At 62.3% G+C, this 57,671-nt stretch carries 45 protein-coding genes, 1 other RNA gene and 1 pseudogene; 24 read left to right on the top strand and 23 right to left on the bottom strand.

What is annotated here, in order from left to right; all coding sequences use genetic code 11:
- Positions 1–42 precede the first annotated feature (42 nt).
- The gene (locus ACOVRJ_RS02025) at positions 43–648 is read right to left on the bottom strand and encodes a DUF2059 domain-containing protein (protein ID WP_422042241.1); all 606 of its coding nucleotides are present in this window, start codon (positions 646–648) and stop codon (positions 43–45) included.
- A gap of 2 nt (positions 649–650) precedes the next feature.
- Positions 651–3,311 (bottom strand): DNA gyrase subunit A, encoded by a 2,661-nt coding sequence (gene gyrA / locus ACOVRJ_RS02020; RefSeq protein ID WP_422042240.1) that lies wholly within the window; start codon positions 3,309–3,311, stop codon positions 651–653.
- Positions 3,312–3,575: 264 nt separating this feature from the next.
- Here gyrA and ompA point away from each other — a divergent pair, with 264 nt between their 5' ends.
- From ompA to ACOVRJ_RS01995, 5 genes are all read left to right on the top strand, one after another.
- A complete protein-coding gene (gene ompA / locus ACOVRJ_RS02015; RefSeq protein WP_422042239.1) occupies positions 3,576–4,238 on the top strand; it encodes an outer membrane protein OmpA in 663 nt (220 codons plus the stop codon).
- A gap of 126 nt (positions 4,239–4,364) precedes the next feature.
- Positions 4,365–5,066, top strand: coding sequence for a bifunctional 2-polyprenyl-6-hydroxyphenol methylase/3-demethylubiquinol 3-O-methyltransferase UbiG (gene ubiG / locus ACOVRJ_RS02010; RefSeq protein WP_422042238.1), 702 nt, complete (start codon positions 4,365–4,367; stop codon positions 5,064–5,066).
- Positions 5,063–5,761 carry a phosphoglycolate phosphatase gene (gph, locus tag ACOVRJ_RS02005; protein WP_422042237.1) on the top strand — a complete coding sequence of 233 codons (699 nt, stop codon included), beginning with the start codon at positions 5,063–5,065 and terminating at the stop codon, positions 5,759–5,761. Before ubiG ends, gph begins: the two co-directional genes overlap by 4 nt.
- Before the next feature lie 13 nt (positions 5,762–5,774).
- Positions 5,775–6,146, top strand: a transfer-messenger RNA (tmRNA) gene (gene ssrA, locus ACOVRJ_RS02000).
- Between the two features lie 129 nt (positions 6,147–6,275).
- Entirely contained in the window at positions 6,276–7,220 is a 945-nt protein-coding gene (locus ACOVRJ_RS01995; protein ID WP_422042236.1) for a DHH family phosphoesterase, read from the top strand.
- Between the two features lie 2 nt (positions 7,221–7,222).
- Here ACOVRJ_RS01995 and ACOVRJ_RS01990 read toward each other — a convergent pair whose 3' ends face one another.
- From ACOVRJ_RS01990 to ACOVRJ_RS01980, 3 genes are all read right to left on the bottom strand, one after another.
- On the bottom strand, positions 7,223–7,786 hold the full coding sequence (locus tag ACOVRJ_RS01990) for a hypothetical protein (protein ID WP_422042235.1): 564 nt from the start codon (positions 7,784–7,786) through the stop codon (positions 7,223–7,225).
- Positions 7,787–7,894: 108 nt separating this feature from the next.
- Complete coding sequence (locus tag ACOVRJ_RS01985; protein ID WP_422042234.1) at positions 7,895–8,668, bottom strand: hypothetical protein; 774 nt, start codon at positions 8,666–8,668, stop codon at positions 7,895–7,897.
- A 2-nt stretch (positions 8,669–8,670) separates the two neighbouring features.
- On the bottom strand, positions 8,671–9,651 hold the full coding sequence (locus tag ACOVRJ_RS01980; protein ID WP_422042233.1) for a response regulator: 981 nt from the start codon (positions 9,649–9,651) through the stop codon (positions 8,671–8,673).
- 319 nt (positions 9,652–9,970) lie between these two features.
- On the opposite strand from ACOVRJ_RS01980, the gene ACOVRJ_RS01975 reads away from it, so the two are divergent.
- Positions 9,971–11,101, top strand: a complete 1,131-nt coding sequence (locus ACOVRJ_RS01975; protein WP_422042232.1) for an NAD(P)/FAD-dependent oxidoreductase — start codon at positions 9,971–9,973, stop codon at positions 11,099–11,101.
- A 128-nt stretch (positions 11,102–11,229) separates the two neighbouring features.
- The gene (locus ACOVRJ_RS01970) at positions 11,230–15,651 is read left to right on the top strand and encodes a bifunctional diguanylate cyclase/phosphodiesterase (protein ID WP_422042231.1); all 4,422 of its coding nucleotides are present in this window, start codon (positions 11,230–11,232) and stop codon (positions 15,649–15,651) included.
- Here the strand turns inward: ACOVRJ_RS01970 and ACOVRJ_RS01965 are convergent.
- Positions 15,623–16,408 carry an arginyltransferase gene (locus tag ACOVRJ_RS01965; RefSeq protein ID WP_422042230.1) on the bottom strand — a complete coding sequence of 262 codons (786 nt, stop codon included), beginning with the start codon at positions 16,406–16,408 and terminating at the stop codon, positions 15,623–15,625. The two genes, ACOVRJ_RS01970 and ACOVRJ_RS01965, sit on opposite strands and share 29 nt — an antisense overlap.
- Positions 16,409–16,410: 2 nt before the next feature.
- Positions 16,411–17,208, bottom strand: a complete 798-nt coding sequence (gene aat, locus ACOVRJ_RS01960; RefSeq protein WP_422042229.1) for a leucyl/phenylalanyl-tRNA--protein transferase — start codon at positions 17,206–17,208, stop codon at positions 16,411–16,413.
- A gap of 24 nt (positions 17,209–17,232) precedes the next feature.
- On the opposite strand from aat, the gene ACOVRJ_RS01955 reads away from it, so the two are divergent.
- Together ACOVRJ_RS01955 and ACOVRJ_RS01950 are read left to right on the top strand one after the other, a co-directional pair.
- The gene (locus ACOVRJ_RS01955; RefSeq protein ID WP_422042228.1) at positions 17,233–17,586 is read left to right on the top strand and encodes an ArsC family reductase; all 354 of its coding nucleotides are present in this window, start codon (positions 17,233–17,235) and stop codon (positions 17,584–17,586) included.
- Positions 17,587–17,702: 116 nt separating this feature from the next.
- Complete coding sequence (locus tag ACOVRJ_RS01950) at positions 17,703–18,422, top strand: riboflavin synthase subunit alpha (protein WP_422042227.1); 720 nt, start codon at positions 17,703–17,705, stop codon at positions 18,420–18,422.
- Between the two features lie 39 nt (positions 18,423–18,461).
- Here the strand turns inward: ACOVRJ_RS01950 and ACOVRJ_RS01945 are convergent, their stop codons facing one another.
- Entirely contained in the window at positions 18,462–19,160 is a 699-nt protein-coding gene (locus tag ACOVRJ_RS01945) for a hypothetical protein (RefSeq protein ID WP_422042226.1), read from the bottom strand.
- Positions 19,161–19,522: 362 nt separating this feature from the next.
- Between ACOVRJ_RS01945 and ACOVRJ_RS01940 the strand changes: the two genes are divergently transcribed.
- On the top strand, positions 19,523–20,002 hold the full coding sequence (locus ACOVRJ_RS01940) for a hypothetical protein (protein WP_422042225.1): 480 nt from the start codon (positions 19,523–19,525) through the stop codon (positions 20,000–20,002).
- A gap of 32 nt (positions 20,003–20,034) precedes the next feature.
- Here ACOVRJ_RS01940 and ACOVRJ_RS01935 read toward each other — a convergent pair whose 3' ends face one another.
- The 3 genes from ACOVRJ_RS01935 to ACOVRJ_RS01925 form a co-directional block, all read right to left on the bottom strand.
- A complete protein-coding gene (locus tag ACOVRJ_RS01935) occupies positions 20,035–21,414 on the bottom strand; it encodes a DUF3422 family protein (RefSeq protein WP_422042224.1) in 1,380 nt (459 codons plus the stop codon).
- Between the two features lie 172 nt (positions 21,415–21,586).
- Positions 21,587–26,431 (bottom strand): NAD-glutamate dehydrogenase, encoded by a 4,845-nt coding sequence (locus ACOVRJ_RS01930; protein ID WP_422042223.1) that lies wholly within the window; start codon positions 26,429–26,431, stop codon positions 21,587–21,589.
- Positions 26,432–26,517: 86 nt separating this feature from the next.
- Complete coding sequence (locus ACOVRJ_RS01925) at positions 26,518–28,248, bottom strand: DUF885 domain-containing protein (protein ID WP_422042222.1); 1,731 nt, start codon at positions 28,246–28,248, stop codon at positions 26,518–26,520.
- A gap of 97 nt (positions 28,249–28,345) precedes the next feature.
- On the opposite strand from ACOVRJ_RS01925, the gene ACOVRJ_RS01920 reads away from it, so the two are divergent.
- The 3 genes from ACOVRJ_RS01920 (at position 28,346) to ACOVRJ_RS01910 (ending at position 32,437) form a co-directional block, all read left to right on the top strand.
- Positions 28,346–29,983 carry a DUF1800 domain-containing protein gene (locus ACOVRJ_RS01920; RefSeq protein ID WP_422042221.1) on the top strand — a complete coding sequence of 546 codons (1,638 nt, stop codon included), beginning with the start codon at positions 28,346–28,348 and terminating at the stop codon, positions 29,981–29,983.
- Positions 29,984–29,999: 16 nt separating this feature from the next.
- Positions 30,000–31,340, top strand: coding sequence for a DUF1501 domain-containing protein (locus tag ACOVRJ_RS01915; RefSeq protein ID WP_422042220.1), 1,341 nt, complete (start codon positions 30,000–30,002; stop codon positions 31,338–31,340).
- 119 nt (positions 31,341–31,459) lie between these two features.
- Positions 31,460–32,437, top strand: coding sequence for a hypothetical protein (locus tag ACOVRJ_RS01910; RefSeq protein WP_422042219.1), 978 nt, complete (start codon positions 31,460–31,462; stop codon positions 32,435–32,437).
- Positions 32,438–32,459: 22 nt separating this feature from the next.
- On the opposite strand, the gene ACOVRJ_RS01905 is transcribed toward ACOVRJ_RS01910, so the two are convergent.
- The 6 genes from ACOVRJ_RS01905 to ACOVRJ_RS01880 are packed head-to-tail and all read right to left on the bottom strand — an operon-like array spanning position 32,460 to position 38,845.
- Positions 32,460–33,500, bottom strand: a complete 1,041-nt coding sequence (locus ACOVRJ_RS01905) for an ABC transporter ATP-binding protein (RefSeq protein WP_422042218.1) — start codon at positions 33,498–33,500, stop codon at positions 32,460–32,462.
- A gap of 60 nt (positions 33,501–33,560) precedes the next feature.
- Positions 33,561–34,460, bottom strand: a complete 900-nt coding sequence (locus ACOVRJ_RS01900; RefSeq protein ID WP_422042217.1) for a glycoside hydrolase family 16 protein — start codon at positions 34,458–34,460, stop codon at positions 33,561–33,563.
- On the bottom strand, positions 34,457–35,794 hold the full coding sequence (locus ACOVRJ_RS01895) for a GH1 family beta-glucosidase (RefSeq protein WP_422042216.1): 1,338 nt from the start codon (positions 35,792–35,794) through the stop codon (positions 34,457–34,459). Before ACOVRJ_RS01895 ends, ACOVRJ_RS01900 begins: the two co-directional genes overlap by 4 nt.
- Before the next feature lie 14 nt (positions 35,795–35,808).
- Positions 35,809–36,630, bottom strand: a complete 822-nt coding sequence (locus ACOVRJ_RS01890) for a carbohydrate ABC transporter permease (protein WP_263536703.1) — start codon at positions 36,628–36,630, stop codon at positions 35,809–35,811.
- Positions 36,627–37,535, bottom strand: a complete 909-nt coding sequence (locus ACOVRJ_RS01885; protein WP_422042215.1) for a carbohydrate ABC transporter permease — start codon at positions 37,533–37,535, stop codon at positions 36,627–36,629. The genes ACOVRJ_RS01890 and ACOVRJ_RS01885 overlap by 4 nt, the downstream gene beginning before the upstream one ends.
- 11 nt (positions 37,536–37,546) lie before the next feature.
- A complete protein-coding gene (locus tag ACOVRJ_RS01880) occupies positions 37,547–38,845 on the bottom strand; it encodes an ABC transporter substrate-binding protein (RefSeq protein WP_422042214.1) in 1,299 nt (432 codons plus the stop codon).
- A 237-nt stretch (positions 38,846–39,082) separates the two neighbouring features.
- On the opposite strand from ACOVRJ_RS01880, the gene ACOVRJ_RS01875 reads away from it, so the two are divergent.
- The 6 genes from ACOVRJ_RS01875 to glk all read left to right on the top strand — a co-directional run bounded on the left by ACOVRJ_RS01875 (position 39,083) and on the right by glk (position 47,681).
- A complete protein-coding gene (locus tag ACOVRJ_RS01875; RefSeq protein WP_422042213.1) occupies positions 39,083–40,075 on the top strand; it encodes a LacI family DNA-binding transcriptional regulator in 993 nt (330 codons plus the stop codon).
- Positions 40,076–40,297: 222 nt separating this feature from the next.
- Entirely contained in the window at positions 40,298–43,315 is a 3,018-nt protein-coding gene (locus tag ACOVRJ_RS01870; RefSeq protein ID WP_422042212.1) for a TonB-dependent receptor, read from the top strand.
- A 36-nt stretch (positions 43,316–43,351) separates the two neighbouring features.
- Positions 43,352–44,062, top strand: a complete 711-nt coding sequence (locus ACOVRJ_RS01865; protein ID WP_422042211.1) for a SapC family protein — start codon at positions 43,352–43,354, stop codon at positions 44,060–44,062.
- A 21-nt stretch (positions 44,063–44,083) separates the two neighbouring features.
- Positions 44,084–45,106 carry a cupin-like domain-containing protein gene (locus tag ACOVRJ_RS01860; protein ID WP_422042210.1) on the top strand — a complete coding sequence of 341 codons (1,023 nt, stop codon included), beginning with the start codon at positions 44,084–44,086 and terminating at the stop codon, positions 45,104–45,106.
- Positions 45,107–45,113: 7 nt separating this feature from the next.
- Positions 45,114–46,646: a tryptophan halogenase family protein gene (locus ACOVRJ_RS01855; protein WP_422042209.1), complete on the top strand. Its 1,533-nt coding sequence runs from the start codon at positions 45,114–45,116 to the stop codon at positions 46,644–46,646.
- A 69-nt stretch (positions 46,647–46,715) separates the two neighbouring features.
- The gene (glk, locus tag ACOVRJ_RS01850) at positions 46,716–47,681 is read left to right on the top strand and encodes a glucokinase (protein WP_263536695.1); all 966 of its coding nucleotides are present in this window, start codon (positions 46,716–46,718) and stop codon (positions 47,679–47,681) included.
- Between the two features lie 32 nt (positions 47,682–47,713).
- Here the strand turns inward: glk and ACOVRJ_RS01845 are convergent, their stop codons facing one another.
- From ACOVRJ_RS01845 to ilvD, 6 genes and pseudogenes are all read right to left on the bottom strand, one after another.
- Positions 47,714–47,890 (bottom strand): TOBE domain-containing protein, encoded by a 177-nt coding sequence (locus tag ACOVRJ_RS01845; RefSeq protein ID WP_422042208.1) that lies wholly within the window; start codon positions 47,888–47,890, stop codon positions 47,714–47,716.
- Positions 47,887–48,528, bottom strand: a complete 642-nt coding sequence (locus ACOVRJ_RS01840; protein ID WP_422042207.1) for a TOBE domain-containing protein — start codon at positions 48,526–48,528, stop codon at positions 47,887–47,889. Before ACOVRJ_RS01840 ends, ACOVRJ_RS01845 begins: the two co-directional genes overlap by 4 nt.
- Positions 48,518–49,223 (bottom strand): annotated as a pseudogene (locus ACOVRJ_RS01835) (ATP-binding cassette domain-containing protein). The gene ACOVRJ_RS01840 and the pseudogene ACOVRJ_RS01835 overlap by 11 nt, the downstream one beginning before the upstream one ends.
- Before the next feature lie 10 nt (positions 49,224–49,233).
- Complete coding sequence (modB, locus tag ACOVRJ_RS01830; RefSeq protein WP_422042206.1) at positions 49,234–49,881, bottom strand: molybdate ABC transporter permease subunit; 648 nt, start codon at positions 49,879–49,881, stop codon at positions 49,234–49,236.
- 60 nt (positions 49,882–49,941) lie between these two features.
- Positions 49,942–50,679 carry a molybdate ABC transporter substrate-binding protein gene (gene modA, locus ACOVRJ_RS01825; protein WP_422042246.1) on the bottom strand — a complete coding sequence of 246 codons (738 nt, stop codon included), beginning with the start codon at positions 50,677–50,679 and terminating at the stop codon, positions 49,942–49,944.
- 241 nt (positions 50,680–50,920) lie between these two features.
- A complete protein-coding gene (ilvD, locus tag ACOVRJ_RS01820) occupies positions 50,921–52,612 on the bottom strand; it encodes a dihydroxy-acid dehydratase (protein ID WP_422042205.1) in 1,692 nt (563 codons plus the stop codon).
- Between the two features lie 90 nt (positions 52,613–52,702).
- Here ilvD and ACOVRJ_RS01815 point away from each other — a divergent pair, with 90 nt between their 5' ends.
- The 5 genes from ACOVRJ_RS01815 to dnaQ all read left to right on the top strand — a co-directional run bounded on the left by ACOVRJ_RS01815 (position 52,703) and on the right by dnaQ (position 57,502).
- The gene (locus ACOVRJ_RS01815; protein WP_422042204.1) at positions 52,703–53,590 is read left to right on the top strand and encodes a LysR family transcriptional regulator; all 888 of its coding nucleotides are present in this window, start codon (positions 52,703–52,705) and stop codon (positions 53,588–53,590) included.
- 131 nt (positions 53,591–53,721) lie between these two features.
- Positions 53,722–54,738 (top strand): tetratricopeptide repeat protein, encoded by a 1,017-nt coding sequence (locus ACOVRJ_RS01810; RefSeq protein ID WP_422042203.1) that lies wholly within the window; start codon positions 53,722–53,724, stop codon positions 54,736–54,738.
- Positions 54,739–54,804: 66 nt separating this feature from the next.
- Positions 54,805–55,881 (top strand): tetratricopeptide repeat protein, encoded by a 1,077-nt coding sequence (locus ACOVRJ_RS01805; protein ID WP_422042202.1) that lies wholly within the window; start codon positions 54,805–54,807, stop codon positions 55,879–55,881.
- Between the two features lie 92 nt (positions 55,882–55,973).
- On the top strand, positions 55,974–56,771 hold the full coding sequence (gene lgt / locus ACOVRJ_RS01800) for a prolipoprotein diacylglyceryl transferase (protein ID WP_422042201.1): 798 nt from the start codon (positions 55,974–55,976) through the stop codon (positions 56,769–56,771).
- Between the two features lie 32 nt (positions 56,772–56,803).
- Positions 56,804–57,502, top strand: coding sequence for a DNA polymerase III subunit epsilon (gene dnaQ, locus ACOVRJ_RS01795; RefSeq protein WP_422042200.1), 699 nt, complete (start codon positions 56,804–56,806; stop codon positions 57,500–57,502).
- Positions 57,503–57,671: the final 169 nt, after the last annotated feature.

Below are 57,671 nucleotides of genomic sequence, written 5' to 3'. Positions count from 1 at the left end.
AAGCTGAGTGGGCGGGAGGAGTTTGGCGTCGATCGCGCTGACTTACTTCTTCGGTGCTGGCGCGGGGGCTGCTGGGGTCGCGGCTGCAGGCTTGGGCGTGATGCCCAAGTTCTTGGCCGTGGCTTGCTGCAGGGTCTTGAATTTCGCGTCCAAACCTGGGCCGGCCTCAGCCATCATTTTCTGGGCCAAGGCGTTTTGCATCTCGGGGCTGATTTGCTGGTACTTCTTGCTGACCGGGCTGTCCAACCAAGCGACGATTTGCTTGAGCTCTTCTTCGCTGAACTTCTCGTCCAAGATCGGACCCCAGGTGGCTGCGGACAGTTTGGAACCCTTGTCCTTCATCACCGGCAAGGCTTCGTCAACGAACTTGCGCACATCGGCCTCGATGGCCTTGGCCACAGCCTCCCGCTTGTCAGCCGGAACCTGGCTTTGCAGGGCCTGACCCGCACCTTGCATCATCTGGCCCACCGGCTGCTGAATCAGCATGCGGGCGATGTTCTCAACGCCCGGCTGTTGCAGCTGGATCATCTTGGCGATCAGCTCCTTCTTGGCGGCGCTGGGAGCGGGCGTCGAAGCGCCTTGCGCGAAGGACGTGCCGGCACACGCAATCAGAGTTGCGGCGGCCAAAATCTTCAGGGACTTGTTCAAGCTCATTCCTTGTTAGCGTCATCGGCAGCACCGGGATCAGTGCCTTCTTCGTTCGGGGTTTCGGCGTCGGCCGAGCCTTCGTTGGCATCGTTTTCGACGATGCGTTGCAGGCCGGACAGTTTAGAGCCGTCGTCCAGTGCGATCAGGGTCACGCCTTGGGTGGCACGGCCCAGTTCACGGATCTCGGAGACGCGGGTGCGAACCAGCACGCCGCGATCGGTGATCAGCATGATTTCGTCGTCCGGGCGCACCAGCGTTGCGGCCACCACGCGACCATTGCGCTCGCTTTGTTGGATGGCGATCATGCCCTTGGTGCCGCGGCCGTGGCGGGTGTACTCAAGGATGTTGGTGCGCTTGCCAAAGCCGTTCTCGGTGGCGGTCAGCACGCTTTGCGATTCATCTTCGGCCACCAGCATGGCGATCAGGCGCTGCTCGGGCTCGAGCATCATGCCGCGCACGCCACGGGCCTGACGGCCCATCGGACGCACATCGTCTTCGTCGAAACGAACCGCCTTGCCGCCGTCGCTGAACAGCATCACATCGTGTTTGCCGTCGGTCAGCGCCGCGCCGATCAGGAAGTCGCCTTCGTCCAAGTCCACGGCGATGATGCCGGCCTTGCGTGGGTTGCTGAAGTCCTTCAACGAGGTCTTCTTGACGGTACCCAGGGCTGTAGCCATGAAGATGAAATGATCTTCCGGGAAGACGCGGAACTCGCCGGTCAGCGGCAGCACCACGGTGATCTTCTCGTCCTGCTGCAGCGGGAACATGTTCACGATGGGCTTGCCGCGCGAGGCGCGCGAGCCCTGCGGCACTTCCCAAACCTTCAGCCAGTAGACGCGACCGCGATTCGAGAAGCACAGAATCCAGTCGTGCGTGTTGGCGATGAAGAGCTGGTCGATCCAGTCGTCATCCTTGGTCTGCGTGGCTTGCTTGCCGCGACCGCCGCGTTTTTGTGCGCGGTATTCGCTCAGCGCCTGGCTCTTGATGTAGCCGGTGTGGGAGAGCGTCACCACCATATCGGTCGGGGTGATCAGGTCTTCGGTGCCGAGTTCTTGCGCGTTCGGCTCGATGGTGCTGCGGCGCGCGCCAATCTTGGTCTGTCCGAATTCTTGGCGAATGTGGGTCAGCTCTTCGCCAATGATGGCAGTGACGCGCTCCGGGCGGGCCAGGATGTCCAGCAGATCGGCGATCTGCGCCATGACTTCCTTGTACTCGCTGACGATCTTGTCTTGCTCTAGACCGGTCAGGCGCTGCAGACGCATCTGCAGGATTTCGCTGGCTTGGTCGTCCGACAGGCGATAGAGACCATCGGTCTGCATACCAAACGCAGCGGGCAAGCCTTCGGGGCGGAAGGCGTTGCGGCCACCAGGCGTGTCGCCCTCGGCGCGCACCAACATTTCGCGCACGAGCGAAGAGTCCCAGCTCTTGCTCATCAGGGCGAGCTTGGCGACCGGTGGGGTTGGCGAGTTCTTGATGGTGGCAATGAACTCGTCGATATTGGCCATGGCCACGGCCAGGCCTTCCAGCACATGGCCGCGCTCGCGGGCCTTGCGCAGATTGAAGACCGTGCGGCGGGTCACGACCTCGCGGCGGTGCTCCAAGAAGACCGTGATCAGGTCCTTCAGATTGCACAGCTTCGGTTGCCCGTCCACCAGGGCCACCATATTCATACCGAAGGTGTCTTGCAGCTGCGTCTGCTTGTACAGATTGTTCAGCACCACCTCGGGCACTTCACCGCGCTTGAGCTCGATCACCACCCGCATGCCGGACTTGTCCGACTCGTCCTGGATGTGGCTGATGCCTTCGATCTTCTTCTCATGCACCAACTCGGCAATGCGCTCGAGCAGGGTCTTTTTGTTGACCTGATAAGGAATCTCGTCAACGATGATGGCCTGGCGTTGGCCACGGTCGATGTCCTCGAAATGCACCTTGGCGCGCATCACCACCTTGCCGCGACCGGTGCGGTAGCCGTCGCGCGCGCCGGTCAGGCCGTAGATGATGCCGGCGGTCGGGAAGTCAGGCGCGGGGATGATTTCCATCAACTCATCGACGCTGGCTTCGGGGTTCTTCAATGCATGCAAGCAAGCATCGACGACCTCATTGAGGTTGTGCGGCGGGATGTTGGTGGCCATGCCCACCGCAATACCGGTCGATCCATTCACCAGCAAGTTGGGAATACGCGCCGGTAGCACCAAGGGCTCTTTTTCGGAGCCGTCGTAGTTCGGTCCGAAATTGACGGTTTCCTTGTCAATATCGGCCAGCATTTCGTGGGCGATTTTGTCCAGGCGGATTTCGGTGTATCGCATGGCCGCGGCGTTATCGCCGTCGACCGAACCGAAGTTACCCTGGCCGTCAACCAACATATGGCGCAGCGAAAAGTCTTGCGCCATACGCACGATGGTGTCGTACACCGCGCTATCACCGTGTGGGTGATATTTACCAATCACATCGCCAACGATACGGGCCGACTTTTTATAGGGCCGGTTCCAATCGTTATTGAGTTCGTGCATCGAAAAGAGCACGCGGCGGTGTACGGGCTTGAGGCCGTCGCGGGCGTCAGGCAGTGCACGGCCAACAATCACGCTCATGGCGTAATCGAGATATGAACGCCGCATTTCCTCTTCGAGGCTGATGGGCAAAGTTTCCTTGGCGAACTGGGTCATGCGCTTGTGCTCGGCTCTCACCCATCAGGTGGGCCTGCATCGTTGAGGACTGGAAATAGGATTCTAAGCGGCGCTGGCTGTAGCAGCCGCGCAACAAAGCTGAGATCAGAGTCGCGAAGCCCCGCCACAATACGAAGTTATCGGTGCCCTATGGCACAATCGATGAGTCCCTAGGAGAAACCCGCATGCAGGGTTTTTCTAAGGTTTTTTGTTCAAGTACTGGGCAATCGCAGGGCAACTGCGGCATTCCTTGAGAGGAGAATCATGAAGAAATTGAACCAAGTGGCGTCGCTTATCTCCGTCGCCGCAGTCGCTGCCTTCGCTTCGTCTGGCGCGTTCGCACAGACCGTTGACAACTGGCGCGCGACCGACGGTACCGTTTGGAAGAACGGCACGAACGAACTGTGCTGGCGCGATGCCAACTGGACCCCGGCAACTGCAGCTGCAGAATGCGATGGCGCGCTGAAGCCAGCTCCTAAGGCTGCTCCTGCTCCCGCCCCGGCTCCTGCTCCTGCTGTGGCCCCTCCTGCAGCGCCTAAGCCGATCGTTGTGCCTCCGAAGCCTGTGAGCGAGAAGGTGACCTTCGCCGCTGACGCATTCTTTGACTTCGACAAGGCAGTCCTGAAGAAGGAAGCCAAGGCCAAGTTGGACGACCTGTACAGCAAGACCAGCGGTCTGAATCTGGAAGTCATCATCGCTGTTGGCCACACCGACTCGGTGGGTAGCGATGATTACAACCAGAAGCTGTCGGTCCGCCGCGCTGAAGCCGTCAAGGCCTATCTGGTGAGCAAGGGTGCTGAGAAGAACCGTGTTTACACCGAAGGCAAGGGCGAGAAGGCTCCTGTTGCTGACAACAAGACTTCTGAAGGCCGCGCCAAGAACCGCCGCGTGGAAATCGAAGTGGTCGGCACACGCGCCAGCAAGTAATCAGGGGTCAAGCGCTTCGGCGCTTGCCGTACTGGCTACCGAAATTGCCAAAAAGCCCCGCCCGTGCGGGGCTTTTTTTGTTTTTGCAAGCCTTCTTGCGACTCCAACTTTTCATTGCCTTCCGCCATGACCAACGCTGACCCTCAAGAACTCGCCAAATTTGGTGATTTGGCCCACCGCTGGTGGGATACCGAGAGCGAATTCAAGCCGCTGCATCAGATCAATCCGCTGCGTTTGGATTGGCTGTCCAGCCTGTGCCCGCTGGTGGGCAAGCAGGTGCTTGACGTGGGCTGCGGCGGCGGCATTTTGTCGGACTCGATGGCGCGCCGCGGCGCCCAGGTCCTGGGCATTGATTTGGCGACCAAGGCGCTGCGCGTGGCCCAGTTGCATGCCATGGAAGCGGGCACCGAGGGCGTGGAATACCGAGAAATCGCCGTCGAGGCTTTGGCCTTGGAGCGACCCGCTTCCTTCGATGTCGTGACCTGCATGGAAATGCTGGAGCATGTGCCTGACCCAGCCTCGGTGGTGCGGGCTCTTGGTGAACTCGTCAAGCCGGGCGGCTGGGTGTTCTTGTCCACTTTGAATCGCAATCTCAAGTCCTTCCTGTTCGCCATCGTCGGTGCGGAGTACTTGTTGAAGATGATTCCGGCCGGCACCCATGAGTACGCGCGTTTCCTGCGCCCCTCGGAGTTGGCGCAGTTCAGCCGCGACGCCGGCCTGGAACTGCACTCCAGCCGCGGTTTGAGCTACAACCCGCTGACCCAGCGCTATTCGATGGGTGCCGACACCGACGTCAACTATCTGCTGGCCTGCCGTAAACCGCTATGAACTTGACGGCATCGGAGTCTGTGCTCGAACTGCGTTCCGGCGTTCGTGCGGTCTTGTTCGACCTGGACGGGACCTTGGTCGATAGCGCTCCCGATTTGGCGGGTGCCGCCAATGAAATGCGCCTGATGCGCGGCCTGCCGGCGCTGGACTTGGCGCAGTTGCGGCCCATGGTCGGCGCTGGTGCTCGGGGCATGCTGGGGGTGGCTTTGCAAATTCGCCCGGAGGATGCGCAGTACGAAGCCTTGAAAGACGAGTTTCTGAGTCGCTACGAGGCCCGTCTGTCCCTGGAAACTCGCCTGTTTCAAGATGTGCAGACCCTGCTCGATGCCTTGGTCGCAGCCGATATGGCCTGGGGCATTGTGACCAACAAGGCCGAGCGCTTTGCACTGCCACTGACGCGGGCTTTGGGTTTGCACGACTCGGCTCGAGCTGTGGTCGGCGGAGACACGACGCCACATGCCAAGCCGCATCCAGCGCCATTGCTAGAGGCCGCCAAGCGCGCTGGCGTCGCTCCCGAGCAATGTGTCTACGTCGGTGACGACGAGCGCGACATCGTGGCTGGCCGCGCGGCGGGTATGCGCACCGTGGCTGCAGCCTGGGGATACCTGGGAAATGGCAAGCCGATCGAAGAATGGCGAGCAGATATTGTTCTTTCTTCGCCTGCGCAGCTCTTGCAAGTGCTCGGACTGCCCTAAAATATCCAGTTCTGGGACCGACCAGGTTTCGACGTGGGTGCGGATCCGGAGTAGGGCATGTCGAGCACCAGTTCGCTCGTAAAACCACTGGAAACAAAGTAACTGCAAACGACTCTACGTTCGCACTCGCCGCTTAATTGCGCGTGAGCTTCTCAACGGTTGGCCAATGGGCCGGGCTTAAGTCGCAAGACGGACAGCTGAGAAGTCATTCACATTGGCTGGTTTCTTGCCGGGTCACTCGGTAGGGAACAAGATTTAGTGACTGGCGGGAAGGATAGCGTGCCACTGCGCGATTCAACCGTGAGATTCAAATCAGCCGGCTAAACATGTAGATCTGCCCGGTGATGGCTTGCGGACGGGGGTTCAATTCCCCCCGGTTCCACCACCATTGCAAACTCTGCCCAGCGGCAGAGGCCTCCATCAAAAAGCCCTAAGTTTTCAAACACTTAGGGCTTTTTTCTTGTTCAATACGACAGCTGGCGTTTGTGTCCAGTTCTCAATATTCCGGTGCGATATGAAAACCATTCTTCCATTGCAATTGCTGGTAGCACCGTCCAAGACAGATCCGCAACCTTTGATTCTGTACCACGGCAAGGGTTGCTCGGATGGTTTTGCTGCGGCCTTGGCGGCGTGGCTTTACTACCAGGGGCAAGCCGAATTTGTCGGTTTGGATCACGGGCAGGTCCAAGGTTTGGCCGATCTACCTCCAGTTGCTGGACGGGCGGTGTACATCCTTGATTTCTCATTCCCGCAAGAGATTTTGAGCGCCATGGAAGAGGCGGGTGCGGCCAAACTGGTGCTGCTGGACCATCACAAAAGCGCGGCCGAAAAGCTCACCGGCTTTGCCTGCCGTTGTGGCGTTTTGCATTTCGACATGAGCAAGTCCGGGGCTCGATTGGCCTGGGAGTTTTTCCATCCGGAGACTGAGGTGCCCGCTTTGGTGCGCTACATCGAAGACCGTGACATCTGGGCGTGGCAGTATCCCGAGAGTGGCGCCTTCTTGTCGGCTTTGGATATGGAAGACAAAGACTTTGTTCGCTGGCAAGCCTTGGCGGAATTCAGTCCTGAGCAGCTCACGGCCTTCATGGCGCGCGGCGCGGCCATGGATGAAAAGTACCGCAAGCTTTGCGCCGATCTGGCCGAGGGCGCGCAAGCGCTCAGCTTCAATGGCGTTGAGGGCTTGATGGTCAATGCCCCAGGTATGTTCCACAGCCTGGTGGGCGACATCTTGTCCGCCAAGTCGGGCACCTTTGCTTTGATGTGGAGTGCAGGGCAGGGCGGGGCGGTGAAGTGCGGGCTGCGCTCACAGAGCAGTTTTGATTGCATCGCGCTGGCGGAGAGCATGGGCGGCGGCGGTCATGCGCAGGCCTGCGGATTCAGGATGGGTGTTGAGCGCCTGCCCGAGCTTTTGAGTGGGCGTTTTGAGGCGCTAAGCGCGGCGCCAAAGACCAGCGTCTGACTTTATTTGTCGAAGGTCAGCCATTCACTTGGAATGACCTTGATGGCCGCCAGGCACTTGCCCTTGGCGTCGGTGAACTTGTTCAACTCGCCCACTTCGCAGCGATCCGCGCCGTGCACTTGCAAGCGAGCAATATCCCAGCAAGCAATGCCATTGAACTGCACTGACCTGCTGCGCACCTCGCTGGGCTTGACCCAGGCGAAGCTGGTCAGCTGGGTTGAGTGAATCAGGCCGTTGGCGCGGTAGGCGGAAAAGTCGGGCACCAAATTGCGCAGCTCAAAGGGCAGCTTGTTGGCGAGTTTCAGCTCGAAGGTGCAGCCGCCCGGGCTTTCCGTGCGTCGGGTCAACTCCAACTCCAGCATATCGTCGAGTTTGACCTCGGCTTTTTTGTCCTCGGCTTCTTCATCGGCCTTGTTTGCCGCACCGACAAAGCGCCAAGTCCCGTTGTCCTTCAACAGGATGCGGCGGCCCTTTTTGTCGACCAGTTCGAAATCAGCACGCGCGGGCGCGGAGACTGCGCAGGCCAAGGCCAGCAGCCCAAGGCTGAGAAGAACGTTGCGACGCATGCTTGGATTCCTTAGCAGATGAGTGAGGTCTGATGATGTGGCCTTGTGTGCTGGCCCGGGCAAGGTATGAGCAGATGCCGCGCATACCGGAGCGCATTGTGCCGCCAATCACTTGGCGCTCGCCAATGCTTCCTGGTGTTGTGTGCGCTCTTGACGATCCAGCCGCAGTAAATGCTCTTCAATGAAGTCTTTTTCGATCAGGCTGCGTTCCAGGCGGCCTTCCAAGGTTTGCAATTGTTTGCGTAGCTTTTGGAGTTGGCTTTCGCCGTCCTCGCTGCGCTGCAAAGCTTCTTGCAACTGAGCTTGCGCATGCTGCAGCAGTTGGCGTTCGTGGCGGCTGGGCTCTGCGCGAGTCTCGGCGCTGTGGCTGGATCGGGCGCGTGCGTGATGCAGTTGGCGTTCGGCTTCTTGTTGGCGCTGTAGCGCTGTTGCCAACTGATCTTGCAGGCGACGGCGTTGCTGCAAGACCCTGTCCAATTCCACTTGGTGCAGTCGTCGCCATTCGGCATAAGCCTCGGGCTGAAGGCTGGCCGGCGATTCGAGCGGACGCAGCATTTGCAGGTCCGGTTCGGGGCCAAGTTCGCTCGGTGATGCGGTGTCCCAGTCGCTTCTGGAGGCTTCAAATGATTCGCTTTGCCCGTTGCGTTGCCACAGGCGCATGCGCTCGGCGCGCTCCATCAAGCGCGCCAGATCCCGGGCCACGCTTTTCAGTTCTCGGCCGCTGTCTCGGGTGTCATTCAAGGCTCTGACGATGAACTGCTGGCGGCGTTGCTCATGTGCGTTCATGCGCAGATAGCTGGCCACCGACACCACGATGAAGATCGCATTGGCGCACAGCACGGCAATGCTGGCGAAGTCCTCCAGAGTCATCGACAGATTCATGCTCAGACCGCTAACATAAAGCTCAGACGGGCTTCACCGTGCACACCGAGGGCATGAATACGCAGATGCAGATCGGTGCGCCCGGCGTTGTTCTCGGTCAGGCTGGCAAGTCGGTCCAGTGGCTGACTGGACAAGCGCGCGGTGTTCAGTGATGGCTCATCGCTCGGGCTGCGCTTCTTGAGAAAAGGGCCCATGGCGCGCATGAAACGGGTCGCTTGCTCGATCTGTCGGGCACTGGGCTTACCCGCCTCGCGGGTGGATTGCATCTCTTGCTGACTGCATCCGGCGGCCAAGCCGCCCAGCATCCAGCACGCGGGAAAGTCGAGCAGGCCGACGGCATACACCCCTTTGCGCCCCGCGCTGCCGTACAGCGCAATCAGCTGCGGACTCTTCTGCACAAAGGACTCTCGGCTGTCAGCGCGAATCAGGTCGAAGCCTCGCATGCCCAGGTGGGCAAACAAGGCCTGCTGAGCCTGCGCCAGGGATTCGATGGCGGGATGATCGGGTGCCTGTGTTTGCGATCGCGTTGATGCAGGCATCGGCTTGGGCTTGCTGGAACCCAGGCCGAGAGATGCGTTGTTCAAAGTGCTGCGCCCTAAGCCCAGCGCGACCGCATCACGCAAGGCTTGGTTGTCGAAAGGTTTGTTCAGCACGAACAAGGCGCCATTGCTGCGCGCTTGCGCCTGGCATTCGGTGGCGCGGTCGGTGGTCACGAAACCCACGGCCACATCGTTGTGTCCGGTTTGGCGCAGCGCTTGCAGCAATTCGATGCCTGAAACCCCGGGCATATGCCAATCGGACAAGACCAGATCAGGCTTGAAAGCCTGTACCTTGTCCAAAGCCTCGGCCCCATCATTGGCGGTTTGGAAATCCAGTTGGCCGAGCTCCTCGCATTCCAACACCCTGCGGATGATGGCCTGGATAGCTCGACTGTCGTCGACGATCAGGATGCGTTTGCCGACCTCATTGGTACTAGCAGACATGATTCAGCCCCCGGCAGCCATGGTGACACCATGACGCTTTGTTCTTTTTTCAATTGGCTCCCTGTCCACCGCATCGCTTTTGGCGATGGGCTTGGATGGCCCATGACTGCTGGGCTCGATGGCTGCGGAGTTTCAGGGCTGGTTCTGGTCTTGATGCGTGGAAAAGAGTGGGCTTCACCGCCCATTTCGGTGGCAAGCCGGGGTGATGTGCGCTGTTCGCGCACAAGTTGGCAAAAAGCTGCGGCTTGGGCCGCACCACACGAGCGGCCGAACCAGCACTTCTGACGGGGCTTTGTTGTTTGCCTCGCACAATAGGGGCATGGAAACTGTGGATGCTGTTGTGATCGGCGCAGGGGTGGTGGGCCTTGCGGTGGGGCGCGCTTTGGCGCGGCTTGGCTTGGAGACTGTGGTGCTGGAGAAGGAGTCGGGCATTGGCCGCGGCGTCAGTTCGCGCAGCAGTGAAGTGATTCATGCGGGGCTCTACTACCCCGCCGGCTCCCTGAAGGCGAGGCTGTGCGTCGAAGGTCGTGCCCGGCTGTATGACTACTGCGAAGCCCACCAAGTCCCTTATCGGCGCTGCGGCAAGCTGGTGGTGGCCACCGAAACCTCTCAATTGCCGGGCTTGCAAGCCTTGGCCGCTAGGTCCTTGGTCAATGGCGTGGACGATCTGCGCTGGCTGAGTGCCGACGAGGCGCAGGCGCTGGAGCCGGCCTTGCGGTGTCAGGCCGCCTTGCTGTCCCCGTCCACCGGCATCGTGGACAGCCATGCCTTGATGCTCTCATTGCAAGGAGGGTTGGAAGCGGCAGGTGGGAGCTTGGCCCTGTGCTCCAGCGTACAAAGCCTGCGGCAGGAGCAGGGGGCTTGGGTCGTGACGGTGTATTCGGACGGTGTCGAGATGACCTTGCGGGCGCGGCGGGTCATCAATGCGGCGGGGCTCAGCGCCGCGCAACTGACCCGGCAGATCGAGGGCCTTGGCCCGGCCCACCGACCCGAGGCCTTCTTCAGCAAGGGTTGCTACTTTGCGTTGGCCGGTCGCTCACCCTTTGATCGGCTGATTTATCCCTTGCCCCAAGATGCTTGGTTGGGTGTTCATTTGACGCTGGACTTGGCCGGTCAGGCTCGTTTTGGGCCAGACGCGCGTTGGATTGAATCCGCCCATGCGCAGGCTGAGGCCTTCGACTATCAGGTCGAGCCCGAGCGCGCAGAGGCTTTTTATTCCGATGTGCGGCGCTATTGGCCCGGGCTGCCCGACGGGGCTTTGCAGCCGGCCTACAGCGGTATACGGCCGAAGATTCACGGGCCGAACCAGCCCGCGCCAGACTTTCGTATCGATGGGCCGGCCCAACATGGTCTTGCGGGCTTGGTGAATCTTTTGGGTATCGAGTCACCCGGCCTGACCAGTTGCCTGGCATTGGCCGAGGAGGTCGCGGCCCGGCTTGACTTGCACTGAGGCGAGTCAGCCCGGGCAAGCTCAGCAGGCAAGACCTGACTCCGCGGACCACGCGGGTTCGCCGCGTTCTTTGCTGAAACTTGCTTCCCAAGTTAGAGTCAAGACCATTGGTCTGGCTTGGGCTCGTGATGCAAGAGCTTACGTTTCATCGCCGTTCTGTTCGGCAGCGGATTGTGCTGCTGGCCGTGCTCGCCTTCGTGCCGATGGCTTTGTTGCTGACGGCGAGCCTGTATGCGGACTGGCGGCGCACTGAGACGGAGGCCCACGGACGCCTGCAACTGTTGGCCGAGCCCCTCGCAAGAGCCGTGGAGGGCCAACTGCAGCGGGCACAGACGCAGTTGAGCCATATCGCCTCGCGGCCGCAGGTGCGGGCCCTGAACTCGACAGGCTGCGCCGCCTTGATGACGAACCCTGCGGGCTTCAGTGGTGACTTCAGTGGTGAACTCATCGGCCTGGCTTTGTTCGACAGAGAGTCGCGCCTTGTCTGCTCTTTCTTGTCGCGCGAATCAGAACTCCTGTCTGCGGCTTGGGCGAGCGGCTTTAAGGAAGCCCTTGCCCAAGAGGCCTTCATCGCAAGCCCGGCGCTGCAGGCTCCGCAGGACGGCCGCTGGATGACGGTGTGGTCCGTACCCGTGGTGAATGAAGCCGGCCACAGGGTCGGACTTTTGCGTGCAGCGCTTGACTTGATGCGCTGGAATCAAGAAGTGATGACAGGGCTGGCGCCGCAGGTATCTGTCAAGGTGATCGACCAAAAGGGTCAGGTCTTGTTGAGTTCTGAGAATCTGGCGCGGCAGGTCGGCACGCGTGTTGAGCCTTCGGATTTCGCCGCCCCTCAGAGCCCAGGGCAACAGGGGCCCTCATCAGCTACCGCTCCCGCGGGGCAGGCTGGGCCAGGTAAGGTTCGGACCTTTGGCCCGTCAGCAGCTGGATTCTTTCTCGCACCGGGTTCGGACGGAGAGGCTTGGTTGAACTACAGCCGTCCGGTGGCCGGAACCGAGTGGCGCGTCTGGGTGAGCATGTCCGAGGCGGAACTGTTCGCCGAGCATCGCCAACGGCGGCTTCGACTCGGGTTGCTGGCCTTGGCTGCTGCGGGCTTGACGTTCGCACTTGCCGTCTACCTGGGGCGCCGCCTCAGCACACCGCTGCGGGTCATGCGGGAGCAACTGACGGCAGCGGTGGGGGATGCAGCGGCCGCGCCGATGGCTGGCACTCTGCCCGATGAAATGGACGCTGTGGCCCAGCAGTTGCAAGCTCTTCTGGATGCCCATGCGCAGGCGACATCAGCCCTGCGTGAGAGTCAGGCAAGTTACCAGAACTTGCTTTTGAATACGCCGGACTTGATCGTTAGCATCGATGAGCGCGGCCATTTCACCTTTGTCAACAGCGCAGCCGAAGCTTTGTTGGGTCTGAACGCTGAAGACTGCGTTGGCCAGTCGGCACTGAGCTTCATTCATGAGGATGACCGAGAGGCAACCCTGCACACCCTGCGGGTTTGGTTGGAGTCCGGCGCGAACTCGGTGCAGACCTTGGAGAACAGGCAAAGAGGTCGCCTGGGTCATTTTTTTTGGGTGCAGTGGCATGTCTGTGCTGTGCGCGGGGCGCTCGGTGAGGTGCAGCGCCTGACTTGCATCGGCCGCGATATCAGCCCCATGCGTGAGCAACAGCGCTTGTTCAACGACACCCAGGCGGTCGCGCATATCGGCAGTTGGCGGATCGATATCAAGACAGGTGACCGTATCTGGAGCCAGGAGACCTATCAGCTTTACGGGCTTGCGCAGGGTGCACCCTTGCCGCCGGCATTTGGGCCGGAGTTCCAGCAGTTGTTTGATGTGGAGGACCGTGAGGCCGTGTTGGCGTGGTTTGGTGCCTGCATAGCGGGTCGTTCACCCGGCGGCATCGAGTTTCGAGTTCACCCTTCGCCCGGCGTCTGCCGCTGGTTGCAGGCCTTTGGCGCGCTGGAGCGAGATGCCGATGGCGAACCGCTGAGTCTGCTGGGCACGGTGCAGGACATCACAGAACGCAAGGCGGCCGAAGAGCGCCTGCGTCAGGCCCAGTTGCTCAACGGCGCAGTGATGGATGCTTTGACCGAGCAGATCGCGGTCTTGGATGCTCAAGGTGTGATCGTGGCGGTGAACCGTGCCTGGCGGGAGTTTGCGCGCAGCAACGGTGCAGGCGAACTTGCGATCAACTCGATGGGTCTGAATTACCTGGATGTCTGCCATGGCGCCCAAGGTCTGTCGGGCGGCGACGAAGCCTTGCGGGCCTTGTGCGGCATTGATGAAGTCTTGAAGGGGCAGCGTTCCGAGTTCGCACTGGAGTACCCCTGCCATTCGCCGACGCAGCGCCGCTGGTTCCGCATGCGGGCCTTTCCTATCCAGGCGCAGGAGGGGGGGGCGGTCGTCAGTCACGAGGAGATCAGTGAGCGCTGGCTGGCCGAGGAGGCATTGGCGCAAAGCGAGGCTCGCTTCAAGGGGGCGTTTGACTGCGCGGCTGTGGGCATGGCCCTGGTGACGCCGCAAGGTGCATGGTTGCGGGTGAATGCCAAGCTATGCCAGATGTTTGGCTATTCCGAGGCGGAGATGATGCAGACGGACTTCAAGCAGCTCAGCCTGCCTGAGGATCTGGATCTTGATTTGCTTGAGATGCGTCGGGTGCTGCGCGGCGAGATCGACTCCTATGTGATCACCAAACGTTATCACCACCGAAAAGGCCATCTGCTGTGGGGCTTGTTGTCTGTCGCCGTGGTCAAGGATGAGACCGGCCGGGTCTTGCATCTGGTGACGCAGGTCAATGACATCAGCGAGCAAAAAAGAGCCGAGCAAGCGCTCATGACCAGCCAGGGCTTGTTGAAGGAGTCGGCCCAGCACACCCAGGCCATCTTGGATCATATGGAAGACGGGGTGATCGGCATCGATACGCAGGGACTGATCATTTCCTTTAACCAGGCGGCGAGCGATATCTTTGGCTATGCACCCGAAGAGGTGCTGGGTCGCAACGTCTCCCTCTTGATGCCCGAGCCGCATCGCAGTCATCCCGACCAGTATCTGAGCCAGTATGCGCAAAGCGGCGAGGTTCGCATGGTCGGTCGGCAGCGGGAGTTGGAGGGGCTTCGCAAGGACGGGCGTCTTTTTCCGATGTTGCTTTCGGTTTCTGAGTTGCTCAATGAGGGGGCCAGCACCTATGTGGGCTTGGTGCGTGATGTTTCCTTCCAACGCCAGCTGACGGAGGAAATGCACCGCTTGGCCTTCTTCGACGCCTTGACCGGACTGCCGAATCGGCGCTTGTTCTTGGACCGGCTCAACCAGTCGCTGCTGGCCTCGGAGCGCAGTGGCGAGCACGGCGCCTTGATGCTCTTGGATCTGGATCACTTCAAGCTGATCAACGACAGCGTCGGTCATGAGGCCGGTGATCAGTTGTTGCAACAGGTGGCCGAGCGACTGCGTACCCATGTGAGGGAAAGCGAAAGCATTGCGCGCTTAGGGGGAGATGAGTTCGTGGTTCTTTTGCAGGCGCTCAGCACTCATCATGTCGAGGCCGCCAAAGAGGTGGAACAGATCGCTGATCGTTTGCTGCAGGCCCTGGCGCAGCCCTATGAGATCGGCACTCAGCCCCATGACTGCACACCCAGCATTGGTATCGTTGTCTTCAAAGGCGATGCCGAAGGATGGCAGGAGCTTCTGAAGAAGGCCGATGTGGCGATGTACCAAGCCAAATCAGGGGGGCGCAACCGGGCCTGCTTCTATGACCCGGTCTTGCAGGCTGCCGCGGCCGAACGCCAGACCTTGGCGCGCGATATGCAGCGCGGCTTGGCGGAACAGGAATTTGTCCTGCACTACCAGATTCAGGTCAACGCCCATGGGGCCCCCGATGGCGCCGAGGCCCTGATTCGTTGGCGGCATCCTGTGCATGGCTTGATGTCGCCTTTGTTCTTCATACCCCTGGCTGAAGAAACGGGCTTGATTCTGCCGTTGGGGCAGTGGGTGCTTGAAGCTGCTTGTGATCAACTGCGCCGCTGGGCCGATGAGCCAAGCAGGCCCTCTTGGGCCTTGGCGGTCAACGTCAGTGCGATTCAATTGGCTCAGCCTGATTTCGTTGATACGGTGGCAGCGGCGCTTCGGCGTTCGGGCGCCAATCCGTTTCAGCTGAAGCTGGAATTGACCGAGAGCATGCTGGTGTCCGATGTGGAAGAAGTCATCAGCAAGATGCGCGCGATCAAGACCATGGGCGTTGGCTTTTCTTTGGATGATTTCGGCACCGGCTACTCGTCGCTGTCCATCCTGAAGCGTTTGCCACTGGATCAACTCAAGATCGATCAGTCCTTTGTGCGCGATCTGCTGACCGACCCCAACGATGTGGTGATTGCGCGCACCGTTCTGGCACTTGGCCAGAGTTTGGGGCTGAAAGTGATTGCCGAGGGGGTGGAAAACGTCGGTCAGTTGGAGGTCTTGGCGAAAATGGGGTGCCAAGCGTTTCAAGGCTATTACTTTGGCCGGCCACAGGCGATTCAGGACCTGTTGCCGCTCAAGTCTCTGCATCCGCTCCAGGCTTGAGCCTTGCGGTGCCCTGAGGGTCTTCTGTCGCCGCCCGCCACTCGCCTTCTCGGAGCAATTGATACGGGCGAAAGCCGGTCTTGTAGGCCATCTTCGGGCTTTGAGCGATCCAGTAGCCCAGGTAGAGATGCCTGAGCTGAAGGTCACGGGTTTGCTGGATCTGCCATAGCACGTTGTAGGTGCCATAACTCGCTGCTGCATCGGGCTCGTAAAAGGTGTAGACGGCGGAAAGCCCGTCACTGAGGATGTCCAAGATGGACACCATCTTCAAGACCAGTTGGCCATCGGCCTGCGGTTCTCTGAACTCCACCAAGCGCGTGTTGACCCGGCTTTGCAGCAGGAACTGGGTGTACTGATCCACGCTGTCGTGATCCATGCCGCCGCCGCTGTGGCGGCCAGTCTGGTAGCGCAAGTAAAGCTCGTAATGCTCCTGGCTGTAGCCCAGGCGCATGACCTTGGCTTGCAGGTTCTGGTGCTGGCGCCACGCGCGGCGTTGGCTGCGAGAGGCTTGAAACTCGCTGACCGGGATCCGCATCGGGACACAGGCTTTGCAGGCCTCACAAAAAGGTCGATAGGTGAACAGGCCGCTGCGCCGAAAGCCTGCCGCCACCAAACCCGAGTAGGCATCGGCATGGATCAGATGACTGGGCGTGGCCACTTGGGAGCGCGCCTGACGCTCGGGCAAGTAGCTGCAGGGGTAGGCCGCCGTTGCATAAAACTGCAACTGCGTCAGCGGGAGTTCCTTCGGGTAGGTCACGGTCAACTCAGCTCTTGCAAACCAGTGCTTGATGATGGGGGGCGGCCGCTCTTCAAAGTGTTCAAGTCAGGCAGAGTGGCCCAAAGGGCTGGAAAAAAGGCCCAATTGCTGGGCGCCGGCTGCCGCAGACGCTGTTGCAGAAGGGCTTCAAAGGCTTCTCTGGAGACTTCCGCCGCTCCCATCGACGCCAGGTGGCGGGTGTTCTGCTGGCAGTCGATCCAATCAATGCCGTGATGTCGGCACAGGCAGACCAGGGCGGTCAAGGCGATTTTGGAGGCATCGGTGCGCCGCATGAACATGGACTCGCCGAAGAACATGCGACCCAGATTGATGCCGTAAAGCCCGCCCGCCAATTCACCGTCCACCCAGGTTTCGATGCTGTGTACACAAGCCTGCTGCGCATTCCAGTGCAGATAGGCTGCCTGCATTTCGGGCAGGATCCAGGTGCCGGACTGACCTTCGCGCGGCGCCCCGGCGCAAGCGCTCAAGACTTCAGGCAAGGCACTGTCCACCCGGATCTCGCAGCCTGGGCTGCGAATGAACTGCTGGATGGTCTTTCGCAGGGAGCGCGACAGCTTGAAGTTGGCGGTCTGCAGCACCATGCGGGGGTCGGGCGACCACCACAGCGCAGGTTGTTGCGGCCCGTACCAAGGGAAGATGCCGCGGGAATAGGCGGCCAGCAGCCGCTCGGGCAGCAACTCACCGCCGGCGGCCAAAAGCCCCGGCGCATCGGAGTCTGGCCCCAAAGCCATGTGGCTGGGCGGAAAGTCTTGCCTGGGATCGTCTAGCCATTGAATCATCGCCGGTATGGTAGCGTGCTGCCCATGAAAATCACGGTCTACGGTATTCCCAATTGCGATACGGTCAAACGCGCCCGCAGCTGGCTCCAGGAGCAGGGCTTGGCGTTTGAGTTCCACGACTTCAAGAAGGCGGGTGTCCCGGCCGATCAATTGCCGCTGTGGATGGCGGCCTTGGGGTGGGACAAGGTCTTGAATCGTTCGGGCACCACCTGGCGCAAGCTGGACGAGGCGAGCAAGGCCGCCGTCGTTGATGCCGAGAGCGCTGCAGCCTTGGCTCAAGTCCAGCCCAGTGTGATCAAGCGTCCCTTGGTGCAATGGCCGGACGGCAGTTTCAGCGTCGGTTTTTCGGTCGAGGCGTTTGAGGCGAGGCGACCCTGACCCGGCCTGCTTGATTGCCCCTCGACATGCGGCTTTTTGCGCTGCTGCTAAGCTGACGGGTCGGGCCGCTGTCATGGCGTGCTGTCGTGCTTCCTGGGGCTTCGCTTTTCATCATCATGTTCACTGGCATTGTTCAAGCCGTGGCCCAAGTGGCCGCCATTCAAGAGCGCCCCGGTCTGCGCAGCTTTGTGCTGAGCTTTCCTGAGGGCTTTTGCGAGGGACTGGAGATCGGTGCCAGCGTTGCCAGCGACGGCGTGTGCCTGACCGTGACCCAGCTGCTCGGCACCTGCCAGGCCTCCTTTGATGTGATGCAGCAAAGTCTGAATCTGACCACGCTGTCCAACCTGCAGCAGGGGTCCCGCATCAATGTGGAGCGCGCGGCTCGAGACGGCGCCGAGATTGGCGGTCACCCGCTCTCGGGTCATGTGGATTTCAAGGCGCGGCTGCTGTCCATTCGTCGCCCGGAGAACAACCATGTGCTGCGCATCGGCGTGCCGGCACCTTGGATGCGCTACATCTTTGCCAAAGGCTATATCGCCATCAATGGTGCGAGCCTGACGGTGGCCGAGGCCGGGCGCGATCCCGATGGCGCGGGTTGGTTTGAGGTTTGGCTGATTCCCGAGACGCTGCGCATGACCACCTTTGGCGAGAAAGAGTCAGGCGCCGAATTGAATATCGAAATCGAGCGGCAGACGCAGGTGCTGGTGGATAGCGTCAGAGCCGCAGTCGACGAACGCTTGGGGCCGCTCTTGCCGGCGCTTGAAAAGCTGCTGCAGCAGCAAGGTGTTGATTCAGACGCGCTCGGCTTCATTCACGACCTGCGTACAAAAACCTAGTCGCAGCTCTCGAACTGGAATCCGAAGCCACACGAGGGCTTACTGGGAGTCGTCGCTCAGGGCCGGCCAGACAATGCTGATCAAGACCTCGGCAGCCGCGGATTCGCGATTGCCAATGCCCGCTCCCACCAGGGCCAGTCGGGTGGCAGCCCCACCTGCGAGGTCGGCTTCTAGGCGACGCCGAAGATCGGCCGTCAGCTGCGCTTCCATCGGCTGGCACAGCAGTTGCACACTCAGACCATGCGGCAAGGCCTGGATGCGCAGGCTGGACAGGGCATGCGCGCCGCTTCCCAACAGATGGAGCGTGACCTCGCTCAGTGTCCTTGCCACGATGCGCGGCAGTTCCGGCAACTGACCTTGGTAGACCAGCGGCAAGGCTTGGATCTTTGGATTGCTACTGGCTGTCAATTGCCGTTGAAGTGTCACCAGAAGCTCGTGACGCGGCTGCTCGCTTTTTTGTGGGAGTGACTCCTGAGCTGTCGGCGCGGCGGCTTGCTGCATATCGGCCAGCAGCATTTGTGAGGTTTCTAGGGCCGACTCGACGAATTCCTGTGCCCGGCGTTGCGCCAGCCGACCGCGCTTAGAGCCCGGGCGCCCCAGTTGTTCGAGCTGACGCAGAGCCAGGGACAAGGCCTTGGTCAGATCTTCCTGCAGGCCCTTGGCCAAGCTGGGGGCAACTCTTGGCGAGCCGGCAGCAGCGATCTTCGCTGGCCCGCGCTCTTGCTGCATCGAAGGCATATGGTTCTCCCCTGAGGTAAAGGAAACCGAGCATCTGAAACCACGCGCACCAAACGCGGGAGCCCTGAAAGCCCTGGGCCGATACTAGCGATCGGCTGGCTCCGCTGTCAATCAATAGCATGTGAACCCTCGGCTGGGGCGGTGCTTGCAAAGCCTGAATGGCGCCCCTGAGCATGCCTTGGGTCAAGCAGCGGCTTGGGGCCTGAAGCCGGTGTCATTGATCAAGTGTGTAGAGCCTTGGCCCTGGCTTTTCCACAAGAAGTTTGATGTGAATTGAACACAAAACGGGACCGGGCTTCTACACTTCAGCGCCCCGGGGCCAATCTGTCGCGGCAGGGGTTGCGACCATCAAGGAGAGTCCTATGGATACCACCTCGCAAGCGTGCCCCTCGGCATCCACGCCCTTGGCTCAGCCATTGGGGGCATGGTGGGCGGATGCTCGGGTGGAGCTGAGCGAGGCCTTGGATGGTGTGCCGGTCGTCGTCCTCATGGATCTCTGTCTGCTCGGTCAACAGCGAGGACAGCCCGCAGCGCAGCAAGAACTGCAGTTTTTGCTGGCGCTGGTGGAACGATGGCTGCGCCGCTTTGAGACCGATATTGCCGCTTTTCCCGATCAAGCCGTGCCGGTCTTGCAGCGTCAAAAAGCGCAGTTGCAGGCCACGCGCGCTGCCTTGAGTCAACTGCAACAGGCTTTGTTGTCCATCACGCAAACCGCAGCCCAGGGTACCCCGCCCGCATCCGTCGATGGCTACGCCCGAGCCGATGCTGGGCGACGCTATCGCGCAGCTTGGCCCACCTGGGTGCGGCGCCGCCGACCGACTTCACATCGGCAGGCCGTTTGATGGCTTGGCTTTGGCGGCGCCATTCAGCTGCTTCAGCTGCCTTGGTGTAGCTTGGCGTGTATGCGCCGGCTGGTGCGCCACACCATCCACAAGACGAGGGGCATCAAGAGGCCGGCGCTGATCTCGGGATTGATCGGCAGCCCTGCCGACTTCATCGCCTTGGCGACGTAAAGCAAGAGGCTGACCACATAGTAGGAAATCGCCGCGATCGACAGGCCCTCCACCGTGGTCTGCAAGCTCAGTTGCAGGTCCTGGCCGCGTGTCAGCTTGGCCAGCAATTGCTGGTTTTGATGTTCGGTCGCAATGTCCACCCGGGTGCGCAGCAGGGCGCTGACCCGCTCAATCCGCTGTGAGAGCGAAGCCAAGCGCTGGCTGGTGGCGGCCACGGTCGCGATGGCCGGTGACAGCCGCCGCTGCATGAACTCGCCCAAGGTCTGGGTGCCGGGAATCGGCTTCTCGCGCAGCTCCTTGATGCGCTGGCGCACCAGATTGGCATAGGCCTCGGTAGCCGCGAAACGATAGGCATGCTCGGCAGTCGCCCGTTCGACCCGTGCCGCCACATGGATGAGCTTGTCCAGCAAGTCGCTCTCAGAGGCAAGCCTGGCTTCCAACTTCAGCGTCACCTCGGCCAGCTTGGCCTCGGCCTGCGCCAGCACGGGCGCCAGATCCTTGGCCACCGGCAGGCCGCGCAAGGCCATCAGACGATAGATCTCCAACTCCAGCAGCCGCTGCGAAATCCGGCCGGCACGGGTCGGGCTGGTGCCCTTGGGGGCCATGACCAAGATGCGCTCGAAGCCGCTGGGCCGCAGGCGGAAGTTGCTCACCACCATGGAGTGACCCAGGCCCGGCGTTTCTTCCGAATTGCCCATCATCGAACCCAGCACCGTGCGGCCACCAAACCATTGCTGGGCCAGCGCGAGCGCGGCCTCGGGTGGTTTGATGTCGTGCTCCAACATGACCAGTTCGACGGCGGCCACGGTGCGGCCGGGTAGGCTGCGCAGCCAGTCTGGTGCCACGGCCATGCCGCTGAGCAGCTCGGGCTCGGTCGTGCTCAGCTCGGCGTGTTCGGGCAGCGCTTGGACGATGGCATAACGTGTGAATTCGCCGTGCCGCTCCCATTTGACGGTGTGGCCCTCGCCACGCAGGCGCAAGAAATTGCCTTGCATCTCGGCCAGCTGCAAACCTGCCTGGCCGGGCAGAAGGCGCAGGTGTTCGCATTCCTGCTCGCGGCTCACACCCTCATTGAGCAGGGCGACGGTGATCACCAAGGCCGGCAGGCGTATGCGCGCAGAGGGGCGGGCGTGAATTTCGTCGTGAAGGATCCGGCGCAGGGCGTCGTCGGGTGGCAAGACCCCGGGCTCCGCGTGAAGGGGGTGGTGCTGTGAATCAGGCGCAGGGGCAGGAGTGGACATGGCGAAGTGGCTTCATGGTCAGACTTGGGGAAAAACGACCGGCGGGCGGCGCGAGTTTTTTGATTCGCCTTGTCGCAAACATGGATGCGCCGGCAGGTGATGCCGGCGCATAAAGCCAATTCGCTGAGCTTGCTGCGTCTTGGGTGAACGCAGCAAACCCCTGGGGCCCAGTTTAGGCCAGGTTGCGCAGCTCGCGCAGCGCCACCGAGAGCATGGCCAGATCCACGCCTTGGGCCTCGCTCAGCTCGACCAGCAGCTTTTGTGCACGCTCCAGCGCATCGTGATTGCGTTGGTCCCAGTCGGCCAGCATGGCGCTGGCATCGGCCTGCGCCTCAGCGTTGGACCCGTTGCCCAGCACATCAAGCGCAATCGAGCGCTGCAAGCCCGAGAGATCGTCGCCCAGCGCCGCCTTGGCCTGAGTCTGCCAATAGCTGCCGGCCGGCAAGGCTTCGATCTGCTGACGCAGGCGTTCCAGGCCCAGGCGTTGGCCCAGGCTGGCATGCACTTCGCAGACCACCTCCAGTGATTGCTGGGTGGCATCGGCGATCTCGGCAATGTCCAGGGCCGCAAACAGCGAGTCGGCGCTGACCACTTCTTGCGCAATCTCGGCCGGTACGCCAGCAGCAATCCAAGCTTCGGCGCGCGCCGACATGGCTTGGTCGGCCACCAGGCGTCCGCGCAGGGTCGCCACTGCGGGCGCAAAGCGCTTGAACAGCGCCTCCATCGGTTCGTTCAAGCGCCGCGAGCGCAAAAACCAGATGGTGGCGTGGCTGCCCAGGCGGCCCAGATCATTGATCATCTCGGCCTGCACCGCGTCGGGCACCTTGTTGTCCAAGGCCTCGATCTTCAGCCACAGCGGCACGTAACCAAACACCTCACGGGTGGCTAAGTAAGCCCGCACGATCTGCGCTGGCTTGGCGCCGCAGGTCTCGCTGAGGCGGTGCACAAAGGTTGAGCCCACCCGGTTCAACATGCTGTTGAGCACATGAGTAACGATGATCTCGCGCTTCAGCGGGTGGCGTGGGATGTAGCCAGCGAACTTCTCGCGCAGCAGTCCGGGGAAGTAACGCTCCACGGCCGTGCCAATCCAGCTGTCTTCGGGCAGGTCAGAGGCCATCAACTCGTCCGACAGCCACATCTTGCTGTAGGCCAGCAGCACCGCCATTTCGGGGCTGCTCAAGCCCACGCCGCGTGCCTTGCGTTGCTGGATTTCTTCATCGCTGGGCAAGAACTCGATGGCCCGGTTCAAGAGGCCAAGTTTTTCCAGGAAGCGAATGAAGCGCGCCTGCTGGTCGATCAAGGCCACGCCTTGGCGGCCAGCGATCGACAGAGCCTGGGTCTGGAAGTAGTTGTCGCGCAGCACCAGCGCGGCGACTTCATCGGTCATTTGCGGCAGCAAGGTGTTGCGCTGTTTCAGCGTCATCTCGCCGTCGCCCATGGCCAAGCCCAAGAGGATCTTGATATTGACCTCATGGTCGGAGGTGTCCACGCCGGCGGAGTTGTCGATGGCATCGGTGTTGATGCGCACCCCGTGCAGCGCGGCTTCCACCCGGCCGCGTTGGGTGCAGCCCAGATTACCGCCTTCGGCGACCACCTTGCAGCGCAGCTCCGCACCATTGATCCGCAAGGCATCGTTGGCCCGGTCGCCCACATCGGCATGCACCTCGCCTCCAGACTTGATGTAGGTGCCGATGCCGCCGTTGTAGAGCAGGTCAACCGGCGCCTTCAGGATGGCGCTGAGCAGCTCATTTGGAGGCAGCCGGTCGGCGGTGATGCCGAGCGCAGCCTGGGCCTGCGGCGAGATCGGGATCGATTTTTCTGAGCGCGCCCAAACGCCGCCGCCGTCTGAGATCAGCGAGGCGTCGTAGTCGGTCCAGGCGGAGCGGGGCAGCTTGAACAGACGCTCGCGCTCGGCAAAGGAGGTGGATGCAACCGGGTTCGGGTCGATGAAGACATGGCGGTGGTCAAAAGCCGCTAGCAGACGGATATGGGGCGACAGCAGCATGCCGTTGCCGAACACATCGCCGCTCATATCGCCCACGCCGACGACGGTGAAGTCCTGGCTTTGGGTGTCAACGCCGAGCTCGCGGAAATGGCGCTTCACCGATTCCCAAGCGCCACGCGCGGTGATGCCCATGGCCTTGTGGTCATAGCCGACGCTGCCGCCAGAAGCAAAGGCATCGCCCAGCCAATGGCCGTACTCGGCGCTGACCGCATTGGCGTAGTCAGAGAAGGTGGCCGTGCCCTTGTCGGCCGCGACCACCAGATACGGGTCGTCTTCGTCTTTGCGGACCACCTGCGGCGGCGCCACCACTTGCGAGCCGGCGTAGTTGTCGGTCAGGTCGAGCAGGGCGCGCAGATAGTCCTGGTAGCAACTGATGCCTTCTTTCATGAAAGCGTCGCGGTCCGAAGCCGGCGGGGCCTTCTTCAGCACAAAGCCGCCCTTGCTGCCCACCGGCACGATGACGGTGTTCTTGACCATCTGCGCCTTCACCAGGCCCAGCACCTCGGTGCGGAAGTCTTCGGGCCGATCCGACCAACGCAAGCCACCACGAGCGACCTTGCCGCCGCGCAGGTGGATGCCTTCAAAGCGTGGCGAGTAGACAAAGATCTCATACAGCGGGCGCGGCTCGGGCAGGCCCGGCACTTTGCGCGAATCGAGCTTGAAGCTCAAGAACTGACGGCGCGGACCGGCCGCACCGCTGTGGCCGACGCCGGTGCGCCAGAAGTTGGTGCGCAGCGTGCATTGGATCAAGGCCAGCAACTGGCGCAAGACCCGGTCTTCCTGCAGATTGGAGACTTTCTCGAGTGCGCGCTCGATGCCATTGACTTGGGCGTTAGCGCCCAGCTCATCATGGGCTTGCGGATCAAAGCGCAGCTTGAACAGGGCCACCAACATGCGGGCGATGCGCGGGTGCGCGGCCAGCGTGGCCTCAATGGCCGATTGCGAGAGCGCAAAGCCGATCTGGCGCAGGTATTTGGCGTAGGCGCGCAGCACCACGATCTCGTCGTTAGACAAACCTGCGCGCAGCACCAAACGGTTGAAGTCGTCGTTCTCGACCTCGCCATTGAAGACCCGGGCGAAGGTGTCTTCAAACAGGCGTGCCAGGGCTTCGGGTTCGATTTCGTCCGAGACGCTGGCTTGCAGCTCGAAGTCATGCAAAGACACGGCCGCGCCGCCAGTGCTGGCATCGGCAATGCGGTGGTTGTGCTCGCCCAGCACTCGCACGCCCATATGCTCCAGCATCGGCAGGCTGTCGGACAAGACCACGGCGCCGCCCATGCGGTAGACCTTGAAACCCAAGGTGCCGGGTTCGGCACCCAACGGCCGGTACAGGGCCAGGGCCAGCGGTGACTCGGGGCTCAGGCTGGCGAGCTTGACCACATCGGGCACGGCGGCGCGGGCGCTGATGCGCTCGCGGTAGCCGGCCGGGAAGCCAGCGCTCCAGCGCTTGAACAATTCGAGACCGCGGGCCTCGCCCTCGGCGTCAATCAGCGCATCGCGCAAATCGTCGTCCCAGCGGCGGGCGGCAGCGGTCAGTTTGGCTTCCACATCCTTGCGGTCAAACACCGGGACCTGGCCCGGGGTGGTGCGCACGGTGAAGTGGATGCGGGCCAAAACGGCATCGCTCAACTGAACATCGAACTCGGCGCTGCTGCCGCTGAAGACCTGCATCAAGATCGCTTGGAACTTGATCCGCATATCGGTCGAGTAGGCCTCGCGCGGCACATAGACCAGGCAGCTGAAGAAGCGGTCAAAGGGGTCGCGGCAGACGAACAGGCGCAGGCGCTGGCGTTCGCCCAGGGCCAGGATGCCCAGCGCGGTTTCGAACAACTCATCGTTGGAGATCTGGTAGAGATCGTCGCGCGGATAAGTCTCCAGAATGTGTTGCAGGGCTTTGGCCAGGTGGCCGCCCGGCGGCAGGCCGGCGCGCTGGGTGATGGCATCCACGCGCTGGCGCAGCAGCGGCGTTTCGGAGACGCGGGCGCTGTAGGCGGTGGACGTGAAAAGGCCAATGAAACGGTGCTCACCAATCACTTCGCCGGCGGCGTTGTAACGCTTCACGCCCACGTAGTCGGTGTAGCCGGCGCGGTGCACGGTGGAGCGGGTGTTGGCTTTGGTGATGACCAGAATCGGCGAGGGCGCGCGGGCCAGGGCGCGGGCGTTCTCGGGCAAGGCCGAGAAGCTGGCGGAGAGCTTTTCTTGCTCGGTTTCGCGCAGCAGGCCGAGGCCGCTGCCGGGCAGCAGGCGCAGCGCATCGGCGCCCTTGTCCACAATCAGCTCATGGGCGCGGTAGCCCAGCAAGGTCATGTGGTCATCGGCCAGCCATTGCAAAAAGGCCAGGCTTTCTTGCACTTCGGCGGGGTTCAGCGATGCGGGCGCTTTCTCCATTTCGGCAATGGCGGCGCGCAGTTGGCCCACCATCGGTTGCCAGTCTTGCACCGCGGCGCGTACATCGCTCAGCACCCGTTCGATGCCGGCCAGCAATTCGGCGCGTTGCTGCGCGTCGATGATGCGGTCTACCTCGATGTGCATCCAGGATTCGCGCTTCACATGGGCGGCTTCGGCGCCTTCGCTGCGCGGGCCAATTGCCTTCAGCTGGCCGGCCTCGTCGCGCTCCACCGCAAAAATCGGGTGCACGATCAAATGCAGCGTTAAGCCCTGGCAGTTGATTTCGATGGTGGTGGTGTCCACCAAGAAGGGCATGTCGTCATTGACGATGTCGATGACCGAGTGGCGCGAGGCCCAACCGTTGTCGGCCACGCTGGGGCTCAACACCCGCACCAGGGTCTGGCCCGGCTGGCGCTTGGCGCCGAACTGCAGATGTGAGAGCAGGGCGCCCAGCAGGTCTTCCGGCGAGCGGGACAGCAAGTCCTCGGCATCGACACGGCGGAAGTACTCGCGCCCAAAGTTCTCGACCAGGGCCCGTTGTTCGGGCGCTTGTTGACGGGTGGCGGCCAGGGCCATTACCGCATCGATCCGTTCGCGCTGTAGCGCGTTGAGAGGGTCAGTCATTGCTTGTCTCCTTGGAACCATGAGTGTGCCTCAGCGTCACGACCTCAAAAACAACAGCTGGCCGAAAAGACCGGCCTTCTTAGATTTCATTGCCCTGGCTGTTGCGCCGTGATCCAGGCGTCAACCTTGTGATCCAGCAGGTCCAGCGGCAGCGCGCCGCCGTCCAACACCATATCGTGATAAGCCCGGATATCAAAACCCGCGCCCAGTGAGGCCTCCGCCCGGCGGCGCATGGCCAGCACCCGCAGCTGGCCGATTTTGTAGGACAGGGCTTGGCCCGGCCAGCCGATGTAGCGGTCAACCTCGTTGACGATATCGACCTCGGTCTTGGCCGCGTTGGCGCGGAAACAGTCAATCGCTTGCTGGCGCGTCCAGCCCAGCGCGTGCAGGCCGGTGTCCACCACCAAGCGCACCGCGCGCCACATGTCATAGGTCAGCTGCCCAAAGTGAGAGTAAGGGTCTTGATAGAGGCCCAGCTCAAAGCCCAGGGTCTCGGCATACAGGGCCCAGCCTTCGAGGTAGGCGTTGTAACCGGCAAAGCGGCGGAACTTGGGCAGGTCTTGCTGCTCTTGCGCCAAGGCAATTTGCAGGTGATGGCCGGGCACCGCTTCATGCACCGTCAGCACCTCGATCTCGTACTTGGGCCGCATCTCGGGGCGGTAGAGGTTGACGTAGTAGTAGCCCGCGCGCAGGCCGTCGTCCGAAGGGCCGCTGTAGTAGGCAGCCGTGGTGTTGGGCGCGCTGGTCATCGGTATGGCTCTCAGACCATAAGGTGTGCGCGGCAGCTTGCCGAAGAGTTTGCACAACTCGGGCTCGATCTTCTTGGCGCACATCACATAGGCCGCAAACAGCTCCTCGGCCGATTGGCAATAGAACTGCGGATCGCTGCGCAGGAACTCAAAGAACTGCGTCAGGCTGCCCGAGTAGCCCAGGCCGTCCATCACCTGCTTCATCTCGGCGTGGATGCGGGCCACTTCGTCCAAACCGATCTGGTGAATCTCTTGGGCGGTGAGCTTGGTGGTCGTGTGGAACTCGATGCGGTTTTGGTAGTAGGCCAAACCATCCGGGGTGTCGCTGATGCCCACCGAGTCGCGGCAAGCCGGCAGGTATTCACTTTCAAAGAAACGCTTGAAGGCTTGGTAAGCGGGCAGGATGGTCTGCGCGATGACGGCCTTGGCCTCGGATTGAAGCCTTGCAATGGCAGCCTCACCGAAGCGGGCAGGCAGCCGAGCGAAGGCGCTGTAAAAAGGGCTCAGGCTGGGATCGGCCTGCACCTTGGCGTCGACTTGCATCTGCAGCTGCGGCAGCACCCGCTCCATCAACAGGCGCGGCTGGGTGCGGCCCTCAAGAGCTGCTTGGCGCAGCAAGGCGCTGTACTGATCAAGATAGCGTGGCAGGCCACGCAGGCGCTGCAGCCAGACCTCGACGTCGGCCACGCTGTCCAGCGGCATGATCTCGGCCAACTCGTTCAGGCTTTGCGGCCCTTCACGCGCGCTGATGGCATAGGCCAGGGGCTGAAAAGGCAGCACCGCCAAGCGCGCTTGCAACTCATGCTGAAAAAGATCGAAGTTCAGCTGCTCCTCGGCCGGCAAGCTCGCGCGAGGCAGAGCTTGCAGCCGCGCCAAAGCCTCTCGGTTCGCGGCCTCGCTGGCGGCCAAGGCGGCGGGGCTCAGGTCGGGCCACAGGGCATTGAATCGAGGGTCACCGATATAGCTGGCGGTGATGGGGTTTTCGGCCAACTCGCGCTCCCAGCATTCGGCGAAGAGGGCATGCAGTTGCTGGACCGCTTGAGAAGTTTCGGAATTGGTTTGAGGCATGAGCGATGAGGTCATCAAGAGCGGCCGGGCTGGCGCTTCACAATATTTTTCAATCAGGCAACACCTGGCCCCCAGGGCGGACTGCATCATCCTAGGCATGAAAAGCCTATCCGTCTATGGGCCCGCAGCGCCGAGCCGTCGACTGTTGCTTCAGGGTCTGTTGGCCGGCCTGAGTCCTGGTGTGGCCTGGGGAGCAAGTGCGCGAGCAGTCAGCGCACCCACCGGAGCTTTGAGCGCCGAAGAGCGGGCCTTTCACGCGCTGAACCGGCTGGGTTTTGGCCCCAGCCCGGCCGATGTGAGCGCGATGCGGCGGCTCGGCCCCGCGGCCTGGCTGGAGCAGTTTTTGCAGCAACAGGTGCAGCCCGCGTCCGTCTTGCCGCAGGACTTGCAAACGCAGTTGCAGGCGCTGGAGACTTTGAACCTGAGCCAGGCGGCCTTGATGGCTCGCTTTCGCCAAGCGCGGGAGCTTGGCAAGAAGAAGGGCCAGGACGGGGAAAAGTCCGCGCCATCCGCATCAGCTCAGGAGCAGACCATGAAGTCGGCCGAGCAAAGCCGGCGCGACTTGATTCGCCCTCTGGTCTTGGATGCATCCAAGCATCGCCTTCTTCGCGCCCTGGCTTCGCCCGCGCAACTTGAAGAAGTGTTGGTGGATTTTTGGTTCAACCACTTCAATGTTTATGCCGGCAAAGGCCCGGTGGGCGCCTTGGTGGGCAGCTATGAGCGCGAAGCGATCCGGCCTTTTGTGTTCGGCAAATTCCGCCAGATGTTGGGCGCCGTGGCCAAGCATCCGGCCATGCTGATTTATCTGGACAACGCGCAAAGTGTGGGGTCGGATTCGGCCGCCGTGGCCCGCGCCCAGGCGCGGCGCGCCCGCATGGGGGAAGGCGCCGCGCCGCGTGCCTCGGGCCTGAATGAAAACTATGCCCGCGAGTTGATGGAGCTGCACACCTTGGGCGTGGACGGCGGCTACACCCAGCGCGATGTGACGGAATTGGCTCGCATCTTGACCGGCTGGACGGTGGACTACCGCGCGGTGCTGCGCGCCGGCGAGTCTCAGCGAGCTTCCTTGTTCATTTTTGACGCGGCTCGCCATGACGGCGGCAGCAAGCATTGGTTGGGCCGGCAGGTGCAGGCTGCCGGTCAGCAAGAAGGTGAAGTGGCGCTCGATGTTTTGGCCGCCCATCCCGCTACGGCGCGCCATTTGGCCTTTAAGTTTGCGCAAGCTTTTGTCAGCGATGCGCCGCCGCCGGCCTTGGTCGCGAATCTGGCCGAGCGCTTCTTGCAAAGCCAGGGCGATCTGCGAGTGTTGGTGCAAAGCCTGCTGAGTTCAGAGCAGTTCTGGAGCCGCGAGGCTTTTCAGAGCAAGTTCAAGTCGCCGTACCGTTATGTGCTTTCGAGCCTGCGCGCCACCGGCCTCAAACTCGATGATGCGCCCGGTGCCTTGGCTTATCTGGCTCAGGCTGGCATGCCCTTGTATGGCGCGACCACGCCGGATGGCTTCAAGAACGTCAGTGAGGCCTGGATGAACCCCGAGGCTTTGGCGCAGCGCATGCAATGGGCGCAGCGCTTGACGCGTGCGGGCCGCAGTGCTCCTGGCGGCCGGCTCAGCGGTGATGATTTGCAAGCCACATTGGGCGCCAGCCTTTCCGAGCGCAGCCGCCAAGCCCTGGCCACTGAGCCAGCGGATTTGCGCCTGGCCTTGCTGCTGGGCAGCCCAGACTTCATGCATTTTTGATGCGAGGCCTATCTTCATGAGCACACGGCGTCGATTTCTGGGGCAAGCCTCAGCGTTCACCTCGGCTTCGGCATTTGCCGCCGGCGCAGGCTGGAGCTTCAAGGCTTGGCCGGCAACGCAAGTGAGTGCCTCGGCTTCAGGCGGCGGCGCGCGCAAGTTGGTGGTGGTGATGTTGCGCGGCGCGATCGATGGTCTCAGCGTCGTCGTGCCTTTTGAAGATCGCGACTACCAGGCGTCGCGCAGCAGCATTCGCTTAGGAAAACCGGGTGAGCCGGGCGGCGTGATGCGCTTGAATCGGCAGTTTGGCCTGCACCCCGCTTTGGCCCGCTTGTTGCCGCTTTGGGAGTCTCAGAGCCTGAGTTTTGTGCATGCGAGCGGATCGTCGGACCCGAGTCGCTCGCACTTTGATGCGCAAGACTATTTGGAGAGCGGCACGCCCGGCGTCAAAAGCACGCCCGATGGCTGGATGAACCGTCTCTTGGCCACGCTGCCCGGGCCGGCATCGCCGACGCGAGCGCTCAGCATGGGGGCGACACCGGCGCGGATTTTTTCGGGCTCGGCCTCGGTGGCGAGCTTGGGCCTGGGGCCACGCGCGCTCGACAGCAAGGCGATCGACGACCCGCGTCTGCAGGCCGGCTTGGCCAAGCTCTATGCCCAAGACCCCGGCTTGTCTCGCAGTTTGCAAGACAGTCGCGAGGGGCGGGCCGAGATGCAGCGCAGCATGGCCAAGGCCAGTATTGACATGGCGGCGCATGAAGGCTCAGGCGAGGGTTCGATCGATGTTTCAAGCGCCCGAGCCAGGCAACTCGCCTCACAAGCCGACCAAGGCGCTGCGTCAGCGCGCTCCTTTGCCGCCGATGCCCGGCGCATGGGCCAGCTGATTCGCCGCGACCCGCACACCCAGCTGGCCTTCACCTCGGTGGGCGGCTGGGACACCCATGTCAACCAGGGCGGTGCCGAGGGGCAGTTGGCGAACAAATTGGCCAGCCTGGGCGAGGGCCTGCAGGCGCTCAGCCAAGGCCTGGGCGAGGCCATGCGCGACACCGTGATCGTGGTCTGCAGCGAGTTCGGCCGCACCTTGCGGCAAAACGGCAGTGGCGGCACCGACCATGGCCGCGGCAATGTGATGTGGCTGATGGGCGGCCCGGTGGCCGGCGCGCAGGTGTTGGGCGAATGGCCGGGCTTGGACTCGGCCGCCTTGTTGGAGGGGCGCGATCTGGCGGTGACCAGTGACTACCGCCAGGTCTTTGCGGCCCTGCTGCAGCGCCATCTGGCTCTGCCAGATGCGAGCTTGGCGAAAGTCTTCCCCGGGCTCAGCGGCGCATGGCGCGATGGCGGACGGATCTTGCGGACCTGAGACTTTTTGCTCGACTTTCTGCTCGACCTTTGCATGACTTTTGCATGACTTTCTTCGGCTGGGAAAATCCCTAGCGCAGCAGGGCCTGGAATCTGCGGTGGCTGGCCTAGACTGCCCTGATGCAAGAACAAGCATCACAAAGCAAAGCCAACTTTTGGGCTCGACGGCGTTACCTGGCCGCGGCGACCGCCTTGGGCGTTGGCGGGCCCGCGTGGTCTTTGGGCCTCGCAGGCACAGCGGCCAGTGCAGCGCCGAACAAATCCGCGAACGAGATGACGGTGCGGCACGATATGCAGCCCATGCTGGGCGAGGAAGATTCCTTTGCCCTGGCGGTGCTGACCTTGCTGCTGAACAAGACGGTGGCCAGCCATGGGCCTTATCGTTTTGATGCGGTGGCGCCGCGTGACAACATCACCCAAAGCCGCACGATGCTGGAGTTACGCAGCGGTGAATTGGATGTGGTGGCCAGCATGAACTCGCGCGCCCGCGAGGCCGACGGTCTGCAGGTGCGCGGCTGCTTGCGCCGCGGGCTGAACGGCATTCGCCTGCCCATCTGCCTGGCGAGCCGCCAGGCGGAATTTGAGGATGTGCAGAACCTCGCGCAGGCGCGACGCTACAGCATTGCCCAGGTGGCGCATTGGCCGGATGCAACGGTGCTGGAAGCGAATGCCTGGCGGGTGCAGCGCATCCCCAAGCTGTCGATCTTTCAGGCCATGTTGGAGCGACGGCGCTTTGATTTGTTTGCGCTGGCCTCGGACGAGGCTTATGGCATCGTGGATGCGCTGCCGAATCTGGTGGTGCTCAAGCAATGGGCGATTGCCTATCCCTCGACCTTTGCTTTCATGGTCAGCCACAAGCGCCCCGAGCTGGCGGCAAGGCTGCGCCATGGCTGGCGGGTCATTCAAGCGGATGGCAGTTTTGAGGCCTTGCATGACAAGGCGGTGGGTTGGCAGGTGCGCAAATCCCAGCTGGCCGAGCGGCGCTGGCTGATCCTGGACAACCCCGATCAGCCGCCTGAGAGCTTGCAGCAAGACCCGAAGCTCTGGCATCCGCTGGTGCGGCAACGGTTGATTCAACCGCTGCTGCGCAAGGCTTGAGCTAAAAGCTTGAACTCCAGCGTCAGCCCAGGCGCTGCCCGGCTTCGTCAAACCAATGCAGTCGCTGCGAATCAAAGCCAAATCGCACCGTGTCGCCCGCTGCCAAGCCGGCTTGCCCCGGCAAGACCGCGCAAACCGTGCGATCGCCCGCCGACATCCACAGCAGATGCTGGTTGCCCAGCGGCTCCACCAAATCGACCACGCCGGCGAAGGGCTGATCAGCCCCAATCAAGACGTCCTCGGGCCGTACGGCCAGGCTGATGGCGCCGGCTTTGGCTGAGGGGCCTGCCAGTTGCAGCGGACCGGCGCAAAACTGGCCCGCGCGCATTTCACCGGGCAAATGGTTGATGCTGGGGGAACCGACAAAGCTGGCCACGCGCAAGCTGCTGGGGCGCTCATAGACTTCGGCCGGGCTGCCAATCTGCAAGATCTCGCCTTGGTACATGACGACGATGCGGGTCGCCAAGGTCATGGCCTCGACCTGATCGTGGGTCACGTAAATCATGGTGTTGCCCAGGCGTGCATGCAGCTGCTTGAGTTCACGGCGCAATTCGGTGCGCAGCTTGGCGTCCAGATTCGACAGCGGTTCGTCCAGCAGCAGCAAGTCGGCTTCGCGCACCAGCGCGCGGCCAATCGCCACACGCTGACGCTGGCCGCCCGAGAGCTGCGCGGGGCGCCGCTCCAGCAAGGGCTCCAGCTGCAGCATGGCGGCGGCTTTGGCGATGCGGCGATCTTTCTCGTCCTTGGGCAGACCGGCCATGCGCAGCGGAAAGCCCAGGTTGTCGCGCACGCTCATATGCGGGTAGAGGGCATAACTCTGAAACACCATGCCCAGACCGCGCTCGCTGGGCGGGGCGGTGCTCATGTCTTGGCCGCCAATCAGGATGCGGCCGCCGCTGATAGGGTTGAGGCCGGCGATGCTGTGCAAAAGCGTGGATTTGCCGCAGCCCGAGGGGCCCAGCAAGACCAGAAACTCACCGGCCTTGACCTCCAGCTTGAGCTTTTGGATGACCTCATTGCCGCCGAAGCGGATGTTCAGGTCCTGGATGAGAACTTGGCTCAATTCATGCCCCTCGTCATGGCGCTCGTCTTGTCACTTGGGCTGTGCAGTGCTGAGGCCAAGTCAGTTCTCCTTGTAAACGCGAACCCAGTCCACGCTCATCTGGGCCGGGAAGACGGTGCTGGCATCGGGCGAGCCGGGCCAGTCGCCGCCCACGGCCAGATTCAGAATCAGAAAGAAGGGGCGCTCGAACACCCAGCTGCCGCCGGCGGGCAGGGTGGCGGGCGTCAGGCGGTGGTATTCGACGTCGTCGACCAGCCAGATGATTTCATTGGGCCGCTTGATGATGCTGAAGACATGGAAGTCGTCCGCCACCGGCTGTTTGAAGTCAAAGGGCTTGCCAATGCCCTGGGCGCCGGAGTAACCCGGACCATGGGCGGTGCCGTAAGCGCTATTGGGCGTCTTGCCCACATATTCGAGGATGTCGATTTCTCCGGCCGCTGGCCAGGGCAACTTGTCGGCGCCCAGGCTCCAAAAGGCTGGCCAAATGCCTTGGCCGCTGGGGACCTTGATGCGGGCTTCGATCTTGCCGTTGGTAAAGGTCACCTTGCCCTGGCTGAGTATGCGGCCCGAGGTGTAGGCGCAGGGCTTGCCGTTCCAGCAGGGGCCAGCATTGGGCTGAGCCTCAGCCTTGATGATGAGCGAACCTTTGCCGTCCAAGAAGGTGTTGCGGGTCGAGGCGGTGTAGTACTGCAGTTCGTGGTTGCCCCAGCCATTGTTTTCTTGGTTGCCGAGGTCATAGCTCCAGTGAGCGGCATTGGGGGCGCTGCCGGCCGGGCCGTCGAATTCGTCGGACCAGAGCAAGGTCCAAGTCGTTGTCCCCGGGGCGGCCGGCTTAGCGTTTGTTTCGGCCGTGGCGGCCACGCTGCCGCCTCCGCCGCAGCCGACCAAGAGCGCCAAGACCGCGGGCAGCAGTGGCTTGGGCAGCGCGAGGCCTGCGCCTGGCTTCTTGCTGGGCTTCATGCCTGGCCTCCGTTTTTACGCCATTGCTGCAAGAAGTCGCGGTACCAGAGCGCGCTGGCCTTGGGCGTGCGCTTGAGGGTGTCGTAGTCCACATGGACGATGCCGAAGCGCTTGGAGTAGCCAAAGCCCCATTCGAAGTTGTCCATCAAGCTCCACACCATATAACCGTCCACTTGCACGCCACGCTCGCGCGCCACTGTCACTGCGGCCATATGCTCTTGCAGATAGCTCAGGCGGTCCAGGTCTTGCACCGGGCCTTCGGCCGGTGCTTTGTCAGGGAAGGCGCCGCCGTTTTCGGTGATGAAGACGGGGGGCAGATGCGGGTAGTCGGCCTTCATCTGGCAGAGGATGTCGGTCAGGCCCTCGGGGTAGATTTCCCATTCCATCTCACTCACCGGCAGGCCGTGAGCGCGGGCGCTCCAGTGCTGGCCCGAGGCCTGGGCCACATGGCGGGTGTAGTAGTTGATGCCCAGATGGTCCATGGGCGTTTGCAGAATCGCCATATCGCCGGCTTCGATCTTCGGCGCGTCGGCGCCCAGTTCTTCAATGATTTCTTGCGGGTACTGGCCGCGCAGCAGCGGGTCGCTGTACCAGCGGCGGCTCAGCGCGTCGGCGCGGCGGGCGGCGGCGATGTCGTCGGGCATGGGCGATGCGGGCACGCTGGGGCCCATATTCAGCACGATGCCCAGATTGGCGGTGGCGCCGTCGGCGCGCATCGCTTGCAGGGCCAGACCGTGGCTCAGCATCAAGTGGTGCGAGACCTGAGCGGCAATCGCGCGATTCTTGATGCCCGGCGCATGGATGCCCACATCATGGCCCAGGGTGGCGGCGCACCAGGGCTCGTTGTGGGTGGAGATCATGTGCAGCCGGTCCCCTAGGTGCTTGTGCACATGGCGGGCGTAGTCCACAAAGCGATGCACCGTCTCGCGATTGGCCCAGCCGCCTTGGTCTTGCAGCGCTTGCGGCAGGTCCCAGTGGTAGAGCGTGGCGACCGGCTTGATCTGGCGCTTCAGCAGGCCGTCCACCAGGCGCTGATAGAAGTCCAGGCCTTGCTCGTTGAAGGCGCCGTGGCCCAAGGCCTGCACGCGCGGCCAGGCGATCGAGAAGCGGTAGCAGTTGACGCCCAGCGAGGCGATCAGGTCCAGGTCTTCTTCGAGGCGGTGCACATGGTCGCAGGCGATGTCGCCATTGCTGGCGTCGCTGATGGCGCCGGGCTGGCGGCAAAAGCGGTCCCAGATCGATTCGCCGCGGCCGTGCTCATGCACGGCGCCCTCGATTTGAAAACTGCTGGTGGCGACGCCAAACAGGAAGTCGGAAGGAAATTTCTTGTGCATGGGAGTGGCTTGCATTACTTGACGGCGCCAGCGGTCAAACCGGCGATCAGTTGGCGGGATGAGAGGACGAAGAGAACGATCAGGGGCAGGGTTGCAATGGCCGAACCGGCCATGATGGCGCCCCACTCGGTGTTGACGGTGGCTTGCAGGCTGCGCAGCGCCAGCGGCAGGGTGTAGTTGTCGCTGTTGCGCAAGACCACCAGCGGCGCCATGAAGTTGTTCCAAGAGGCAATGAAGGTGATCAGGCCCAAAGTGCCCAGGGCCGGGCGCATCAGCGGCAGCGCGATATGCCAGTAAATGCCGAGTTCGCTGCAGCCATCGATCCGCGCGGCCTTGAGCAGCTCGGCCGGTACCGAGGCGGCGGCAAACTGGCGCATCAGATAGATGCCGAAGGCGCTGGCCGCGCCGGGGATGTAGAGCGCCCGGTGGGTGTCGATCCAGCCTAAAGCGTCCATCACCATGAAGTTGGGAATCATGGTCATGAAGGGCGGCACCAACATCGTGCCCATCACCAGCAAGAAGAGCGGCTGCTTGAAGCGGAACTCCAGCATCGCAAAGGCATAGCCGGCCATCGAGCAAAACAGCAGGGTCAGCGCGGTGGACATCAGGGCCACGTAAAGGCTCCAGCCCAGATTGCGCCAGAAGGGCAAGCGGCTGGTCAGCGTGGCCATGTTTCGCTCCAACTCGCCGCCAAACCACAGCGGTGGCGGCACGTTGAAGATGGCCGCATTCGACTGCGTGGCGAACACAAACATGAAGTAGAAGGGCGCCAGCATCAGCAGGGCACCGAAGCCGACCACCGCGTAGGCGGCGAGGCGGGATGGCGTGGCTTTCATGCCTGGCGCTCCTTGAAGGCTTTGTTGGTCAGCCAGGTCATCAGCACCAAGAGCGCGAAGAGCAGCCAAGAGATGGCGTTGGCGGCGCCAAAGTCGCTGAAGTCAAAAGCCAGGCGGTAGACGTACATGGCCACCGTCATGGCTGCTTGGCCGGGGCCGCCGCGGCCGCTGGTGAGGATGAAGGGCTCCTCGAAGAGCTGCATGCCGCCGATGATGCTGAGCGTGACGCCGAACAAAATCATCGGTCGCAGCGCAGGCAGCATGATGAAGCGGAACTGCGACCAGGCACCCGCGCCGTCCAGCCGGGCGGCTTGATAGAGCTCGCGTGGAATGGTCTGCAAGGCCGCCAGATAGAGCACCAGGTTGAAGCCCAGATAGCGCCAGAACACCACCATGGCCACGGCGGGCTTCAAGGTCTGTGGCTGCCAGAGCCAGTTGATGGGTTCCATGCCAAAGACGCTGTGCAGCATCACATTGATCAGGCCGTAATCGGTGGACAGCAGCGAGGTGAACATCATGGCGATGGCCACCGTCGAAGTGATGTAGGGCAAGAAGTAGGCGGCCGACACCGCATGTCCATGGCGCCCGAAGGCTTGGTTGATGAACACCGCCAAGGGCAAGGCCACCAGGTGCTGGGGCACGCCTGAAACGACCGCCAGCCACAAAGTGTTCTTCAAAGACTTCCAGAACCAGGCGTCACCCAGCACGAAGACAAAGTTCTCGCTGCCGACGAATCGCATCGCGTCCAGGCCCGCGGTCGGCTCCCAGCTTTGGAAGGCCATCCACAAAGAGAACAGCAAGGGGAAGAGGCCGAACACCGCAAACAGCAGCAAGAAGGGGCTGAGCAGCAAATAGGGCGCCCATTGCGGGGGTAGCAGTGGGCGACGAGCAGCTTTGGTTTTCATCGTGGCCGCTTTCATCGGGAGGCGCGATGCACCAGCAGCGCTTGCGCGTCGGCCAGGGCTTGCGGGATCGGTTTGCCGTAGATCAGCACGTTGTCGAGTTCGCCATTGACGACCTCTTCCGCGAACTTGTTTTGCCGGTGCAGCGGCCGCGCCGGGATGCGCCGGGCAGCCTCGCGCCAGAGCTGGCGGGCTTTCTGGCCGCCGAGGAACTCCACGGGCTCATCGAAGAAAGGGTCCTCATGCGCCGAGAGCAGGGCCGGGAAGGCGTCTTGGCCTTTGAAGCCTTGCAACTGCAAGTCGCGGTTCAGCGTCAGGTATTGAATCAAGGACCAGGCCAGCGCCTTCTTGGCCGGGTCGGAGCGACGAGGGATCGAGTAATAAGTACCACCCCAGCCGGCGAAGCTCTGACCCGGCAGCTGCGACACCCGCCACAAGCCTTTGGTGGCTGGCGCCACGCTATTGGCCATTTGCCCGGCCATCCAGGCGCCCGACAACTCGGTGGCCAGACGGCCACGGCGCAGATGCTCGCTCCAGTCATTGCGCCAGGTGTCGACGATGGCGTCCAGCCCCAGCTGACGGCTTTGCTGCGCCAGTTGAAAGGCGCGCTGGAAATGCGGGGAGGTGATGCTGGGTTTGCCTTGTGCGTCGAAGTAGATGCTCTGGCCGGCCGGCGTGCTGGCGAAGAGCACGATGTCTTTCAAATAGCGGGCATGGGCGAACAGATAAGCGCCGGTGCGCGCCTTCAGCTGCACGCCGGCTTGCACATAGCTCTCCCAGCTCTCGCACAGGTCTTTGATGTTCAGGCCGGCGCGCTGCAAGAGATCATGCCGGTAGAACAGCGAACCGGGTCCGATATCGGTGGGCAGGGCCACCACAGCGCCATCGCGGTTGCGCGCTTGTTCAAAGGCGAAGGGCACGAATTGCTCGCGCAGCGATTCAGCTTGGTAGGGGGCCAGCGAGAGGCTTTGCAGCCCGGCGCCGAGCGAGAAGCGGCCCATATACATGGTTTCCAGCGCCATCACATCGGGCAAGTGAGCGCCGCTGGAGGAGGACAGGGCGGTGGTCATGGCCGTATGGTGGTCGTCATACTGCCGGCTGATGACCTCGACCTCGATGCCGCCCTGTGCTTTTTGCCAGGCGGGCAGGGCGCTCTTGATGATCTGGTCCACCATCGGAAAGGCAGCGACCACCAAGCGCTGCGGCGCTGCACTGGTGCTGCTGCTGGCCTTGGCATGACTGGCGGGAGCGAGGCCTGTGACGGGCGCCAGAGCGGCGGCAGCCAGCAAACGGCGTCGGCGTAAATGGGGCATGGATGTCTCGGGTCTTATCGTTTTGAAAGCGCTTGAAAGCGTTTTCATAATTCTGAGTGCAGACCCCGGACGCACCCAACAGCGTAAACCCTAGCATTTGCGCGCTTGCTGGGGTGAAGCGGCTTGCCGGGGTCGTTCTACACTGCGCCACCATCGTCTCGAGGAGTTTGTGTGCCCAGCAAAATGCCAGCCAAGAAAGCGCCTTCAAGTCGCTCAGAGGGTCGAAATGATGGGGTTGTGACCTTGGAGCAGGTGGCGCAGCGAGCGGGCGTGTCGCCCAGCACGGTGTCGCGCATCCTGAATGGCACGGCCATCGTCAGCGATGCCAAAAAGGCGGCGGTCGATGAGGCCATCCGTACCTTGGGTTTCAGGCCTAACCCGGTGGCACGCGGTCTGGCGGGCGGGCGCACCATGAGTGTGGGCGTGGTGACGCAGCGCATCGCCAGCCCTTTTTACGGTGAGGCGCTCAGCGGCATTGAGGTGGCGCTGGAGGCGGCGGGTTATGTGCCGCTCTTCGTCAGTGGCAATTGGAACGAGGTGGACGAGCGCAAAGCGATTGAATCGCTGCTGTCGCGGCGGGTGGATGGTGTGATCGTGCTGGCCGGGCGGCTGAGCAATTCGGACTTGAAGTCCTTGCTCTCCAGCGTGCCTTCTTTGGTGGTGGGGCGCCAGCCCAGTGGCAGCGGCCTGTTCAGCTTCAGCTTTGACAACCGCGCCGGGGCGCGCTTGGCCACTCAGCATTTGATCGATCTGGGGCATCGTCGCATTGCGCTGCTGCAGGGAGACTTGATCCATGAAGACGCGATCGAGCGGCAAAGCGGCTACTTGGACGCCTTGTCGGCGGCCGGCATCACGGTGGACCCGCGCTTGATTGTGCAAAGCGATTACACCGAAGCCGGCGGCATGTTGGCGGTCAGCCATTTGCTGGAGCGTGAGGCTGGCTTCAGCGCCATCTTCAGCTCCAATGATCAGATGGCTTATGGCGCGATGCTGGGCTTGTCGCGCCGCAATCTGCGGGTGCCGGATGATGTGTCGGTGGTGGGCTTCGATGACTTGACCATGTCGCGCTACACCATGCCGCCGCTGACCACGGTGCGCCAATCGGTCTACGAGACCGGCACCCAGGCCGCCACGGCCATGCTGGCCTTGCTGCAGGGGGCTCAGCCGCAAGTGAGTTTGCCCGCGCCGGAGTTGGTGCTGCGGGAATCGGCGCGTCGCGCGGCACGCTGAAACCGGGGGTTGATCCCTTCGGCCTGGGTAGAAAGGACTGGAGGCCGAAGGCGGTTCGCACCTCAGCCTAGGGAGGCGCCAGCGAGGACGTTGCTCAAACCCGCCAACCTAGGGTGTGTCCTAATTTGAAAGCGCTTGCATATGCGCGATTCTCTGATTTGATGAAAGCGCTTTCAGTGCTATTCATTCGATAAAAGCCCAAATTGCATCGGAGACAAGCCCATGAGAAACACTCGCCCCGTCTGCCGTCTGTCCCTCTTGGCCAGTGCGGCCGGCCTCTTGGTGGCCGGCATGAGCGCACAGGCCCAGCAGAACGCAGCAGCACCCTCGGCCGCCGCGTCAGCGCCCGCCGCTCGCTCGCAAGACGCGCAGCAACTGGACGCTGTGGTGGTGACTGGCATTCGGCAAAGCTTGGAAACCTCGCTCAGCCTGAAGCGCAATGCGCGCGGCGTGGTGGACGGCATCGTGGCCGAAGAGATCGGCAAGTTCCCAGATGCCAATTTGGCCGAATCCATGCAGCGTATTGCCGGTGTGTCGATCGACCGCAGCAATGGCGAAGGCTCCAAGGTGACAGTGCGCGGCGTGGGCCCCGACTTCAATCTGGTGCTGCTCAATGGTCGCCAAATGCCGGCGTCCAGCCTGGGCTCGACTTACGCCTCGAATTCGCGCTCGTTTGACTTTGCCAATCTGGCCTCTGAAGGCATCGCCGCGCTGGAAGTCTACAAGACCAGCCGTTCCGAAAACCCCACCGGCGGCATCGGCGCCACCATCAATATCAAGACCGCGCGTCCGCTGGACAACCCCAGGCAAGTGGCCAGCGTCGGTGTCAAGTTGGTCAGCGACGAGTCGAACAAGCGCCTGCCCGATTCAATGAAGGGCACCCAGGCCACGCCTGAAGTCTCCGGCATCTACAGCAATGTGTTTGCGGATGGCACTTTTGGTATCGCCCTGGTCGGCAGCTATCAAAAGCGCAACGGCGGCTACAACCAGGCGGCGGTCGATGCCGGCTGGCGCACCTTCAGGGGCGATGAGCAGAACTGGGGCACCATCCCACTGCCGGGTCAGCCGGGTGCCGACAAGATCACCAACCGACCCAAGCCGACGGACCTGTATGTGGTGCCGCAAGAAATGCGCTACAGCTTGAATGCCTTCGAGCGGGTGCGTACCAATGGCCAGTTAGTGCTGCAGTTCCGTCCCTTCAAGGACTTGACCGCCACGCTGGATCACACCTATTCAGAAAACAAGATCCACTCCAAGCGCGCTGAGTTGTCGGCTTGGTTCAATTTCGGCCCCTCGTCGTCCAGTTGGACCAATGGCCCAATCGCAACGCCGACCAACTACACCGAGACCTATCCTGCCAGCGGCCCTGCCGATGTGGCCATGGCAGGCAGCATCTACGGCACCAAGAACAAAAACCAGTCGACTGGTGTGAACCTGGCTTGGAAGGCCTCGAACACCCTGTCCTTTGATCTTGACGCCCATCATTCCACGGCCACTTCGGGCGCAGACAGCCCTTACGGCAGCAACTCGACGCTCGGCGTGTCGATGCAAAACCGGGCCTTTGCGACGGCGGACTTCTCGAACAAGTTCCCGATCCTGAGCATCGGTCTGCATGGCGACCCGGCGAATGCACCCAGCTTGATGCAGGTGACCGGCTCCTCGTTCCGCAACAGCTATATGCGCAATGAGATCGACCAAGCGCAGCTGAAGGGCAAGTACGTGCTCTCCGACAACTCGGGCCTGGATTTTGGTGTTGGCTTCACCAAGGTCAAGAACCGCACCGCATTCGCCAATGTGCAGCAAGACGATTGGGGCGGCCACAACAAGCCGTCCGACTACGACGACGCGTTGTGGAAGCCGGCCAAGCTGCAGAACTACTTCGCGCATTCGTTTGGCGGCGCCAATGGTTCGGCCTTGTTCAATGACTTCTTCCTGTGGGACTTTGAGGCCGTGCGTGCGGCCGCGATCAAGGCCGACAAGAGCGACAAGTGGTTCGTGCCTTCGTACGACTTCACCGATGACCGTCGCACCCAAGAGAAGTCCACCAGCGCCTTTATCCAGTACTTCAAGGACTGGGAGTGGGGCGTGCCGATGAACCTGGCCCTGGGTGTGCGCTATGAGCGTACCAAGGTGGACTCGCAGGCCTTGGTGCCCATCGTCAAGGGCATCAACTGGGTCAGTGCAAATGAGTTCGCCTTGGTGAGGGGCAACTCGGACTTCACTTCACTGTCCGGCGACTACAACTACTACCTGCCCAGCATCGACTACGAGGCGGAGCTGAGCGACAAGCTCAAGGTGCGGGCCAGCTATGGCGAGACCATTGGCCGTCCAGGCTGGGGTGCGATTCAAGGTGGTGTGACCTTGTCGGACTTCCGCGTCAACGGTGGCTCCGGCAGCCAAGGCAATCCCGCCCTGAAGCCGCTGCTGTCGAAGAACTTTGACCTCTCGGCCGAGTTCTACTACGCCAAGGCCAGCTATGCATCGCTGGGCTTGTTCCAAAAGAACATCAGCAACTTCATCGGCTCCAGCACGCTGCAGTCCAAGCCCGCCGGTTTGACGACGCCGATCAATGGCCCGCTCTACAACGAAGCGGTGGCAAAGAACTGCGCGACCAAAGATGCCGTCTGCATTCGTAACTACATCTTGAACACTTACAACGGCACCAAGGGCGTGGTCCGCACCGGCTTTGATGGCACCGGCAACCCGGTCGGCACCATTGCCGGTCAACCGGGCGATCCGGAAGCCGTGTTCACCATCAGCGCCCCGAGCAATCAGCGCAGTGACCACATCAAGGGTTTGGAGTTCAATGTCCAGCACGCCTTTGGCAGCAGCGGCTTCGGTGTCGCCGCCAACTACACCTTGGTGAAGTCCGGTCTGAAGTACGACAACAGCAATCTGACCGAGCAGAACGCGCTCTTGGGCCTGGGCAACTCGGCCAACTTGGTGGGCTTCTTTGAGAACTCGACCTTCAGCGTGCGTGCCGCTTACAACTGGCGCGATGAGTTCCTCAGCAGCACCACGGCAGATGTGTTCGGCTCCGCAGGCCCGGCTTACACCGACGCCTATGGTCAGTGGGACCTCAGCCTGGGTTATAAGTTCGGCAAGAACATGACCGTGAACTTTGAGGCGCTCAACCTGAACGATGGGCTCCAACGCGTGCGCGGTCGTGCCAAGGATCAGACTTTGTACTCAACCCAGACCGGCCGTCGTTACAGCCTGGCTGCTCGGTACACCTTCTGAGCCTTTGGAAACCTTTTTGAACGTTGAGACCACCTGATGCGCGCTTCACTGCTTGATAACGTGAGCCACCGGGATCTGCGTTTGCAGACCCGGCTGGATGCTGCTTGGGGAGATGCTGCGAGTGCCGTCCCCACGGTGCCCGCAGAGTTCAAGCGAGTGCAGGCGCATTTCCCCATCGTGTTCCAGCAAAGCACTGAGTCCGGCGGATTTCAGCCGGTGGCTTTGTTGGGCTTGATGGAGGCGCGCAGCAGCTTTTTGGGGCTGCGCGAGGGCGGCACTTGGGAGGCGGACCATTTGCCTTGGGCTTTGGAGCGCCAGCCTTTGCTGGTGGGTCGAGACGGTGAGGGCTGGGTCGTGCACATTGACTTGGACAGTCCGCGCTTGAGTGAGAGCCAGGGCGAGCCCTTGTTCTTGCCCAATGGCGGGCAGTCGCCCTTGCTGGAGCGGCGCGTGTCCGTGCTGCAAGCCTTGCACGAAGGCATGCAGGCGCTGCCTGACTTCATCAGCGCCTTGCTGCAATATCAGTTGTTAGAACCGATGAGCTTGGACATCGAGCAAGCCGATGGCTCAGTGCGCCGACTCGGCGGCTACTACGTCATCGACGAAGAACGCTTGGAGGTAATGCCTGGCAGAGCCGTGGCCGCTTTGCATGAGGCCGGCCATTGGTTCCCCATCGCCATGGCGGTGGCGTCGCTGGCGAGGATTCCCGCCTTGTTGGCGCGTGAGCAGCGGCTCGCGCGGGCTTGACCTGTTCCTGGGCTGATTCCCATGCAGGCGGTCAAAGAATGGAGGCTGGAGTCGCCCGGCCGGGTGCCGCCTGAATTGCTCGTCACGGACCAGCCCTGCGTGCTGCGGGGCCTGGTTTCGCATTGGCCCTTGGTGCAGGCGAGTATGGGCGCGGCGGACGAAGCCGCGGCTGCTGCCGCCGCTGCGGCCAGTTTGAAGGCGATGTGGCGCGATGCCACGGTGGGCGTCTTCCAGATGGAGCCCGTCACCCAAGGTCGCATCGCCTACAACACCGACTTCAGCGGCTTCAATTTCAGCCGTGAGTTCATGGCTTTTGATCAGCTCTTGGCGCAGCTCTTGGCCTGCCGGGAGCAAAAGCCTTCGCCCTATGTCTATATGGGCTCCACCACGGTGGAGACCTGTTTGCCCGGCTTTCGTGCCGAGCATTCCTTGGCATTGGCCATCGAGGAAGAGCCACTGGTGAGCTTGTGGCTGGGCAATCAAATCCGGGTGCCTGCGCACCAAGATTGGCCGTCGAACTTGGCTTGTTGTGTGGCCGGCCGGCGGCGCTTCACCTTGTATCCGCCCGATGCGGTGGCCGACCTCTACATCGGCCCCTTGGACCTCACGCCCGCCGGTCAGCCCATCAGCTTGGTGGATGACGCGGCGCCCGATCTGCAGCGCTACCCGCGCTTTGCCCAGGCCCAGGCGCGGGCCCAGGTGGTGGAATTGGCGCCGGGTGATGCGATCTACATCCCCAGCCTTTGGTGGCATCAGGTCGAGGGCCTGGATGCCTTGAACGGCTTGATCAATTACTGGTGGCGGCGCAGCCCGGCATGGTCGGATTCGCCGATGCATGCGCTGTGGCTGACCCTGGCCACGGTGCGAGACTTGCCGCCGGCCGAGCGCGAAGCTTGGCGCGCTTTGTTCAATCACTATGTGTTCGAGGCCGATGCCAAGACCGCCGCCCATGTGCCGCCACAAGCGCGCGGCTTGCTTGCGCCCCTGGATGAAACCGGCATGCGCCGCATGCGTGCGTGGTTGATGAAGAAACTGAATCGATGAGGTGCTTATGAGCGTGCAAGCTTTCCCGACCGACTCCGCCCGCGCCGCCAGCAGCCCGGTGCGCCGTGTCGTCATCGCCGGCGGTGGCACCGCCGGCTGGATGACGGCCGCCTTGATGGGCAAGCTGATGGGCAAGCAGTTGGACATCCGTTTGGTGGAGTCGGATGAGATCGGCACCGTCGGCGTCGGCGAGGCCACCATTCCGGCCCTGCACATGTTCCACGAACTGCTGGGCATCAAGGAAGCCGAGTTCATGGCTGCCACCCAGGCCACCTTCAAGCTGGGTATTCAGTTCGAAGGCTGGAAGGCGCCCGGCCAAGACTACATCCACTCCTTCGGTTTGACCGGCCAAGACCATTGGAGTGCTGGCTTTCAGCACTTCTGGCTGAAGGGCCGTCAACGTGGCCTGGCGCAGCGCTATGGCGAGTATTGCCTGGAGTTGCGCGCCGCTGAAGAGAATCGCTTTGCCCACCTGCCGCAAAACGGCATGAACTATGCCTACCACCTGGATGCCACGCGTTATGCGCGTTATCTGCGCGGCATGGCCGAAGCCAACGGGGTGCAGCGCATCGAGGGCAAGATCACCGAGGTGCTCCGCCACTCGCCCGATGGCGACCTGAGCGCCATACGTCTGGCCGATGGCGCCTTGGTGGAAGGCGATTTGTTCATCGATTGCACCGGCTTTCGCGCGCTTTTGCTGGGCGAAACCTTGGGTGTGCCCTATGAGGACTGGACCCATTGGCTGCCCTGCGATCGGGCGGTGGCGGTGCAGACCGCCTCGGTGCGCGAAGCCCCGCCTTACACCCGCTCCATCGCCCATCCCTTTGGCTGGCAATGGCGCATCCCGCTGCAGCACCGGGTTGGCAATGGCCTGGTCTACAGCAGCAAGGAGTTGTCGGATGCCGATGCGCCGGAGGTCTTGACTCGCCATGTTGAGGGCGAGCTCTTGATGAAGCCGCGCTTGCTGCGCTTTACGCCCGGCCAGCGTCGTGAAGTTTGGAGCCGCAATTGCATCGCCGTTGGTTTGTCGAGCGGCTTTATCGAACCTTTGGAGTCCACCAGCATCCACCTGATTCAGCGGGCGGCGATTCGCCTGATGCGCTTGTTCCCAGCCGGCGGGGTGCGCGAGGTGGACCGGGTGGAATTCAATCGCCAGACGCAAGACGATTTGGAGCACATCCGCGACTTCATCATCCTGCACTACCACGTCACCGAGCGAGATGATTCCGACTTGTGGCGCCATGTGCGCAGCATGGCTGTGCCCGAGACGCTGCGGCACCGGATTGAACTCTTCACCGAAACCGCGCGGGTGTTCCGGCCCTTGGATGAGTTGTTCGCCGAGAATTCATGGATTCAGGTGATGTTGGGGCAGGGCATCATGCCGCGCCAGCACCACCCGGTGGCCGACCTGATGGGCGATGTGGAGTTGCAGCATTTTCTGGACAACATCCGCCGCCAAGTGGCGCAGCGTTTGGCCACGCTGCCGCCGCATGCCGCTTATGTCGAGCGTTTGTGCGCGCCTTACCGCGCCGCGGCTTGAACTGCTTGACCCCGTTTTTCTATCAACCGCAAGATTTTGACGACTGGCAATTTGCAAGTGCAGACCGTGATGACTGAAACCTACCCCCGTCTATTGGGTGATATCGGCGGAACCAACGCCCGCTTTGCCTGGGCCGAGGCGCCCGAGGCCCCGGTGGCGCGCTGCGTCAACTACCGCTGTGCCGATTACCCGACCATTGCCGATGCCATTTCGAGTTATGTGGCGGAGCATGCGCCAACTCGCCCGCAAGCGGCTGCCTTGGGAATCGCCAATCCGATTGATGGCGACCAGGTGCGCATGACCAATGGCAATTGGTCCTTCTCGATCCAAGCGCTCAAGCGCGATATGGGCTTGCAGCGCCTGTCGGTGGTGAATGACTTCACGGCGTTGGCCCTGGCCTTGCCCAGTTTGGAGGCCAGCCAGTTGCATGCCTTGGAGGGCGGCAAATCGGTGGCCGGCGAGCCCTTGGCCGTCTTGGGCGCAGGCACCGGCCTGGGGGTGGCGGGCTTGTTGCCGCTGCCGAATGGGGCGTGGCGTCCTTTGTCCGGGGAGGGTGGGCACGCCAGCCTGGCCGGCCAAGATGCGTTTGAAGATGCGGTGATTGCGCGGCTGCGCCTGCGCTTTGGTCATGTGTCGGCCGAGCGCGCCTTGTCGGGGCCGGGCCTGGTCAATCTCTACCTGGCCAGTGCGGAGATCGCCGGCTTGCCAGCGCCCGAGCTGACGCCGCCAGAGGTTTTGCAGCGCGCCGAGCAGGGCGACGCCTTGGCCAAGCAAGCGATTGCCTTGTTCTGCAGCTTCCTGGGCAGCGTGGCCGGCAATCTGGCCCTGACCCTGGGCGCGCGCGGCGGCGTGTACATCGGCGGCGGGATTGCTCCCCGTTTGCTCAGCGAGTTAGGCCAGTCGAACTTCCGGGCGCGTTTTGAGGGCAAGGGCCGCTTTGCCGACTATCTGTCGGGGATTCCTTGCTTTGTGATCGATGCGGCGGTTTCGCCTGCGCTGGACGGGGCTTCACGAGCCTTGGACCTGGGCTTGTAAAGACCTTGGTTCAAGGCCTCAAGCCCAGGGTCTCAAGCCGCCACGCCGAGGATCACGCTGGAGGCCTTGAACACCGCGGTGGCTTCCATGCCGGGCTTGAGCTCCAGCACTTGCGCGCTGACCGAGGTCACGATGGCCGCGATGCTGCCGCCGCCGGGCAGCTCTAGAACGACTTCGCTGTTGACGGCGCCATCGGTCAGCCGGCTCACGCAGCCTTTGAGCTGATGCGGGCTGAGAGTTTGACCTCGCCGTCTCCCGTCATCAAAACAATGCTGGAGGCCTTGAGCAGGGCGAAGGCCTTGGCGCCCAAGTCCAAGCCCAGCTCCGTGCGGCTGGCGCGGGTGACGGTGGCGACGATGCGCTGGCCGCCGATGATTTCAAGCTCGATTTCGTCGTTGACCGTGCCGGGGCGAATGGCGCTGACGGTGCCGGCGAATTGATTGCGTGCGCTGGTTTTCATGGCGAGGCTGCCGATCAAGGAGTAGTCGGCCTGCAGGCACTGGGCTTGTTGATTGAGTCGGGCGATGAAGCGGGCGTGTTCTTGCTGGATCAGGCCGAAGTTGCGAACCAGCTGAGCGCCGCGCTCGGTGAGGCGGGTGTAGCCGCCGCCTTTGCCACCGGCCACGCGCAGTAAAAGCGGCTCGCCGGCTAGATTGCTCATGTGCTCATTCGCGTTCCAGGCGCCTTTGTAGCTGAAGCCCACCGTCTTGGCGGCATGGGTGAGCGAGCCCTGCCGCTCGATCTCGGCCAGCAGCGCCAGATGGCGCGCGCTGGCCATGTCCTGACCTTGCATGCTCAGGCGCAGCTCGGCGTCGAGTTGCATGGCGATGGGGGGCTCAAGGTTCATGCAGCGGTGCCTCGCTCTGTGGCGGTTCTTCATGGCAAATCTGTCCCTGCTTCAGCAGCAGGCGGGCTTCGCCAAAACGCCGCAGGTCTTCGGGGTCGTGGGTGATCATCAGCATGGGGATGTCGATGCGCTCAAGCAGGGTCTGCAGCTCATCGCGCATGCGCTCGCGCAGCTCGGGGTCCAGCGAGGAGAAGGGCTCGTCCAAGAGCAGCGCCTGCGGACCATTCACCAAGGCGCGGGCCAGGGCGGTGCGCTGGCGTTGGCCGCCGGAGAACTGATGCGGCTTTTGCAGCGCCACCTCATTCAATTCAAAAGCCGTCGAGCCAGCGCTCGACGGCCGGGTTCGACACCTCGCGAGCCGGATTCAGCAGCCCTGTGTGCAGACCAAAAGCGATGTTCTGCCGCACATTCAGCCAGGGGAACAAGGCGTAGTCTTGGAACAAAAAGCCGAGCCGACGCTTTTGCGCCGGCAGGTCGATGCTGGAGGCTGAATCAAACAAGGTCTGGCCTTGGACCTTGATGCGTCCGCTGTCGGGGCGCGGCAGTCCGGCCATTGCTTGCAGGCACAGGCTTTTGCCCTCGCCGGAGGGGCCGTAGATGACGGTTCGCCGGGCTTGGGTGGCAAAGCTGATCTGTAAGTCAAAGCTGCGACCTGGGCTCTTGAGACGCTTATGAAACTCAATCTCAAAGCTCATGATTTTTTCTTCATGCCGCGTTCAGCTCACGGGCGCGCGACAAGCGGCCTGCCGCCAGCAAGACCGCAACACAGGTGATGGAGGTGATCAGCACCAAGGTGTTGGCCACATCGTCGTGGCCGGCTTGCACCGCCTCATAGACCGCAATTGACAAGGTCTGGGTTTTGCCGGGAATGCTGCCGGCCACCATCAAGGTGGCGCCAAACTCGCCCAGCGCACGGGCAAAGGCCAGCAGCAGCCCCGCCAAGATGCCATGCCAGGCCATCGGCAAGCTGATGCGAAAGAACACCGCCGCTTCGCTCAAACTGAGCACGCGTGCGGCTTGCTCCAGCTGCGGGTTCACGTTTTCAAAAGTGGCTCGCGCCGACTTCAAGACCAAGGGGAAAGACACCAAGGTCGCCGCGATCACCGCGCCTTGCCAGGTGAAGATCAGGTTGATGCCGAAGTGCTGATCCAGCCAGGCGCCCAGCCAGCCGCGCTTGCCGATCACGACCAGCAGGTAGTAGCCCAAGACCGTGGGCAGCAAGACCATGGGCAGGGTCAGAATCGCATCCAACAGATCTCGCCCCGGGAAGCGCTTGCGGGCTAACAGATAGACGGCGCCAAGGCCCAAAAACAAATTCAGCGCCGTGGCCCAGCCCGCCACTTTCAGTGACAAGGCGAGTGCGATTCAAGCCGAGGAGTCGAGTGACATTCAGTGATTCAAGGGATCAGGGGCTCAGGGTTTTTGGAAGCCGAACCTGGCCAATACGGCCTGGCCTGCGGGAGCGCTGAGATAGTCCACAAACTTGCTTGCCGTGTCTCGATCCCGGCCTTCGGCCAGCACTGCGACGGTGTAGTGGATGGGGGTCCCGGTGGGCACGGTGAATGCGATCTTGACCTTGTCTCTTTGAATGGCCGCATCGGTCGCATAGACAAAGCCGGCCTCGACCTCGCCACGTGCCACATAGTCCAAGGCTTGGCGCACATTGCCAGCAAAAACGGCCTTGGGCTCGATGATGGGCCAGAGCTTGGCGGCGTCCAGTGCACCCTTGGCATAACGGCCCGCCGGTACGGTTTCTGGCTTTCCCAAGGCCACACGCTTGAATTCAGGCTTTTGCAGATCGGCTAAGCTGCGCAGGGCTATTGGGCTGTCCGCAGGGGTGATGATCACCAAGGCATTGCGGCCAAAGTCGCGCCGGCTGCCCGGTAGCACAAGCTTCTGGGCCTGTGCTTTGTCCATGCTGTCCTGGTCGGCCGAGGCAAACACGTCGACCGGCGCACCCTTGGCGATCTGCGCCAGCAAGGCGTCGGAGGCGGCAAAGTTGAACAGCAGCTTGGTGCCGGGATGCTGGGCTTCAAAGCCAGGCGCCAGTTCCTTGAGCGCACTGCTGAGGCTAGCCGCCGCGGAGACGGTCAAATCGCCAGCCTTGGCGACCGACGCCAGCAGACTGAGTGCAGCGAATGCCACGATCAGGCCAAGAGTCGCCGAGTGATTTTCTGAACTTTCGAAGCAAAAGCCATGCCCTGGTGTCCTTGCAATGCACTTCTTACCTGGCACGGGCCTGCAATCCTTGATCGGGAAGGGCGCCGCCGGGTAGCGAAATACAAAGCAATACACAACGGGTGGCGTCTCAAAGCCTCTGGTGTGGCCAAGGGCAGTTGGTTCGCTATGAGGCGCCGGCTTGGCTTGAGCCGCCAAGCCGGCGTTCTTGGACTTACTCGAAGCGGTCCAACACGGCGCCGGAGCTGGCGCTCGAGGCATTCTTGGCGAACTTGGCCAGCACGCCGCGTGTGTAGCGCGGCGCGGGCTTGACCCAGGCAGCCTTTCGGGTAGCCAACTCGGTCGCGTCCACATGCAGCTCCAGAAGCAGTTGGTGAGCGTCGATGGTGATGCGGTCGCCTTCCTGGACCAGGGCGATGACACCGCCGTCATAGGCTTCCGGCGCCACATGGCCGACCACCATGCCCCAGGTGCCGCCGGAGAAGCGGCCGTCGGTGATCAGGCCCACGCTCTCGCCCAGGCCCTGGCCGATCAGCGCGCCTGTGGGGGCCAGCATTTCCGGCATGCCCGGGCCGCCCTTGGGGCCCAGGTAGCGCAGCACCATCACATCGCCCGCCTTGATCTGGTTGGCCATGATGGCGGCCAGTGCCGACTGCTCGTCGTCGAACACCCGCGCCGGCCCGGTGATCACCGGGTTCTTCAGGCCGGTGATCTTGGCCACGCAGCCCTCGGGCGACAGGTTGCCCTTGAGGATGGCCAGGTGGCCCTGGGCATACATGGGGTTGTCGATGGTGCGGATGACCTCCTGGTCGGCCCGCGGTGCGTCGGGCACATCGGCCAGGTTCTCGGCCACCGTCTTGCCGGTGATGGTGATGCAGTCACCGTGCAGCAGGCCGGCGTTCAGCAGCACCTTCATCACCTGCGGGATGCCGCCCGCGCGGTGCAGGTCGATGGCCATGTACTTGCCGCTGGGCTTGAGGTCGCAGATCACCGGCACCCTGCGGCGCACGCGCTCGAAGTCGTCGATGGTCCACTCCACGCCCGCAGCGTGCGCGATGGCCAGGAAGTGCAGCACGGCGTTGGTGGAGCCGCCGGTGGCCATGATCACGGACACCGCGTTCTCGATGGACTTCTTCGTCACGATGTCACGCGGCTTGAGATCGGCCTTGACTGCCTCCACCAGCACCCGCGCGGCCTCTGAGGTGTAGGCGACGATCGGGTCCTCGACGTTGGCCATGGTGGAGGAGAAGGGCAGGCTCATGCCCAGCGCCTCGAAGGAAGACGACATGGTGTTGGCGGTGTACATGCCGCCGCAGGAGCCGCTGCCGGGGATGGCGCGCTTCTCGATCTGGCAGAAGTCTTCCTCGCTCATCTTGCCGGCGCTGAACTGGCCCACGGCCTCGAAGACGCTGACGATGTTGAGGTCCTGCCCCTTGTAGCGGCCCGGCAGGATGGTGCCGCCGTAGACGAAGATGCCCGGCACGTTGGCGCGGATCAGGCCCATCATGGCGCCGGGCATGTTCTTGTCGCAGCCGCCGATGGCCAGGCAGCCGTCCATCCACTGGCCGCCGACGCAGGTCTCGATGCAGTCGGCGATGACCTCGCGGCTCACCAGGCTGTACTTCATGCCCTCGGTGCCCATGGCCATGCCGTCGCTGATGGTGGGTGTGCCGAAGATCTGCGGGTTCGCGCCGGCTTCCTTCAGGCCGATCACGGCCGCGTCGGCCAGCTTTTGCAGGCCGGAGTTGCAAGGCGTGATGGTCGAGTGGCCGTTGGCCACGCCGATCATCGGCTTGCCGAAGTCGCTTTCCTGGTAGCCCATGCCGTAGTACATGGAGCGGTTTGGCGCGCGGGCCACGCCCTCGGTGATGTTTTTGGAACGGCGATTGGCGGGGGTCTGGCTCATGGGATCTCCTCAGTTCGCTGGCAGTATCTCTGTTGGCCATCTGCTTATCAAATATATTATTCAGTTCTCATTCATACGTTTTGCGAATCAATGATCGACTTACGCAGCTTGCGCCAGTTCCTGGCGGTGGCCGAGGAATTGCACTTTGGCCGTGCCGCCGAGCGCTTGCACATGACCCAGCCGCCGCTGACCCAGGCCATTCAAAAGCTCGAGCAAGCGCTGGGCGCGACGCTGTTCGAGCGCAGCAGTCGCAGCGTGCGCCTGAGCGCGGCCGGGGCGGCCTTGCTGCCAAGCGCGCAGGCCTTGCTGACCCAGGCCGAAGGCTTGCCGGCCCTGGTGCAGGCCGCAGCCGATGGACGCCGGGGGCGGTTGAATCTGGGCTTTGTTTCGACGGTGGGCTTTGGGGATCTGCCGCGCTGGCTGCGCAGTTTTCGCGAGCTTTACCCGGAGGTGGCCCTGAGCTTGCGCGAGGCCACGCTGGATGTGCAGCTGCCGGAGTTCGAGCGGGGCGAGTTGGACGCTGGCTTCATCATCCATGCGCCGGGCTCGCAGCCTGCGGGTTTTGAGCGCTTGAAGATTGCCAGCGAGGCGATGGTTTTGGCGCTGAGCGCCGATGAGGCAATGGCTGCCGCGCCAAGTCTGGATGCAGCTGAAGTGGCACGTCAGCCCCTGGTGATCTTCCCGCGGGCGATTGCACCATCTTTGTTTGATGCGGTGCTGGATTTCTATCGTCAACAACAGCGCGAGCCTGGCATCGTGCAAGAGGCCATCCAGATGCAGACCATTGTCAACCTGGTGTCGGCGGGCATCGGCGTGGCCTGGGTGCCGGCCAGCGTGATGGCGTTTCAACGGCCGGGGGTGGTGTACAAGCCGGTGCAGGGCGCAGTGCCCACCTGCGAGACCAGCTTGATCTGGCGCTCCGACGCCGCGCCTGCGGTGCAGCGCTTTGTGGCGCATGTCCGGGCGCAATTGCTGTGAGGCAGCGGGCGCGCTTGCAAGCAAGTCAGGCCATTGAATCGGCATCTCGTCGCAAGCTGATCTACGGCATGAGTGCTGCTGTACACAATGCGCCCTAGTTTCTTTTTCCTTCACTCTAGGCTTGGTGGACCATGCAACAGCGACCTTCTTTCACTCTTCGTGCTCTGACGGCTTTTGCTTTGGCGGCGGGGCTTGGGGTGGGCCAGGCTTCGATCTTCAAGGATCCGCAGCTCGACAGTTTGGCGGAGGCGAACAAGTTTGCTGAGTTGGAGCAGCAGGCTCAAGCGCGCTTGAAAGCGAACGCGGCCGATGTGGAGGCCAATGCGGCCTTGGCCCTGGCGCTTTCTTCCTTGGACCCGAGTGACGCCAAACGCTTGGAGGCCGGTGCCAAGCAGGCCAAGCAATGCGTGGAGCAACACCCGAGCGCAGCAGTCTGTCAGCTGGTGCGGGCGCAGAACCTGCATATGCAGATGGGCGAGGCAGGCATGTTCAAGGCCATGCGTCTGTTGGACAGCATCAAAGAGGCCCTGACTCGCGCGGTGGAGCTGGATCCGAACAGCTTTGTCGCTCGGGTGCAACTCACCAAGCTGTACTTGTTTGCGCCAGGCATGTTGGGCGGCTCTACAGCCAAGGCCAAAGAACTGGAGATCGCGGTGCGCAGCAGCCAGCCGGAGCAGGCGCGCCTGTTGCGGGTTTATCTCGCCTTGTATGCAAAGAAATGGGGCGAGGCGGAGAGTGAGCTGCTGGCGCTCAAGCCCAGCAAGGATGCCTCGCTGCTAGAAGAGGCTCGTGCCGCCACCCTGCAATTGGCCACCTACTATCTGAAGGACGGCAAGGAGCCCGCCAAGGCCAAGACTCTTTTTGAGAACTTGCAACGGGAACAGCCTGGCTATGCCCATGGGCCCTACGGCCTGGGGCGGGTGTATTCGGAAACCGGGCAACTTGATGAGGCCTTGCGGTACTTTGAGCGCGCCAAGAGCTTGGCGGCTGCGGACGAGCTGCCGATCGATCACCGGCTCGGCGATGCCTTGCTGGCCAAAGGTGACAAAGCGCAGGCCAAAGCTGCTTACGAGCGCTTCTTGAAGACCAAGCGTGCCAATCCGAACAACGTCGAAGCAGCACGCAAGAGCCTGGCTTCACTGGTCTGAGGCCTTGCTGGGCACAAGGCGTTGATAATTTCCATGTCTTCGTTGCCGTCCTTTGAGAGTCACCTCGTGAGCCTGAACAGAAATCCGTCCTCTTTGCAACTGAATCCTGTGTGTCGTGAGGGTGTGTCTGGGGCGCTTGATTTGGGTGCGCGAATGTTCGGGCTTGGCCTTGTCCTGGTAGTGACTCTGGGCTTTTCCGCCGGGGCGAAGGCCAAGGTGTTCAAAGATGCGGCCTTGCAGCAGGCCCTGGAGGCAAGCGATCCGGTGGCGCTGGAGCGGCTTGGCCAACAACGATTGGCGGCGGCATCCGATGATGTGGAGGGTTTGGTGGCGCGGGCCTGGGGATTGAGCTTGGGCTTTGACGGCAAGCAGTTGGACGGGGCCCTGAAGCTCGCCGAGCAATGCCTTGCAGGCGCGCCCAATGAAGCGATCTGCCATTTGGCCCTGGCACAGGTGCAGGGCAAGCAGGTCTTGCTGGAAAGCCGCCTCAAGGGTGTGAGCTTGTTGCCGAAGGTGCGGGCCAGCCTGGGGCGAGCGTTGGAGTTGAACCCCGATTTGTATGAAGCGCGCAGCAAGCTGGCGCAGATCTATTTGTTGATCCCCGAGTTCTTGGGGGGCAGCGTCAGGAAGGCGCGCGATTTGGAGCAGGCCATCCGCAGCAAGCAGCCTGAGCAGGCGCGTCTGCTTCGCTCCTTGATCGCTGCCCGGCAAGACGCCTGGGACGAGGCCGAGCGGGAGTTGATGGCGGTGCGCGTCGGCAGCGATGCGGCCTTGGCCGAAGACGTGCGCAACGCTTATGGCGAGTTGGGCCGGCACTGGATCAAGGCGAAGCAGTTTGACCGCGTCAAACGCCTGTACGAGCAATTGCAGAAAGACCAGCCCACGCAAGCAGCGGCGTCCTATTACCTGGGCCGCTTGGCGCAGGAGTTGGATCAAAACGCCGAGGCTGTGCGGCATTTTGAGAAGGCCTTGAGCCTGGCCGGCGCCGACAGCCTGCCCATCGACCACCGCCTGGGTGACGCCTTGGTGTCCACCGGCCAAACCGACAAGGCTCGCCTGGTCTACAAGCGTTACATCGAGAGCAAGCGGGCCGAGCCCGGCCACCTGAAAGACGCGCGCAAGAAGCTGGCTGCGCTGGGCTGAGCCTGACGTGCTCAATCGCGCGGACTTATGATGCGCGCCTTGTTCTCTAGGCGGATGAGGCTGAGGCCTGCCGTCGTTCTCAAGGATTCATGATGTGGGTTCATCCCCAATTTGACCCGATCGCCATCAAGCTTGGCCCCTTGGCCGTCCATTGGTACGGGCTGACCTATCTGGCCGCTTTTGGCATGTTCTTGTGGCTGGCCAATCGCCGCGTGGCGCGGCCCGAGTTTGCTCAGGCGGGCTGGACTCGCCGGGATGTGGATGATCTGCTGTTCTACGGTGTTATCGGCGTGATCTTGGGGGGGCGTTTGGGTTATGCCTTCTTCTACAAGCCTGACTACTATGTGCACAACCTGGGCGAAGTGCTGGCGGTGTGGAAGGGCGGCATGTCCTTCCATGGCGGGCTCTTGGGTGTGTTGGTGGCCATGGCCTTGTTTGCCAAACTGCGCGGCCGCACTTTCTTTGAAGTCACCGATCTGATTGCGCCCTGCGTGCCGACCGGCTTGGCGGCCGGCCGGGTCGGCAACTTCATCAATGGTGAGTTGTGGGGCCGGGTGGCCGACCCGAGCCTGCCCTGGGCCATGGTCTTCCCGCAATCGCCGACGCTGGAGCCGCGCCACCCCTCGCAGATCTACCAATTCATTGGTGAGGGCCTGTTTCTGTTCACGCTCTTGTGGCTGTATGGGCGCAAGCCGCGCCTGACCGGGCAGGTCTCCGGCCTGTTCTTGATCGGCTATGGTGCACAGCGTTTTGTGACCGAGTTCTTCCGTCAACCGGATGACTTCTTGGGTCTGCGCGCCCTGAATCTGAGCCAAGGTCAGTGGTTGTCGCTGCCCATGGTGGCGGCGGGCATCGCCATCTGGCTATGGGCCAGCCGCCGCAAGGCCTGATGAGTTTGGTTTTGTTGAGTTTCTAGAGTTCCATGCGTCAAATCTTCTTCGACACCGAAACCACCGGCCTGGCTGCCGAGGGCGGCGACCGCATCATCGAAATTGGCTGCGTCGAGATGATCAACCGGCAGCTGACCGGCAACAATCTGCACCTCTACATCAACCCGCAGCGCGCCAGCCATGAAGACGCGCTGCGCGTGCACGGTTTGACCGAGGCCTTTCTGTCCGACAAGCCGCTGTTTTCGCAGATTGCCGAGCAGTTGCTGGAGTTTCTGGCCGGTGCCGAATTGGTGATCCACAACGCACCCTTCGACATTGGCTTCGTCAATGCCGAGCTGCGTCGCCTGAGCAAGCCACCCATCACCGACATCGTCGGCGGCGTGCGCGACACCTTGCTGATGGCGCGCGACCTGTTCCCGGGCAAAGCCAATTCGCTGGATGCGCTGTGCCGCCGCTTGGAAGTGGACAACTCCAACCGCAAGCTGCACGGCGCGCTCTTGGATGCGGAGCTGCTGGCCGAGGTCTACATCCGCCTGACGCGCGGACAAGATTCCTTGGTGATGGACGACGCGGGCGAGAGCAACCAGTCCAGCGAGTTCAAGCTGGCGGCGGTGGACCTCAGCAGCTTTGCCTTGCCGGTCATTGCGGCCAACGATGCCGAGTTAGAGATGCATGAAAAAGTGCTGGGCGAACTCGACAAAGCCAGCGGTGGAAAAAGAATCTGGCAATAAGCTTGAGTTTCCCAAAACATTCGTGGCATAATCGTGGGCTTCCCGGTTGGCGAATTAAGTAATTGATTCGCAAGCGATGAAGCGCTTAGCAAACGCCAAGCTGCATTCAAGAATCCGGGCGGTTAGCTCAGTGGTAGAGCACTGCCTTCACACGGCAGGGGTCGCAGGT

Source organism: Roseateles sp. (assembly GCF_049240545.1).
Taxonomy (GTDB): Bacteria; Pseudomonadota; Gammaproteobacteria; order Burkholderiales; family Burkholderiaceae_C; genus Paucibacter_A.
This window is presented reverse-complemented; position numbering and strand designations above follow the sequence as displayed.

Coding starts and splice junctions, on each gene's coding strand:
- gyrA (WP_422042240.1), bottom strand. CDS start 3,311: ATGACCCAGTTCGCCAAGGAAACTTTGCCCATCAGCCTCGAAGAGGAA.
- ompA (WP_422042239.1), top strand. CDS start 3,576: ATGAAGAAATTGAACCAAGTGGCGTCGCTTATCTCCGTCGCCGCAGTC.
- ubiG (WP_422042238.1), top strand. CDS start 4,365: ATGACCAACGCTGACCCTCAAGAACTCGCCAAATTTGGTGATTTGGCC.
- gph (WP_422042237.1), top strand. CDS start 5,063: ATGAACTTGACGGCATCGGAGTCTGTGCTCGAACTGCGTTCCGGCGTT.
- ACOVRJ_RS01995 (WP_422042236.1), top strand. CDS start 6,276: ATGAAAACCATTCTTCCATTGCAATTGCTGGTAGCACCGTCCAAGACA.
- ACOVRJ_RS01990 (WP_422042235.1), bottom strand. CDS start 7,786: ATGCGTCGCAACGTTCTTCTCAGCCTTGGGCTGCTGGCCTTGGCCTGC.
- ACOVRJ_RS01985 (WP_422042234.1), bottom strand. CDS start 8,668: ATGAATCTGTCGATGACTCTGGAGGACTTCGCCAGCATTGCCGTGCTG.
- ACOVRJ_RS01980 (WP_422042233.1), bottom strand. CDS start 9,651: ATGTCTGCTAGTACCAATGAGGTCGGCAAACGCATCCTGATCGTCGAC.
- ACOVRJ_RS01975 (WP_422042232.1), top strand. CDS start 9,971: ATGGAAACTGTGGATGCTGTTGTGATCGGCGCAGGGGTGGTGGGCCTT.
- ACOVRJ_RS01970 (WP_422042231.1), top strand. CDS start 11,230: ATGCAAGAGCTTACGTTTCATCGCCGTTCTGTTCGGCAGCGGATTGTG.
- aat (WP_422042229.1), bottom strand. CDS start 17,208: ATGATTCAATGGCTAGACGATCCCAGGCAAGACTTTCCGCCCAGCCAC.
- ACOVRJ_RS01955 (WP_422042228.1), top strand. CDS start 17,233: ATGAAAATCACGGTCTACGGTATTCCCAATTGCGATACGGTCAAACGC.
- ACOVRJ_RS01950 (WP_422042227.1), top strand. CDS start 17,703: ATGTTCACTGGCATTGTTCAAGCCGTGGCCCAAGTGGCCGCCATTCAA.
- ACOVRJ_RS01945 (WP_422042226.1), bottom strand. CDS start 19,160: ATGCCTTCGATGCAGCAAGAGCGCGGGCCAGCGAAGATCGCTGCTGCC.
- ACOVRJ_RS01940 (WP_422042225.1), top strand. CDS start 19,523: ATGGATACCACCTCGCAAGCGTGCCCCTCGGCATCCACGCCCTTGGCT.
- ACOVRJ_RS01935 (WP_422042224.1), bottom strand. CDS start 21,414: ATGTCCACTCCTGCCCCTGCGCCTGATTCACAGCACCACCCCCTTCAC.
- ACOVRJ_RS01930 (WP_422042223.1), bottom strand. CDS start 26,431: ATGACTGACCCTCTCAACGCGCTACAGCGCGAACGGATCGATGCGGTA.
- ACOVRJ_RS01925 (WP_422042222.1), bottom strand. CDS start 28,248: ATGCCTCAAACCAATTCCGAAACTTCTCAAGCGGTCCAGCAACTGCAT.
- ACOVRJ_RS01920 (WP_422042221.1), top strand. CDS start 28,346: ATGAAAAGCCTATCCGTCTATGGGCCCGCAGCGCCGAGCCGTCGACTG.
- ACOVRJ_RS01915 (WP_422042220.1), top strand. CDS start 30,000: ATGAGCACACGGCGTCGATTTCTGGGGCAAGCCTCAGCGTTCACCTCG.
- ACOVRJ_RS01910 (WP_422042219.1), top strand. CDS start 31,460: ATGCAAGAACAAGCATCACAAAGCAAAGCCAACTTTTGGGCTCGACGG.
- ACOVRJ_RS01900 (WP_422042217.1), bottom strand. CDS start 34,460: ATGAAGCCCAGCAAGAAGCCAGGCGCAGGCCTCGCGCTGCCCAAGCCA.
- ACOVRJ_RS01895 (WP_422042216.1), bottom strand. CDS start 35,794: ATGCACAAGAAATTTCCTTCCGACTTCCTGTTTGGCGTCGCCACCAGC.
- ACOVRJ_RS01890 (WP_263536703.1), bottom strand. CDS start 36,630: ATGAAAGCCACGCCATCCCGCCTCGCCGCCTACGCGGTGGTCGGCTTC.
- ACOVRJ_RS01885 (WP_422042215.1), bottom strand. CDS start 37,535: ATGAAAACCAAAGCTGCTCGTCGCCCACTGCTACCCCCGCAATGGGCG.
- ACOVRJ_RS01880 (WP_422042214.1), bottom strand. CDS start 38,845: ATGCCCCATTTACGCCGACGCCGTTTGCTGGCTGCCGCCGCTCTGGCG.
- ACOVRJ_RS01870 (WP_422042212.1), top strand. CDS start 40,298: ATGAGAAACACTCGCCCCGTCTGCCGTCTGTCCCTCTTGGCCAGTGCG.
- ACOVRJ_RS01865 (WP_422042211.1), top strand. CDS start 43,352: ATGCGCGCTTCACTGCTTGATAACGTGAGCCACCGGGATCTGCGTTTG.
- ACOVRJ_RS01860 (WP_422042210.1), top strand. CDS start 44,084: ATGCAGGCGGTCAAAGAATGGAGGCTGGAGTCGCCCGGCCGGGTGCCG.
- ACOVRJ_RS01855 (WP_422042209.1), top strand. CDS start 45,114: ATGAGCGTGCAAGCTTTCCCGACCGACTCCGCCCGCGCCGCCAGCAGC.
- glk (WP_263536695.1), top strand. CDS start 46,716: ATGACTGAAACCTACCCCCGTCTATTGGGTGATATCGGCGGAACCAAC.
- ACOVRJ_RS01840 (WP_422042207.1), bottom strand. CDS start 48,528: ATGAACCTTGAGCCCCCCATCGCCATGCAACTCGACGCCGAGCTGCGC.
- ilvD (WP_422042205.1), bottom strand. CDS start 52,612: ATGAGCCAGACCCCCGCCAATCGCCGTTCCAAAAACATCACCGAGGGC.
- ACOVRJ_RS01815 (WP_422042204.1), top strand. CDS start 52,703: ATGATCGACTTACGCAGCTTGCGCCAGTTCCTGGCGGTGGCCGAGGAA.
- ACOVRJ_RS01810 (WP_422042203.1), top strand. CDS start 53,722: ATGCAACAGCGACCTTCTTTCACTCTTCGTGCTCTGACGGCTTTTGCT.
- lgt (WP_422042201.1), top strand. CDS start 55,974: ATGTGGGTTCATCCCCAATTTGACCCGATCGCCATCAAGCTTGGCCCC.
- dnaQ (WP_422042200.1), top strand. CDS start 56,804: ATGCGTCAAATCTTCTTCGACACCGAAACCACCGGCCTGGCTGCCGAG.